Consider the following 57,671-nt stretch of genomic DNA (forward strand, 5'->3'; position numbering starts at 1 on the left):
AAGCTAAAAGCTAAAAGCTTAGAAGTTTGCAGAGCGTGGAGTACGTGGGAACGGAATAACGTCACGTACGTTACCCATACCTGTTACGTAAGAAACTAGACGCTCAAAACCAAGGCCGAAACCTGAGTGAGGTACAGTACCGTAGCGACGTAGATCGCGGTACCAGCTCATGTGTTCAGGATCGATGCCCATTTCAACCATACGAGCATCAAGAATGTCTAAACGCTCTTCACGTTGAGAGCCACCGATGATCTCACCAATACCTGGTGCAAGTACATCCATTGCAGCAACTGTTTTGCCATCGTCATTTTGACGCATGTAGAATGCTTTAATGTCTTTCGGGTAGTTCTTAACGATAACTGGCGCTTTGAAGTGCTCTTCAGCTAGGTAGCGTTCATGTTCAGAAGACATATCAATGCCCCACTCAACATCAAACTCAAACTTACGACCAGAATCTTTTAGGATTTGGATTGCGTCAGTGTAATCTACTTGTGCGAAATCAGAGCTTACAAACTGCTCTAGACGAGTGATCGCTTGCTTGTCGATGCGAGAAGCAAAGAACTCAAGATCATCACGACGCTCAGCAAGAACCGCTTCGAATACATACTTAAGCATGTCTTCTGCAAGTTTTGCTACATCATCAAGATCAGCAAAAGCCACTTCAGGTTCAACCATCCAGAATTCAGCAAGGTGGCGGCTTGTGTGAGAATTTTCAGCACGGAAAGTAGGGCCGAATGTGTAAACTTTGCTTAGTGCACAAGCGTAAGTTTCAGCATTCAGTTGGCCAGATACTGTCAGGAATGTCTCTTTACCAAAGAAATCTTTGTCGTAATCAACATTGCCTTTGTCATCAAGTGGCAGGTTCGCGTGGTCTAGCGTAGAAACGCGGAACATCTCACCAGCACCTTCTGCATCAGAAGCTGTAATTAGTGGAGCAGACATCCAGAAGTAGCCTTGCTCGTGGTAAAAACGGTGAATCGCTTGAGATAGACAGTTACGAACACGCGCTACAGCACCGATCACGTTAGTACGTGGACGAAGGTGTGCAACTTCACGTAGGTACTCAATAGAGTGGCGAGTTTTAGCCATTGGGTAAGTGTCAGCATCTTCAACCCAACCTACAACTTTTACTTCAGTTGCTGCGAGTTCGAAATCTTGACCTTTTGCCGGAGACTCAACAATCTTACCTGTTACTTCAACAGAGCAGCCAGTGGTTAGCTTTAATACTTCGTCTTCGTAATTATTAAGATTATTTGGGACCACGGCCTGAATCGGGTCGAAACAAGAGCCGTCATAAATGGCGAGGAAAGAGATTCCAGCTTTGGAATCACGACGTGAGCGGATCCAGCCTTGAACAGTTACTTCACTGTCTACTGCTAGTTTTCCACCAAGTACGTCTGCTACAGGCGCGTTAGTCATGTTAGTTACATTCTCCATTGAGGTAAAAACTCAACCCAATGTTAAAGCTATCTATTTAAATACATTGATTTGTATAAAAAATAGACGAAACATTAGGTTGTAGATTACTTTTTTAATTCAATGGAACATATTACCTGTCAAATCTGTCTCTTCAACCTTTATTGTTATTTGAGCGATGAATTATTTGAAGAAAGCGTGAATTGGTTGAGCAATAGCTCAAGTCTATCCGAAAGTTGCTCCAAACTAACGCTAATATCCCGAGTTTGAGTTGCCGATTGAGACGTCTCATCTGCGTGTCTGGTAATTATTTCTACTTTCGACTGAACATCATGATTAAGTTGAGTCGTTGTTTGAGTTTGTTGCTGAATATTCGTCGCATGCTGAAGCACTTGTTGCATCTCATCGACCACGTTAGTCATAGCAAGTGACAGTTCTTCAATATCAGAAGAGCGTTTATGTGCATGATCACAAACATCATCAACCGACTGTAAAGACTCTTCGCTTCCTTTTTTGAACTCTGCAATGATCGTTTTAATATTTCCCGTCGCTTCGGAGGTTCTTGATGCAAGTTGTCTGACTTCATCGGCCACTACCGCAAACCCGCGTCCTTGCTCTCCTGCTCGGGCGGCTTCAATGGCGGCATTTAGAGCCAATAGGTTGGTTTGTTCGGCAATGCCATTAATCACTTCGAGAATGGATGATACTTGAGTCGTTCGCTGGTTTAGTTCTGAAATCTTGCTTTTTACATTCTCAATATCACCGACAAGATTTTTAATCTCTTCACTTGCCGAATGCGCTTGATCTGCACTCGCTTGAGCGACTGATGTGGTATGAGTAATAAGAGTGGATGCATCAATCGTCGCTTGCTCTACATTGATCTGTTGATCTTGCATTGTGTGGATATTGCTTTGTACTTCAGCGGTTTCATCTTGCTGATTATTTGCCGCTCTATCTGTGACTTGAGCCACACCAGTCAGTTTAGTCGCAGAGTCGGAAAGGGTGTGAGAAGTCTCTTGGACCTTCATTAAACTCTCAGAAACCGTATCCATGAATGAATTGATAGACTGAGCCAGAGAACCAACCTCATCATTTTGTTTGCTAGGAATGCGTTGAGATAGATCTTTATTCTGACTCACGATGGTCATGAAACGGGATGTTTTCTGAATAGGACTCACAACTATTTTTCGGATTAATCCCATAGTGATTATGAATCCGATAAACGCGATGCCCGCCATAATAGCAACAGCTATCATGGTTCGTTTGCTTATTAACGTATTGACGCTGCTGAGGTTGTACTCAAGCCTAATCGCTCCTAACACTTCACCTTCTGGAGCCATATGACAGGCGACACAATTAGTGCCTCTATAGTTTTCACTTGATTTCATTGGTAAGGCAACAACTAAGCCTTTTCCCCAACTGGCGTTAAAAGGTTCAATAACCATTTCACCTGCGAGCGCTCTACGATCAATATCATCAACAGGCTGTTGGTTACTTTGCGCCAGCCCATAAAGTTTGCTGACATGCTCGGCTCTAAGTACTCGAACTTCTTCAATACCATCTTGAGCAAGTGCCTTTTGGCGTAATGTCTCTTTTTGAGCCATTGTGCCTGTCAGCATCATCATATTAAGGCTATCGAAATAGTTACTCGCCTTATCGTGCAGTTGTTGACTTAATACCGAATTGATCAATTCTCTTTGTTGGAAATATTGATAAGAAGTCGAAACAGCAAGGACACAAGTAAATACAGTCACTAAAGTAATCAGTATTTTAGAGGTGATGGTCGAGAATATTGGATTAGAGAGCATTAGGTTCTTTAATTATTGATATGAATAGACTATGTAAATATAAGGTTAAGCGTAGGTAACACCAAAGAGGTATTGTGAGTAATGTGACCACACACAAATTGCGGTTAATGTAAATGTGATGTAGCTAACTTGTGATGTAAATTTGACGTGCAGATGTCATTTGTCTGGCGCAATATTGTGTTAAGAATGGTATTAAGAGCTCTGTTAAGTGCTACGTCTATAGCGACGTGAAGTGTTTCGTGAAGCTGGTTGTGAATTCAAAAGCTTGTCTATGGGCGTTGTTTTAAGTAGCATTGCGCGTCTTTTAAAATCCTGAGAATCGAAATGAAAACTGAACTGTACAAAGACTTCATGTTTGAAGCTGCGCATCACTTACCACATGTTCCAGAAGGTCATAAATGTGGACGCTTACATGGGCACTCTTTCATGGTTCGCTTATATGTTGAAGGTGAAGTCGATCCCCATACTGGCTGGATCATTGACTTCTCAGAAATTAAAGCTGCATTCAAACCGATTTATGATCGCTTAGACCATTACTACTTAAATGATATCGAAGGATTGGAGAATCCAACAAGCGAAGTTCTGTCTAAGTGGATTTGGCAGCAGTTAAAGCCAGCACTTCCATTATTAAGCAAGGTTGAGATAAAAGAGACTTGCACGGCGGGTTGTACTTATATCGGTTAACCTGCGCTAATTAGCTAATGTACGAGATATACAACGGCGCAGAAAATGTGACACAAACAGTAGGGCAGTTGAATAACGATTTGTAGTCTAGCTCGCTGTTGTTCATAAATTTAAGATAATAAAAAAGGCGACATAGTCGCCTTTTTTGTTTTTAAATACTTTAGTTCTTAAATACTGTGGTTCTTAACTACTTTAGTTTTAAACACTTTTACTTTTAAAAACTAATGAATATTAGCTATTAGTATTTGAGTATTAACAGATAACTTTGATTGCCAAGCCACCTTGAGAAGTCTCACGGTATTTAGCATTCATGTCTTTACCTGTTTCCAGCATCGTTTCGATAACTTTATCAAGGGAAACACGTGGTGCAGAAGCACGACGTAGAGCCATACGAGAAGAGTTAATCGCTTTTACTGCCGCAATACCGTTACGTTCGATACAAGGAACTTGTACTTGGCCTGCTACTGGGTCACAGGTTAAACCAAGGTTATGTTCCATACCGATCTCTGCTGCCATACAAACTTGTTCAGCACTGCCACCCATTAGCTCAGCAAGACCTGCCGCAGCCATTGAACATGCAACGCCAACCTCACCCTGACAACCAACTTCAGCGCCAGAGATAGAAGCGTTTTGCTTGTAAAGACCACCGATAGCACCAGAAGCGGCGAAGTAACGAATGTAATCTTTTTCAGTGACGGTTTGGATAAACTTATCGTAGTACGCAAGAACAGCAGGGATGATGCCACAAGCACCATTTGTAGGAGCCGTAACAACGCGACCACCTGCTGCATTTTCTTCATTTACCGCAAACGCATACATGTTCACCCAATCGATAACTGTCATCGGATCGGTATTGGTTTTTTCTGAAGTTAATAGCTGTTGGCGTAATGCCGCTGCACGACGAGGTACACGTAGAGGCCCTGGAAGTAGACCTTCAGTATTCATACCACGTTCCATACATTCACGCATGGTTTTCCAGATGTTAGCGAAGTAGGTACGTACTTCTTCATCTGCGTAAAGGGCATGTTCGTTAGCCATTACCAACGTACTAATAGATAAACTGTGCTCTTGGCATAGGTTTACCAACTCTTCAGCTGTGTTGTATGCGTAAGGTACTTTAATAGCAGACTTTTGATCTTTACCAAAGTTCTCTTCGTCAACGATGAAACCGCCGCCAATAGAGTAATAAGTTTTAGAGTATGCTTTTTCGTCGTCGATCCATGCGTGAATCTGCATGCCGTTCTCATGTAAATCGAGATTGGTAGTGTGGAAGTTCATCCCACTATCTTTAGGGAACGAAACGGTGTGGCAGTGCATGCCAACAGGTAAGCGTTCTGTCTCTTCAACGCGAGCAATAAATCCTGGAATGGAGTCGATATCTACTTTCTCTGGGCTATTACCAGCAAGACCCATGATGATAGCGACATCTGTGTGGTGACCTTTCCCTGTCAGTGATAATGATCCATAAACGTCCACGGTAATTTTAGTGATGTCGCGCAATTTTCCCATTGAGCGTAGGTCATCAATAAATTCTTTACCCGCTTTCATTGGTCCAACAGTATGTGAGCTCGAAGGACCAACACCAATTTTATAGATATCAAAAACACTAATCATAGTGATTACCTCTAAAGAAGCCTCCGGGGAAGGAGGCTTTTTATTATCATTATTATTTAATTCACCTGAAACGACTTATGTGTAATAAGTGGCTGCAGATTATAGAGCGCCGTAGATTACAGAAGTAATAGCTGCGATACCACAAACTGCTGTAAAAATTTGTACAGGAGCTGAAGTTTTAAGCTTAGCCATTGCTGGTACTTTGCGCATTGCATATACAGGCATTAGGAACAGGATTGCAGCGATCATCGGTGCACCCATTGTTTCAATCATACCTAGAATGCTTGGGTTGATGATAGCAACAGCCCAAGTAGTAACAACGATAAAGATTAGAGATACTTTCTCGATTGATTTAACTGGAGCTTTAGAGCGAGACTTACCAAGACCTACTAGACCTTCGTGAGCACCAAGGAAGTGACCGAAGTAGCTAGAAGTAATAGCAGCGAAAGCAACGAATGGACCAAGAACCGAGATTAGTGGAGATTCGTGAACGTTAGCTAGGTAAGAAAGAACACTGATGTTTTGCTCTTTTGCTGTCGCTAGTTGCTCTGGAGATAGAGAAAGTACTACAGAGAATACGAAGAACATAACGAAGCCCATAAGCATCATTGCAGCACCGCCAGTGATCATGTCTGTTTTGTTAGACGCGTCATCACCGTAAGTTTTGCGTTGTTCTTTAGCGAACTGGCTGATAATTGGGCTGTGGTTGAAAGAGAAAACAATGATTGGAATTGCAAGCCATACAACAGAAGGCATAGTTGACCATTCTGGAGAAACAGACAACATTGAAGTGTTCCAATCAGGGATTAGGTAGAAAGATAGTGCTAGAAGAACGGCAACTAATGGGTAAACCATAAGAGACGTTGCTTTAAGCATTAGTTCTTTACCAAATACTACACCAGCAGTCATTGCAGCGATAAGGCAACCAGAAAGTAACCAGCGAGGAATTGATTCCATGCCAACTTGGTTAACTAGGAAAGAATCTACAGTGTTAGTGATACCAACGCCGTAAATTAGAACGATAGGGTAAATAGCGAAAAAGTAGGCAAAAGTAATAAGGTTCGCGCCAGTTTTACCGAAATGTTCTTCAACAGTATCTGTGATATCAGCGTTAGGATTTTTAGCTGATAAAACAAAACGTGCCAAACCTTTGTGTGCAAACCAAGTCATTGGTGCAGCAATTAGAGCTAGGATAACTAATGGCCAAAAACCACCAGCGCCCGCTTTAATTGGAAGGAAAAGAACACCAGCACCAACAGCAGTACCGAATAATGATAGAGCCCAAGTGAAATCTTTATAAGTCCACTTAGTACTTGTTTTAGCGGCCGTAGCCGAAGAAGTTGTTGTATTCATGTTAAATTTGCTCATTTTTTGGGAACAGGAAATAAGTCGAGGCGTATTTTGCAGAATTTTCTTCTGCAAAAAATAGATCTAAATCATGTAATGAATGAGCTTATTGAATGTTTTATCAAAAATGCATTTTGGATCACGAAAATGCCGTGCTACAGGTGAGGTTTATTAATGGTTGTCATTAGTTTTAATAATGCTTGGTCAATAGTTGCTCGCCTGAATTTGTCGCAACCGTTTGCTATATTTAAAGCTAAATCAGAGATTGCTTTTGACCAACACGTTAAATTAACAATTAATAAACTAGTGCGTAATTTGTTGCTGTAAAGATTGGATGATTTGAGCCGTCATACCCCATATAAAATGCTGCTCATATGGAATAGCAAAAACTCGGTGAGGCTCATTTCGAATTGTAAATAAATGGCTAAATAGTTTAGATGTATCGAGTAAATGAGATGCCGGAACCTCAAATAGTGACTCGACTTCGTTAGGATCAATGTTAGCGGTATAACTTGAGTGAATGAAAGCGAGCACTGGTGTCACAGAAAATTGGCTTACGGTCGTAATTTCGGGCAATTGACCTAAGATCTCAATATGCTCTGCTGGAATACCAATCTCTTCACTGGTTTCTCTAACGGCAGTATCGAGAAGAGAGTCATCATATTGTTCGTGTTTACCGCCAGGAAAGCTGATTTGGCCGGGGTGGTGTTTTAAATGCCGAGCGCGCTTGGTTAACACGATATTCAGTTGATTCTCTCGTTCAACAAAGCCTATTAGTACAGCGGCTTTTCTCAGTGTACGGGTATTAAGGTGTTCGACACGCTTGGTTGAGTCAGCATCATAGTCGACCAGTTGATGAAACTGAAAGTACTGAATCAAGGTCTTTTTATTCATTGGTTCACCACTTGAAGATTTGTTTTTGAATTGGATTGAAAAAAATGGTTCTATGAATCATGCTTTTAATTGATATTAACAAGAGTAGTTCAAATTATGAAAGGAATCATATTTACCGAATTTCTTGAATTAGTAGAGGATAAGTTCGGTCTTGATACATTGGATCAAGTACTGCAACGCTCTGCCGATGAAGGCGTGTATACCTCTGTTGGAAGTTATAACCACAAAGATTTAGTGACGCTTATTATCAACCTAAGTAAAATTACAGGCGTATCGGCTGAGGAGTTACAACGCGTTTTTGGCCAATCGGTATTCACAGATCTGTTGAACACACTCCCGCCAGAGGCCAGTTTGCTTCAATGCAATACCACTTTTCAGTTCATCCATCATGTTGAAGACTATATACACGTTGAAGTAAAAAAACTGTATCCGGATGCTCAACCCCCTCAATTCAATTTTATCAGTGAGACAAGTTCTGAGATGGTCATGGATTACCGCAGCGCTCGTTGTATGTCCCATGTCTGCCTCGGTTTAATCGAAGGTTGTGCTGCTCATTTTTCGGAGACGATTATCAGCCAAATGGAACCGTTAGACCCGTCGCAAAGCGTTGTTCGGTTTCACTTACGTATTGATGAGTAGAGAACATGCCAGAAAATTCTCCAATAGAGCGTAAGCTTAAGCGTGAAATAGCATCACGAAAAGAGGCGGAAAAGCTTTTAGAAAATAAAAGCTTAGAACTTTATGAGTTGAATGAAAAATTAGAGATAGCATTAAAAAGATTAGAAGCCACATCTGAATCTAATATCAAAAAGTTAGAGTTTGAAGAGCAGATAGATGCCTTGTTGATCAGTTTTAGTCGGGTTTTTATCTCTAGTGATTTGGATGCCGTAGTTTTAGCTAACTTTTTACAGCGATTAACTAACAACGCGGTGATTGAATCAAGCTACCTGTCTTTGACCAATAACGCTATGAGCGGCTTAAGCGCTTTGGAGTACGGCGATAAATCGATTCGAGAAGTGACTCAAGAAGTCATCGCCCAAGATGTTCCTCGTCCTCAGTGGATCGATAGGCAGTTATGTATTCCACTGGTCATTGAACACAACATCGTTGGCGTGATTGGTTTTGCGGTGAATGCAGAAATCAGCGATCGTGATTTCGTCGAAAAACAACTCGTGCTTGCTGGGGATTTGCTCTGTAGTGCGATTAGTCGCTCGATGATCATGAATCGTCATATTGAATCTAGACAACGCGCAGAAGAATCGGAACGTTCTACGCGTGATTTTGTAGCAATGATCAATCATGAACTGAGAACGCCACTCAATGGTTTACTCGGTAGTGCTGAATTACTGAGAGACACTCAACTCGATCAAATACAAACCGACTATATTGATAACCTTAGTCAATCTGGTGAGTTGCTTCGGGCGATTATCAATGACTTGCTTGATTTCAGTAAAATTGACGCAGGCATGATGGAGTTAATTCCTAAGAAGTTTCACTGGCAGCAATTGGAATCGACATTACAAGGTATCTTTAAACCCAAAGCAGCCGAGAAAAGAATTGTACTCAATATTGGCAGTGAAGGAAGAATGCCAACATGCTTCATCGGTGACTTAGAAAGGATCACGCAAGTTCTTGTGAATTTGGTCGGTAACGCTATTAAGTTTACTCATCAAGGTGAAGTCAAACTCCTCGCGGTATGGAGTGACGACCGCATTAATATTGAAGTAAAAGACTCAGGCATTGGTATTGCTCTTCAGCAACAAGAGAAGTTATTTGAACCCTTTACTCAAGCTGATCGATCAAGCAGCCGTCACTATGAAGGAACGGGCCTTGGGTTGGCTATTTGTAAACGGCTGGTTGATTTGATGGGAGGAGACATCTCCTTTACCAGTGAAATAAAGCAGGGCACACGCTTTCAACTATCTCTTCCTTTAACGGTCGCTCAGGAAGAGGTAATTGATACGCGAAACCCAGTTAAAGAATGGTGTGAGAAAGAGTTAAGTCAGCTAAACGTTTTGGTTGTGGACGATATTCGTATCAATCAGGTCATCATCAATCAAATGTTGAAGAAAATGGGCATTAAACCAACTGCCTGCATGAATGGAGTTGAAGCATTAAAAACGGTCGCTTGCCAGTCGTTCGATGTCATTTTTATGGATTGTCGAATGCCAGAAATGGACGGCTTTGAAGCAACAAAAAGGCTGCGTGAATTGGGTTACAATCTACCAATCTTAGCCTTGACCGCAGGCACTACACTGGAAGAGCGTGAAGAGTGTATTCAGTGTGGGATGGATGACATCCTGACCAAGCCTTATACCGCTGACGATCTTAAAGCCATGTTAGAGAAGTGGGGCTAACTTAAATTGCCCCACCTTCGGAATTTGCTCTTTGAGCTTTACTGGTCGGCATTGAGTTCAGTTAAAATCGGCAGAATTCGACATAGTTTGTCTAACGTTTCTTGATATTCGGAATCGCACTGGCTGTCCGCAACCACGCCACCTCCCGCCCATGCGTAAATCATATTCTCTTCAGCGACCAAAGTTCGAATAGTAATACTGGTGTCCATTCTTCCATGGCGGCTGATATAGCCAATGCTGCCGCAATACACTGAGCGTCTATGAGGTTCGAGTTCTTCAATGATTTGCATGGCTCGAATTTTTGGTGCGCCAGTAATCGAACCTCCAGGGAAGCAAGCTCGTAATAGGTCAGCCGCTTGGTATTGATCATCCAAATCTGCGCGAATGGTGCTTACTAAATGGTGGACCGCCGGAAAGCTTTCAATATCAAATAACTTAGGTACATGCACCGTGCCGGGTTTGGCTACGCGACCAATGTCATTACGCAACAAGTCCACAATCATAAGGTTTTCTGCTTGGTCTTTTTCCGCATGGGCAAGATCATTCGCGTATTCACGATCAAGCTTTTCATCCTTAGAGCGAGGGCGAGTTCCCTTAATTGGTTTCGTTTCTATTTTCGTTTGGTTTAATTCTAAAAATCGCTCTGGAGATACGCTGATAATCGCTGCTTCATCGGTGCGAATAAAGGCAGAAAACGGTGCTAAGTTAAACGCTTCTAAACTCTGATAAGCATTCCATTCAGAGCCTAGATAAGGGGCACAGAAACGTTGGGCTAAATTGATTTGGTAGCAATCACCCGCGAGCAAGTAATTTTGAACGTGATGGAATTTTTCACTGTAAGTCGCTTTGGTCATATTTGACTGCCACGGTGCAGTTAATTTGAACGGAGATCGGTCAGAGGAGTCAGGTGCCTGTTGGTTCAACCACTGCCAATGTTGCTCGACATTCAGTCCAATAACGTAAGCTTTGCTCTCTTTGTGATCGACGATAACCGCCCATTCATACAGACCTACAGCCATATCCGCACAATCAATATCCTGTACTGCTATGCTATCGACACTTTCGACTCGTCTGCCCAAGTCGTAACTAAAGTAACCCAGCGCACCACCCACAAATGGCACATCAAGCTCACAGCTTTGTGAAGGCAACAAAAGGTTTTGATAGTGGCTAAGGAGTGAAAATGGGTCATCCGTCGATTGAATGGTTTCGTTTGAAGAATAGCCTTGGTCTAATCGCTGAATCTCAGTGATCTCACCTTTGGTTTTCAGTGTCGCAATCGGCTGGGCGACTAAGATGTCAAACCGACTATCAATATGCTCAGTTGAGGCAGAACGTAGCAGCATTGCCCAAGGTTGAGCCTCAATGAGAGAAAACAACTGCTTAGCAAGATCGGGCTGATAGGTAATCGTCTTTATTTGGATTTGGTGCGTTTCGTTATTCATTTGTTTAATTTGTGACAAAGAGTTCAATCACTGCATGGCTTGTGAAGGAAAGCAAGAGTATCATAAAATCATATCAAAGGTGCTACTTCGTTGATTCCTCATACATAAGTCAACTGTATCTATCTGTTCAGATGTATTGACAATAAATAGCTCAACATAATGAGAATTTAACAAGTGGTATTATTAGGAAGCAGAACTATTAAAAGAGGCATGCAATGACGGTTATTCGCAAGCAAGATGTGATCAGCAGTGTCGCTGACGCACTTCAATATATTTCTTATTACCACCCTCTAGACTTTGTCCAAGCACTAGAAAAAGCCTATGAGAAAGAAGAGAGCCAAGCAGCAAAGGATGCGATTGCTCAAATCTTGATTAATTCCCGTATGTCAGCAGAAGGGCACCGCCCAATTTGCCAAGATACAGGTATTGTGACTTGTTTCGTCAATATCGGCATGGACGTAACATGGGAAACCACCGATCTTACTGTCCAACAAATGGTTGATGAAGGTGTTCGTCAAGCATACCTCAATCCAGATAACCCATTGAGAGCCTCTGTCTTAATGGATCCTGCGGGCAAGCGTATCAACACCAAAGACAATACTCCGGCGGTTGTTCATATCAATATGGTGCCGGGTGACAAAGTAGAAATTCAAATCGCGGCAAAAGGCGGCGGTAGCGAAAACAAAACCAAAATGGTGATGCTAAACCCATCGGATGACATTGCTGAGTGGGTGGAAAAAACCTTACCTACAATGGGAGCGGGTTGGTGTCCACCGGGCATGTTAGGCATAGGTATTGGCGGTACGGCTGAAAAAGCAGCAGTATTGGCAAAAGAATCTCTGATGGAACATATCGATATTCAAGAACTCATTGAACGTGGTCCTCAAAATGCAGAAGAAGAGTTGCGATTAGATATCTTCGACCGAGTCAATAAACTGGGGATTGGTGCTCAAGGTTTAGGCGGTTTAACCACCGTAGTCGATGTTAAGATCAAAACTGCCCCGACTCACGCGGCTTCAAAACCTGTGTGTCTCATTCCGAACTGTGCCGCCACTCGTCACGTTCATTTCACTCTAGATGGTTCTGGCCCTGCCGAGTTAACGCCACCAAAACTTGAAGAGTGGCCAGATATCACTTGGGAAGCAGGCGCAAATACTCGACGTGTAAATCTTGATGAAGTAACAAAAGAGGACGTACAAGAGTGGAAAACGGGTGAAACCGTGCTCTTGTCAGGCAAAATCTTAACGGGTCGAGATGCTGCTCATAAGCGCATTCAAGGCATGCTAGAAAGTGGAGAAGGTTTACCTGAAGGTGTCGACTTCAAAGGTAAGTTTATCTACTACGTAGGTCCTGTAGATGCTGTCGGTGATGAAGCTGTGGGTCCTGCTGGTCCTACAACGTCAACTCGAATGGATAAGTTTACCGATATGATGCTCAACGAAACGGGTATCATGGGCATGATAGGCAAAGCAGAACGCGGGCCTGCAACCGTTGAGTCGATTAAAGATCATAAAGCGGTCTATTTGATGGCAGTCGGCGGTGCGGCTTATCTGGTTGCTAAAGCGATTAAGAAAGCGCGTGTGGTTGCTTTTGAAGATTTGGGTATGGAAGCGATTTACGAATTTGAAGTTGAAGATATGCCTGTGACCGTAGCCGTTGATTCAACGGGCGCGAATGCACACCAAATTGGCCCAGATACATGGAAAGTTAAAATCGCTGAAGCCAACGCATAACGTTTTAATTAGGAGTCGGTTTGATGTCTGAGTCTGGCTCCTAATTCGTTTTCCTCAAGGGCTATTGCTTTTTCAGCCTTTATTCACAACAAAAGTCAGGAGCTTTTATGACTCGTTTTATTCAATTCGTTCAGCTAGCGGTACTGATCATTATCAGTGCGTTTGTTGGATATGATTTGATTCTTCATGGTATTTCAATATTCAACGATAAATACATTACTATTGCTCTGGTATTGGCTGGGCTGCTTGAGATTGCACTTTTTGTGATTTATAAATTGATCGAAGAAGACTAGCGGATTTTTGCTGTAAACTGGTAGAAACGACTATAAAGCCTCTGATTTTTTCGGAGGCTTTTTCGTTCATCTAGCATTAATGTTTGATATTGCATACTCTTAGCGAATAATTACTGGAGTATGTTGAATGAAAAGATTAACCCAAGAGATGAATGATTTGATCCATCGCGGAATGGACTCCCATTTACGCATAGCGGTAACTGGCTTGTCTAGAGCGGGTAAAACGGCATTTATCACTTCAATGGTTAATCAGCTATTGCACACTTCTACGCACCAAAATCTGCCACTACTGTCTGCTGCTCGCGATGGGCGTTTAATTGGTGCTAAGCGTGTACCACAAACCAATATGATGATCCCCCGTTTTGCTTATGATGACGCGATGGAATCACTACATGCAACGCCTCCTGCATGGCCATCACCAACCCGAGATGTCAGTGAAATCCGCTTAGCGTTGAAATATGCACCGGAGAAACGCAGTAAGAAATTGCTGGGTAAATCCGCGACGTTACATTTAGATATTGTCGATTATCCGGGTGAATGGCTACTGGATTTACCTTTGCTCGATATGAACTTTGAAGAGTGGAGCCAAACGCAATATGAGGCTTTGAAAGGTCGTCGTAAAGATTTAGCCCAGAATTGGCTCACACAGCTTGAAGTATTTTCAGCACAAGATGAAGCCAACGAAAAACAGCTTGCAGAAATATCAGAGAGTTACACCTCTTATTTGCATGCTTGTAAAGATATCGGTTTGCATTGGGTTCAACCTGGGCGGTTTGTTCTTCCTGGAGAATTAGAAGGTGCGCCAGTGCTGCAATTTTTTCCGTTGCAACTTAGCGAAGAAGAGCAGGGTAAGGTTAGCAAAACAAGCCAATATGCGATGCTTAAAGCGCGTTATGAAGAGTATCAACAGAAAGTCGTGAAAGCATTTTATAAACATCACTTTTCAACATTTGATCGTCAAATCGTTTTGGTGGATTGCTTACAACCACTAAATGCAGGGGCCGATTCATTTCATGATATGCGCCATGCGTTAGAGCAGTTAATGAAAAGCTTCCGATACGGGCGCAGTAACATACTTAAGCGCCTCTTTTCGCCAAGGATTGATAAAATATTGTTTGCCGCTACCAAGGCCGATCACGTCACACCAGAACAGCACCCTAATTTAGTGTCGTTGTTACAACAGATGGTACACCCAGCGTGGCAGAATGCAGCGTTTGAACATATTGATATGAGCTGTATGAGCATTGCATCGGTGCAAGCGACCTCGACAGGTTTTATCTCATCAGGCCAAACCAACGTTCCAGCTTTACAAGGAACCACGGTAGACGGCGTTCCAATGACCATGTTCCCGGGTGATGTACCTAAAAAATTACCTAATAGCGCATTTTGGGACACGAATGGTTTTGAATTTACCAGCTTTAGACCAATGGAATCGAGTTCTGATGAACCCTGTAAGCATCTAAGGCTGGATAAAGCTTTAGAGTATTTGATTGGAGATAAATTGAAATGATCGAGTTAAAAACGAAGCAAGTCTTTGATCAATCGTTGGGTTCAGTAGAAAAAGAGCAAGAGTCAGCGGGCTCATCCTCTTCCCCAGAACTGAACGCTCAGTTGCAATTTGAATCAGCGGAAACCTTCATCCCAACAACGGTTGAGGATAATGAAAACGAGTCGCTAATAGAAAGCGAAGATCAATTAGAGCGTGTTATAAGACCAAGTAAAACACGCAGTTGGATTGCAACAACATTAGTTTCGGCATTTTCAGGGCTTGTCGCTTGGCAGGCCATTGATACGGTCATCGTCGCGATTCAAACCGCCGATTGGTTGGCATTAGGTTGGGCGTCATTCATTGCGGGTATTGCCTCTTTGGGTTTAGGAGCCATCGGCAAAGAGCTATGGAGGCTACGTAAACTTAAAGCTCATTTCAGTGTTCAAGAACAGAGCGAAATTTTACTGGCCAGTGATAGTGTCGGCAAAGGTAAAAGCTTTTGTCAGTCGTTAGCGAAAGAGGGAGGTATTGCAACGGAGAGCCCAGCTTACGACAAATGGATTAATAGCATTAATCCAGCGCACAGTGATGCTGAAGTACTCGACATGTACGATGCCATGGTAGTGGCTCAACAAGATAAGCAGGCGACCAAATTAGTGTCTCAGCTCTCAGGTGAGGCGGCGTTATTGGTGGCGATCAGCCCACTGGCGGTTGCTGATATGCTGCTTGTGGCGTGGCGAAACTTTAAGATGATCGACAAATTAGCGGATATCTATGGTGTTGAGCTAGGTTATTGGTCGCGAGTGAAACTGTTCAAATTGGTTCTGATCAATATGGCGGCAGCGGGCGCGAGTGAGTTGGCCGTTGATGCAAGTATGGATCTGCTGTCTATGGATTTAGCGGGAAAAGTTTCGGCACGCGCGGGTCAAGGTATCGGTGTCGGAATCTTGACTGCAAGGCTAGGGATCAAAGCAATGTCACTGCTTCGACCAATCCCATGGAAAAAAGATCGAGCTGTACGTTTATCAACCATCCGCAAGCAAATCGTGAATAAGGTGCAAACTGTTGGTATAAAATAAGAGAAAAAGCCGCCTCTGTTATGAAAACAGGGGCTTGATGGCTTGACGACACACAGAGCTTAATTCACACTACTGTCAACATTTCCTGACACCTCTACTTAGGATTACTCTGTGCGTTTAGAAGTTTCTTGTGAAGATCGACTTGGTTTAACCCGTGAGCTACTTGATATTTTAGCGACGAAAAGCATTGATTTACGAGGAATCGAAATTGATGTGACGGGAATCATCTACCTAAATTGCCCAGACATTGATTTTGATACTTTTAGTGAATTGATGACAGAAATACGCAGAATTACAGGCGTAAAAGATGTCAAAAAGATTCAATTCATGCCAAGTGAACGACATAACACTGAGCTGATCGCCTTATTGGCAAACTTACCCGATCCTGTTTTAGCGATTGATCTGAAAGGGTCCGTCGATATGGCAAACCATGCGGCATTGAAGCTGTTCGCAAAAACAGAAACGGAAATGCTTGGCGAATTTGTCTCAACTCTCATCCCAAGCTTCAACTTCTCTCGTTGGATTGAAGGTAATATTGCAAGACAGCGCCAAACAATCGTTCTAGGTGGCCTGGATTACAATCTCGAAATCATGCCTGTTTATCTCAGCAGTGATTCAAATGAGTCAATGCTAGCCAGTGCGGTAATGACGATTCGCTCTGGGTTGCAGAGTCAAACGATCAATGAAACCTTACCTGAACAGAATAACTTAGGCTTCGAGCATTTCGTTGGAATTTCAAACCGTCACAAAGCCTTGATGAGTCAATCGAAAAAACTGGCGATGCTTGATCAACCTCTGCTGATCGAAGGCGAAACCGGTACCGGAAAAGAGATGCTTGCCAAAGCGTGCCATAACCGCTCCAACCGTTCTTCATGCCCATTCTTGGTATTGAGCTGCGCTTCTATGCCTGATGATGTTGCTGAAACGGAACTGTTTGGGCATGCGCCGGGCTCGTTTAATCATGAACAAGGCCATAAAGGCATCTTTGAACAGGCGAATGGCGGCACCGTATTCCTCGATGAAATTGGGGAAATGAGCCCACATTTGCAAATCAAGTTACTGCGTTTCTTGCAAGATGGTACATTCCGCCGTGTCGGTGAAGAGCTTGAGGTGCATGTGGATGTCCGCATCATCGCTTCTACAAGGCATAAATTGGCCGATTTAGCCGAAGCGGGCACTTTCCGTGAAGATCTATTCTATCGCTTGAATGTGCTTACATTATCGATTCCTGCACTGCGTGAACGATCGAATGATATTGCGCCTTTACTGGAACTTTTTGCCGCAAAATACGCACAGCAGTTAGGAATGGTTAAACCCGACATTGCCCATGAGCTGATTGAGCAGCTTGCTAATTATCAATGGCCTGGAAACATGCGCCAACTCGATAACATGGCTCTTCGAGCACTCACAGAGATGTCTGGGGATACATTAAGCATTGAGCACTTTAACCTTCCTCAAATGGACCCTGTAAGTTCCAATGTAGCGTCACTGAATATTGATGGTTCGCTTGATGACATTATGAAAGATTACGAATCACAAATTTTAGAGCGCCTGTATCAATCTTTCCCATCAAGTCGTAAGTTAGCGAAGCGTTTGAATGTATCGCATACGTCAATTGCCAATAAACTACGTGATTATGGCATTAGGAAGAGCTAATGGATGATCTCAGCTCTACGTTTCAGTTGCATAAAAATGATGGTGAGATTCTTTTAAGAACCGCTCTGCCGACCGATGCGACTTTAATCAGCAATTATTTTATTAAAAATCGAGAGCATCTTCGTGGCTGGGAACCCAAGCGAGAAGCGGCATTTTTTACTGTTCAAGGCTGGGCTCAAAAACTCATTAAGTTGCATGAACTGCATAAAATGGGCTTAGGTTATTACTGCTTAATTACCGATGCCAAAACGGAAGAGATGTTAGGGACGATCTCCTTTAGTAACCTGTCTCGATTTCCGTTTCACGCATGCAATGTCGGTTACTCTCTCGATGCGAATGCTCAAGGTCGTGGGATCATGAGAAAGTCTCTAAAAATGGCTTGTGACTATATGTTCGATGTTCAAAACATGCATCGCATAATGGCAGGTTACATGCCACGCAATCAACGCAGTGAAGCGGTTTTACAACAACTGGGATTCACACGCGAAGGGTTTGCAAAAGATTATTTGTTAATTAATGACAAGTGGGAAGACCATAACCTGATGTCATTAATTAACCCTAATTGGCGCTCTGAATAATTGTTATCGCACGCCAGTATTGAACCAATTTAAAGGCCTATCTATTGGATATGGCACATAGCACATTACTTAAAGATGCTATGAATATGGCACTATAACGCCGAATAAATGAGGAATTTTGATGTCTTACACAACTTTGGATGAATACCAAAGAAAATGGATTTTTACTCATCAATCAATGCCTGTTCCTGAAGAGGATTTAGCGTTGATCAAGCCTATGACTCAATCTAGAGCAGCGCAGTTCTGGAAAGAGAATATTAGCCCACAGAGTCCCGATGCGGAAAGGTTCAGCTCACAAGACTGGCCAAGTAAAGACTCAAACTGGTCTGATAAAGTAGATTGGATGGTTGCATGGGAATCCGATGAGGCAGATTTACCAGAAGGCGTTGAAGCTCATATTGATTGGCAAGATGATGTGACCGTGTACTTCTGCTATGAAAAATACAATATCTTGGAAACCAAGTGGTCAATATTCAAGAAGCATTGGAAAAACTTTTTATTCTATGATGATGGCCCAATTCTCCTCGGTCGCCGAAGAAATGAAGCCTTGTGGTTCGATTCTAAAGGTAAAGTAAGATTAGGTGAACGTACGTAATTTTATGATTCAAATGACCAACAGTTGAATGATATTAATAAGCCGAGCCCATTGTGGTTCGGTTTTTTTTGGATTCATTTTTAAGCGTTAACTCTCCCTTAACTCTCCCTTAACCCCCCAATTGGTAATCTTATCCCCATCGAATCTGGAACAAACAACAAATTGGAATACTGCTCAACGCTCTAACCAAGAGATCGTCGGCGGTCGTGAGGTTTTCTTAAATTTCAATGTAAAAGATAAGAGTGATCAAAACTGCGATCAAAGTTGAAGATTTTCTCGTTTGACTGCAAATAGAATTATCATAGGTTGCCAATATGTTTCCCGTGAGTTGCTTTTGTGTAACTTGCTGTTTTTACTGAGAACATCGACGAGTTGCAACGTCACATACTGAATAAATAATGTTACCGAAACTTATATTATTTGATCTCACGCTAAACATCTTTCATATGGACTGCAACATAATAGAGATATTGGATGTCATGAGCCTCCCGTAATTGTGAGTGAGCTTGGCATCTGAATCTATTAATCTCAGGAAGAGCAGCCGTATTATGCGCCAATACACCAAGTATATAATCCCACTTTTAATTCCTTTTATTATTCTAGTGTTACCGCTTTCCGCTTTCCCTTTTGAGGGAATGACGATCATACAGCAACGAGTCATTGCAATATTTTTGCTTGCGGCTTTATGTTGGGTATTCGAACCAATCCCTATTTACGCCACGTCGGTGGTGATTATTGTGCTTGAGCTTTTGATGCTATCGAACAAAGGCATTTTCTTTTTCAGATTAGAAGAAGGGCAGCCCCATTTCGGTGAATTGCTAAAGTACAACGAAATAATGGCAACCTTTGCCAGCCCCATCATCATGCTTTTCTTAGGTGGTTTCTTCTTGGCGATGGCGGCAACCAAATATCGTTTAGATGTGAATTTAGCAAGAGTACTATTGCGCCCGTTTGGCCACGACCCTAAATTTGTTATGCTTGGATTGATGCTGATCACAGGCATTTTCTCAATGTTTATGTCGAATACTGCTACGACGGCAATGATGCTCTCAATTTTAACACCAGTCATCGCGCTGTTCGGGCCAAAAGATCCAGGAAGAATTGCGTTTGCTCTCTGTATTCCTGTTGCTGCTAATATTGGTGGTATCGGAACGCCGATCGGAACACCTCCAAATGCGATTGCCCTGAAATATCTAGTCGGCGATAACCTAATCACGTTCGGAGAGTGGATGGTGTTTGGGGTTCCATTCGTGGTGATTATGATGACTCTTGCATGGTTTCTGATTTGCCACTTGTTTAAAGCAGAGCAACAAAGTATTGAACTAAACATTAAGGGCAAGTTCCTTAAAACACCGAAAGCAATTTTGGTTTATATCACTTTCGCGACCACCATCATTCTCTGGTTAATGGGCTCGGCTCACGGAATGAACTCTTACACCGTAGCGCTTATCCCCGTCGCGATATTCTCGCTTACTGGCATTATCAATAAAGAAGATCTGAAGAAGATATCTTGGGATGTGTTGTGGCTCGTTTCTGGTGGTATTGCTCTTGGGTTAGCATTAGATCAAACAGGGCTCGCGAGGTTGATTGTGAATAGCATACCTTTCGATGAATACTCACCTTATGTTGTGCTATTTGGTGCGGCATTCCTCTGTTTAGCGATGGCGAATTTCATGTCGCACACCGCAACGGCCAACTTATTGATGCCGATAATGGCTGCTTTAGGCTCTTCAATGGCCTCTTTAACGCCACTTGGTGGTGAGATTACATTGATTCTTGTTGTGACCTTTGCTGCTTCACTTGGCATGTCGTTGCCAATTAGTACACCACCGAATGCGTTGGCACATGCTACGGGTCATGTACAGAGTAATCACATGGCAAAAATTGGTGTAATTCTTGGTGTAACAGGGGTTCTTCTGAGCTTCATCATGGTTTGGATTCTTCATGCTGTTGGTCATATTGGTTAATGTATCTCCTTACGTCTAAGTGCGTTTATACCAAAGCACGTTTGTACCAAAGCGCGTTTATGCCAAAGTGGGCTTATGCCTAAGAGTGTCTGACCAAGTAGTTGAGATAGGTTATGTACGAAATTAAATTAGATCGGTTAATCGATGCCTATTTTTGTAATTCTGAGCGTCGACTTATCGTCAATAGTGGGGACGTTATCATCCATCAAGATGGGCATAACGAGCGCCTCTATTATGTTTGCAAAGGTGAGTTAGAAGGTTTTTTCCAAGAAGAGGGTTCCAACAAACAAACCCATATTTTTACGGCCACAGAGAAAGCATTTATTGGTGTACATAGTTTCTTTTCTGGTAGTTGGGTGGCTTCATCCACAGTCCGAGCTAAAACCGATGTGGAATTGGCTTGGATAGACAGAGATACCGAAGAAGTTGAGCCTGAGACTTTTGGATCGCTTAGTGCTCAGTTTGCTCCTGTTATTGTGGACGAACTTTCTCGGCGACAGCGCAGAGCGACACAAGAAGCGGTAGAAAAAGAGAAGGCACTGCAGAAGCTAAATACTGCGGAGCAAATGACCACATTAGGTCAGTTAGCCGCAGGTATCGCTCATGAACTGAATAATGCGATTGGTGTGGTGAGCAGTAAATCAGAAAGGCTGGAAGATGTGGTGATCCAGTTACTCGAAGAGGTTCACCCAGAGGCGAGTGGCTTTTTTGATTACGGATTGGTGCATGGACAAAATAGTGCTTCGTCCGATGTAAGAAAACGAGGCAAACACTTTGAGCAACAATATGGTTTGAGCAAAAGCCTCGCAAAAGATCTCGCTCGCGCAGTGCCAGAAGATGTGTTGTCGTCACATTGGTTAAGTAACCCTGAGCAGGCGGTTAAATATTGGCAAATTGGACGAGATTTGCATGATATGCGGTTAGCTACGCGTCATACCGTTGGAATCGTTAAATCTGTGAAGCAACTTGGCCGTGCCGATGTGCAAACCGAAGAGCTGTTTGATGTGAACGATAGCATCAACAAAGCGGTGTCATTGCTACAAAGTGACCTACGGCGTGTATCAGTACGAATGAGCCCAGCGGCTTTACCTCGTTTTAAAGGTTCATCGACGGAGTTAGTTCAAGTCTGGGCAAACTTAATGAAGAACGCCTGTGATGCAATGAACCATACTGATGAGCCTGAAATTGATATACAAACGCGAGTCAGTAACCAAAAAATATTAATCACGATTTCAAACAATGGGCCTGAAATCGATGAAGTTACACGTAGAAAAATTTTCCAACCAAATTTCACTACTAAAAAGGGTGGCTTGTCATTTGGTTTGGGGTTAGGGCTATCGATTGTTAAACGAATAGTCAGCGGATACGGTGGCACAATTGCAGTAAAAAGCGATTCGAGCCGAACAATTTTTAGAATTAAATTACCAATTGAGGGCGATTATGGAGAAGCTTAACCTAATTTGTGTGGACGACCAGCGTGAAGTCCTGAGTGCAGTTCTGCAAGATTTAGATTCCCTTTCAAATTGGATAAATATTGAAGATTGTGAATCGGCAGCAGAAGTACTTGAGTTGATGGATGATCTCGATGCATCTGGTGAGTTTATCGCATTGATCATTTCAGATCATGTTATGCCGGGTCAAACGGGCGTCGAATTACTGAGCGAAATTTCACAAGATAGTCGTTTCAAAGAGACGAAGAAGATACTGCTCACCGGGCAGGCGACGCATTCAGACACCATAACTGCCATTAATTCGGCAGGTATCAATCAATATTTTGAAAAACCTTGGAGCGGTAAAACGCTGGTGGATACCGCAAGAACCTTAATCACCGAATACATATTTGATAAAGGTTTTGATTACACTGATTACCAAGAAAATTTAGATCAGAATGTCGTGTTAGCTCGACTGCGTTAATATCATCAAAGCCAACCTTCCGATGAAGCGTTGGCTTTGCTTTATGGTGAATCCAAATTGTGCGCGGAGCACAAATCAATTGTGGACTGGCTAGCTCAGATCTGCCCCAAAATCATTTAGACCGAGATTCCTGACCACTCTCTCATGTCAGTTCTTGACCAACTTTCCCTAATAGCAGAATATGAGCTTAGTTGAGCATTTGCGACTATACAGGCCTGTTATGCAATTTGTGAGTACAAAGAACATAAAGACAGTTAAAACAGGATGTTGCTGCTACGGTATCTGTATTTTATGAAAATATCATATAGACAGTGTCTGCTGAAAAAAACCTGTTATATGTCAGGAGGAATTGGTGAAATAAAAGAATCAAATAGATCAATTGTTTAATAAAATGGCGGAGCAAGTATTAAGCTTTATTGCTAAGTCTGAATCAGGATTTAGCGAAGGTTGGGTATCAGCTGCTTATATCAAGCAACAGCTTAACCTTACTAAAAATGCATACCCGCAGGGTAACAAAACCGAGTGGCTTTTTTCAACGTTAGCTCGCCACTTACAATACCAAAATAAAGTAGAATTCAAAAAATTAGTTCACGTTCTTATCATAAATCAAAAAGGTAGGTGAAAATGTCGTACTCAGTAACTAATGTAGTGTGCAAAGAATGTAGCACGAAATACCAAGCAGCTCTTAACGGAGTATTTCAAGTTAACGGTGAATATGCTGCAACTTGCACGGCTTGTAACAAGCAAACGTTTTTTACATGGGGTGTTGAAGCTGCACCAATGGTATCGACTGTTCATGAAAATACCTCTCCAGTGTATTTTGTGAAAGTCATATAGTTCAGACACATAACATCCCCTTCAAGAGGAACAGTCAACGCGTGTTTTTTTTACCATACGATGATTTGTGTGGTTGTGGTGTTATGTGGAAGGCTTGTATTAGCGTTGTCTGCCCCTTAAGCGGGCGTTAGGTATCCTAGTTACGTCATCAAGTTTAAAGAGGTATCGATGGCTATAAGAAAAAAGAAAAATGAGATAAAACGGCTCATTGTAGCCTTTGAAGAGCAAGCAAGTAAGTTTCATGATTTGAAGCTCAGTACCGTTTATAGAAAAAAGAACAAAATTGTTAATGAGCGCCAGTTTGATAAAAAAAACCATATAATAATGCTCTGGCAATACTATGGACTAATATCTGATACCCATAAGTTTACTATGGACGTGATTAATAGGCATGAAATTTGGGGTGTACTTGGTGCCGAACTATCCGCTTACTCGCTACTAGAAGGTGAAACTTGCCATCTATTCATTCGCATGGCTAACCGAGCAGGTGCGCTGTTCTCTGAAAAAGAGAGAGAAAAAATTAAAAATAAGCAGCTTGAAGAGCTTGTTGCAGAAGGAATAAGTAACCCTGATGGCAAACCTGTTTGTGCTCACAATACCGCAAATGCATCTATTTGGCTTCATTATCTGCTTTATTACATTTCTAAAATTAGACCTCATAGTGCAGACTTAACTCGTATTGATATAGACCCATTTACGCTTTCATTAATGGCGCTTGAAGACCTTCTGGAAAATGAAATGATTCAAAAAGTAGATAAATCAAAAACTAAACTTGAAGACATCAATTTTAAAGTTGCATTGTCTTTCCCAGGAGAAAAAAGATCATATATAGCCAATGTTGTTGAACAGTTAAAAAGTGTTCACGGTGCAGACTCAATTTTTTATGACTTCGATTATCAATCTCAATTGGCAAGACCAAACTTGGACACATATTTGCAGAATATCTATCGCAACCAAGCTGATCTAGTCGTAGTGTTTCTGTGTGAAGATTACACCCAAAAGCAGTGGTGCGGCTTAGAGTGGAGAGCCATTCGAGACATAATTAAACATAAAGAAGATGATAAGGTTATGTTTATAAAGTTTGATAGCGCAAGTGTAGAGGGTGTGTTTTCTATTGATGGCTATATAGACGCCACCTACCACAACGAAAATAACGTTGCACAGTTTATAACAGAAAGAATTAAGCTCTTAGCAGGAGATGCCTAACAAGCGTTTAAGGTTTCAAGGTACTTTTTCTAATCTAAACGAAACGGTTTAGAGCAGCACACCTACAACGTATTTGTCCAAAACATTGTTAGAAAAAGAGCAAACCTTATTGCCCTTTGCCCTCGACAGCAAAACACCTTTAGTTCATTTAGTGGAACAAAAATTATGTGTTGAGTGCGCTTCATCTTCTCCAGTCATCTAACTCAGTTGCTCTACAGGCTTACTACCAGTAAGGTGTCAGCATCAATGACAAAAGGAACCTTGCCATGCCAACGGATAAAACAGATTTTGCCTCAAGTGAGGGTAACTCAAATACCGATTCTTCTGTAGAGATTCACTTTGATAATAGCTACTTCAATGAGCTGTCTGGTTTTTATCAATCTCAAGATGCTGAACTTGCGCCATCCCCTTCACTGATTAAATTTAATTATGCGCTTGCTCATTCGTTAAATATCGATGTTCAATTGGCCACTGATGAGCAATTAGCGACTATATTTTCTGGCAATCAGAAACTCGAAGGAGCTGCGCCTTTAGCTCAAGCCTATGCTGGTCACCAATTTGGTCATTATAACCCTCAACTAGGTGATGGCCGTGCTTTGCTGCTTGGTGAGGTGATTGATCGTGAAGGTAAAAGACGCGATATACAGTTAAAAGGTTCAGGGCGAACACCATTCTCGCGTTCTGGGGATGGCAAAGCGGCTCTTGGTCCTGTATTACGTGAGTATCTTGTGTCTGAAGCTATGCATGCGTTAAATATTCCGACAACACGCGCTCTTGCTGCGGTGATCACAGGGGAACAGATATGGCGAAATCAGGCCGCAATTGGGGCGATTGTCACTCGTACAGCATCAAGTCATATCCGGGTTGGTACTTTCCAATATTTTGCAGCTAACGGAGAGCAAGACAAAGTTAAGCAGCTAGCCGATTACGTTATTGAACGCCACTACCCACAGGCAAAGAAGACGGATTCCCCGTATTTAACTTTACTCACGCTCATCAGTGAACAACAAGCAAAACTTGTTTCTAAATGGCAGTTGGTTGGCTTTATTCATGGCGTCATGAATACCGATAATACGACAATTTCGGGCGAAACTATTGATTATGGGCCGTGTGCATTTATGGACAGTTATGACCCCAATACGGTATTTAGCTCTATAGATTCGCAAGGTCGATATGCTTACGCTAATCAACCTCATATTGCGCAGTGGAATCTTGCTCGTCTCGCTGAAACTCTGCTTCCACTTATCTCTGACGATGAAGAAGAGTCGGTCGAACTCGCCACTAACGCATTGCAGCACTATATGGCCTGTTATCAGGAATTATGGCTGGTGGGAATGCGCGCTAAACTGGGGTTGAAAGATCAAGAAGAGGGCGATCTTGAGCTTGTTCAAGAGTTACTAAGTTTACTCAATGAGCAAGATGTCGATTTCACACAGTTTTTCCGTTCTTTGTCGCAAGTGGTAAGCGGTGAGAAAAACGAAACCGAGAAACTAATTAAGCAAACTGAAGAATGGACTGCTTGGAACAATAAATGGCACCAGCGGCTCGATAGAAATCCGATCTCACCTGCCGAGAGAACAGATCTAATGGACAGTCATAACCCTGTTTATATTCCAAGAAACCATAAGATAGAAGAGGCGATTCTTGCGGCTGAGCAACATAATGATTTTCAACCTTTTGAACGGCTACTTAAAGTGTTAGAAAACCCGTTTACTACCCAACCTCATTGTGAAGAGTACGCTCAACCTGCACCAAGTGATTTCGGGCCTTACAGAACCTTCTGCGGAACATAGGTGTTTAAGTCAGGGGAGTTGTTTTCGTTTGAATCGAATTAGACATAACTAAAAAGCGCAAAGTGGTGGTTTACTTTGCGCTTTTATTTTGAAGAACAGTAAGTTTTAGCTTTAATCTTTAATCAAAGATAACCCACTTGGAAGCGCATCGCCAAAGACGCGTTTCGATTCACTTTCCGACAACTCTTTTACGGTATCAACCAGTTCAATCCAAGAATCAGGTACTTTACTCGATTTGAGTTTGGTTAAAACCTGCTCTCGATAGTCGTCCGAAATATCGAATAAGCGATCGCCTGTTTTGCGACAAATCATTACCGTTGCAAAAGCCACCATAGGCTCTTTGTTCCAGTTTTGATCGAGTAATTTCGGTAGCCATTGCTCAGCCTGTTCACGAGGAATAACGTTATGCTGACTGCCATAAAGTGGCGTTCGAGAAGCAAGACGACCTAATGCCCACCAATGCGCTTGAGGGTATTGTGGCTGATTGATCGCTTTACTTAAAAACCATGTCGAAAGTAGTACTTTATCTTCAATTTCCAGATGCTCAAGCGAGGCGGCTAAGCGCACCATCGCTTCATATCCTTTATCTTGAGCGGCTTTGGCTGATGCTGGGTTTTTCATTGCTCCGGGGTGAAGGTATTTGGCAATATCGGCAAGGATAGTTTCTTGCTGTTCTTGGTTTAAGCCTCCAGCAATTCGACGCCAAAATACCCACCAATCGCTCCAGCCTTGGTGATTTTCAAATTGAATGTTTTGCTGATAAAGCATCCAAACTTGCTCAATACGCCATGCATCGGTTGGATCACCAAAACCCGGACGCAGAGAGTAACCTGCGAGTCTTAACCAGTTTTTTTCATGCTGCTCTGAACGACGACGGCGCTTACGACCTTGCGAGAAAGTATCGAACAATTGACGTAAGGTGACAAAATCCCACTCTTCACGTTTACCTAGGCGTTTTTCTAACTCTTTAGCGAGCGTTTTGATCTCTTTCGAATCGGCACTTTTTTTGTTGCCACTGTATAAACGTGAGATCAGTTCTTTGCACTCAGGGAGGCGAGGGTGTAAATCTTGTTTCTGCTGTTCATCACTCTGTTTGTTTCGAACCTCAAATTCAAGGTTCCAGCGTTTGCTCTCATCTTCGCAGCTTACGCATTCCATTTTCAGAGTGCCGACTTCGGTGAGTTGACACGCAAGTTGCACTTCCACTCGATCTTTTTGGTTGGCGTGAAGATCGACAGCATCGCCTTCAAGGGTCGAGATATAAGGTGGCAGCGGCGTAAACAGGTCAGCGTCGACTTTAACCACTGCTCCATTTTTCACTATACCTTGCTCCGCTGAAAGAACATCGTGCGTGGATGTGAGCAAATTAAATTTAACGGGTTCTCCAAGAGTCAGAGAGAAACGACGGCCTGAAAGTCGAATTTCATGTCCTTCTTCGGTTCCTTTTGCAAGAAGGCAAAGTGCATTGCCCATCTTGTTTTTCTCTTGAAGATGCAGGAAGTAAGAGCGCGCAGCGCCACCACCAATTTTAAGTTGAGCACCACGTCGAGCTTTACCAAACGCAACCGCGCCCAGTGCCACAGACCAGTCTGGATGTGGATTATCCAAAACCGTTACGGGTTCGCCTCGCCAATTTTTTAGTAACTGAGTAATCCGAGAGGTAACCAGTTCACTGTTGAACACACCACCATTAAGTAATAGGCCAACAGGTATCGCAGCCTTGTCTTGATTCTCAGAGATTGAATCGAGTGAGGCTAGTGCTGCTTGAGAGACTTGCTGGTGCTGAGTTAAGAATTCAGCCACATGTTTACTCACCGCAGGATCGGCCACATAAGGCAGGCCGAACTCTACAACGGCGCTGCGGCGTTTATCCGGCACTTGGTCAAAATCAGTGAGAGGGAAGAATCCATCTAGCGCTATTTGGTGCACTTCCTGCTTCGTTAGACTGACACTTTTTGTGCCACCTAATAGTTTCGAACCACTGCCGAGCATGGTGATTTTAACTTCGTCAGGTGCACCTGTAGAGAGTAAACCTTCTTTGGCTTTACGTGTCTGCTGAATCAGTTTTGTTAAGCTCGATGCATTGAGTTTCTTGCTTTGATTGAAACGCTGTTCAGCAAGGTGAGCCAAGGCTAAATCAAGGTTGTCACCACCAAGCATTAAGTGTTCGCCAACACCAATTCGGTCAAGCCCTAGTTCATCGTCTGAGAATTTGGCTTCGATTAAACTCAAGTCGGTCGTACCGCCACCTACATCACAGACAAGAATCAATGGCAGTTGAGCGAGCTCTTGTGTCGCACTTGTTTGGTGTCTTGCATACCAGTCATAACAAACGGCTTGAGGCTCTTCAAGAAGCACGATTTTGCTTAAACCTGCGATGTTTGCCGCTTCTAACGTTAATTTACGAGCGGTTTCATCAAATGAAGCCGGAACAGTAACGACAACGTCTTGATCCTCAAGTTTGTTACTCGGATTGCGATAGTTCCACGCTTGGCGAATGTGGTTAAGGTAACTGGCACTCGCAATAACAGGGGAGACTTTATCGACGTCTGCCGCGCCTGCCCAGGGTAAAATTTCAGAACGACGATCAACCGCTTGATGAGAAAGCCAACTCTTGGCACTTGATACTTGGCGACCTTCGACTTTTGCGCCCAGTTCTCTTGCCCATTCGCCAACAATAGCGTTACTGATATCACCTGAAACTGGACTATGTTCCCAAGGTAGAGTTAAGTCCGATGCTGAAATTTGACCTTGCGCGGGATGATAGCGAAACGAAGGTAATAATGGTTTTCTTACGACTTCTCCCGGGCCGACAAGTTGGTCGATGTCGAAAAGAGAAACAGGGGAGTGCTGTAGATCATCGGTGATTTCACAAAATGCGACAACGGTGTTGGTTGTACCTAAATCGATTCCGACAAGAAAACGAGGAGATGCCATGAAGAACCTCTCTGATAATGAGCGAGATATACGCTCATGAAACTTAGATGAATGTAAAGTATATCAATTTAAGAGCGAATTAAATGAGATACTTAGAAAAACGGCACCCATAAGGATGCCGAATTTTTATGAATAGTCGATGTTATTCGCTTTGGTTTTGGCTTTCGCTATTTTGCGTAAGCGCTTCGCCTGAGGCTTCATCGCGTACATCAAACTCAACGTGCCATTTCTGGCCATTATCCGCTGCAATCGCTTCTAAGTACAAAGTGCCTAGCTCGGTTACACGAGACGCTAAGGTAACAGGAACCACTTCGCCAATGTTACGCCCTTCAGATACAGGTAGCGTTACTTGAATTTCAGGTAACTCTTCCAGCTCTTCTGGCTGCCAGAAATCAAGATGAGTGCCAGCTTCGTCTTCACGGCGAGTTGTTGAACCGAAGAATTGGAAATGAACTGGTTCACCAATGACGAGACCGAACTGCTGGCTAGGAACTTGAACGCTTGAGCCTTCTTCCATACCAAATGGAGCAACACAAAGTGCTTCCATTGGTGGTGCCATTCCCGGAATTGCAGGCATCGCGCTTTCAATACCAACATAGTAACTAGACGCGATACCACCACGGATACGAACACCTTGGCCACGGCGAACAGAACCATAGTAAGAGGCACCACTTGCAACGGCAAGATCCAGATCTAGGCCAGAAAGCTGTTTAGCCATTTCTGTATCTGCATCAATTAACCATTCATTAATGGTATCTGATAGGCGAGTTGCTAGCAGTTTTGATTTCAGAACACCGCCATTGAATAGCATAGCAGTTGGTTTGATGAAATCGACACTTGCAGGTTCTGCTTCCGGCATGCCTGGCATATTCGCAAATGGGTTGAACTCTTGAGCAGGATCCGCATTTGATTGAGCACTATCGCCTTGAGCATTCGCTTGCTTAGATAAGAACGCAGCGATGTGGCGTGTAATACCTGCATCTTGAGCGTAAGGCAAACCCATTTGAGTCAGTGCGCCGCGCGCTTTTTGTACTGGGTGATCGGCAATACCGACTTGTGGGAAGAAACCATCGACGAGCGTTTGCTGTACTTCTTGTTGTGTCAGTTCTGTCTTCAGTGTTGCTCCTAATAATTTAGAGCCACGGCTTGGGACTACAATCGGCACCGCTTGAAGTTCTGAGTCATTTAACAGTGCTTCTTTTGCATCACGGCATGCGTGAGTCATCGCTTGAACTTGCCAAGGTTGTAACTGCTTGCCATCTTGAGCCAGTTTCATCTTTAAGCGGTAAGCGAGAGCTAAATCCATATTATCGCCGCCAAGTAGGATGTGCTCACCTACAGCGATTCGATTCAGGTTCAAATTACCATCTTCTTCTGTCACAGCAACCAATGAAAGGTCAGTCGTACCACCACCTACATCGACGACTAATACGATGTCACCAACGTTGACTTCATCGCGCCATGTGTCATTGCTGTTGTCGATCCAGCTATAAAGAGCAGCTTGAGGCTCTTCTAATAGTGTTAAATGTTCAAAGCCTACGTTACGAGCCGCTTCAGCCGTTAAATCACGAGCGGCTGGATCAAATGATGCTGGAACCGTAATCGTTACATCTTGTTCAGAAAGCGGGGCATTTGGATTCGCGTGATCCCAAGCTTGCTTAAGATGATCGAGATATAATTCTGTTGTTTTTAGTGGTGATACTTTGCTGACTTCTTCAGGGCTACCTTGTGGTAGGAAGCTGTCGCGGCGATTGACACCGCTATGGCATAACCAAGATTTCGCACTTGCAACCAGACGGATCGGTGTTTTGCTGCCAAGATTACGCGCAATAGCACCGACTAATGCTTTCGGTTCATGAGTCCATGGTAGGGTACGAGAACCTTCGCCCATCTCATGCTCATGAGGTTGATACAAAAATGAACCAAGTTGGCTGCGATTTTCAACGGTGCCTGGTGCGGTCAGTTGTGGAATCTCCATCACTTGAACGCGAGCATCTTCATCGTTGATGTCAAGGTAAGACAGTACGCAGTGTGTCGTACCTAAATCGATACCAACACTAAACTTAGCTTGAGCCTCAGGTTGAGAGTGTTCCATTACAGTTCAACCTCCGCAGGCGCAATGATAGAAGCGTCGTAGTTTGCTGATAGTTTAGGTAAGTTAATTGCGTCTGCTTTCCAGCCTTTATGTACAAGAGTACCGTTGAATGGCGCATTACCTGTAACATTGCCTGTTAAACGAACTTCTTGAGGGTTAAAGCCTTCAGCGACAGTGATGCGAGTCTCTTCATCTTCAGTGCGAATATGAGATAGCTCAACATACTCTTTCAATACTTTTTGACCGCCGGAGTGGATAACGCGCGCCGCTGCGCCAACTTCTTCATCTGCAAATGAAGTCAGGTCTTCGTTTAGGAAATCGATCAGACGCGCTTCTTGCTGCATAATTGACAGAAGTTGTAAAGCTGAGTCAGTTGAAGCCGTTGCCAGCTTTGATTCAACTTCGATCACTTTCTCTACTACTTTTTCAACTTCGATGATTTTTTCAATCTCGACAATTTTCTCAACAGGTTTTTCCACTTCGATAATTTTTTCGACTGGTTTCTCAACTATTTTTTCTATCTCTTTTGATTTGCGAGATACAGCAATGAGAAGCAGTAGTACGCTTGAAGCCAACAGGCCCGCATGTAGCATGTCAAACGTAGTTGGAATTAGGTTTAAATCGACAATCATGGTGAATTCTCTTTGGATTGATTCAATATCACGTTGAGTGTTGGTTATACTCAACGTTTGGCATAAAGGCATTTAAATCGACGGTAATATACCGAAGGCTCACTCAAAAATGGCTTATTTTTTGCCATGCATAGCCAAAAAATAGGGGCTGAGTCTAGCATATTCAAGGGCTAAGGTTAGAAGAAATGGCCATTTACACTTATTGATTAAGCTTGTTGGGTTAAAAAGACAACAAATGTGGGTCTTTGAAGCATTCCCATATATAATGACAGTTATATAAATAGAATAATTTTAAGAATAACAACTCAGTTTTTACTATAAATAGTTTGTAGTTAATTTTTTGCCTATTTTGGGTGGTGAAATGAGCAGTCGGAACAACATATTTTCTTTATCTAAACTTTCATCTAGCACGATTGTTTTTATTCTCGCGATGAGTGTAACTTTGGTGTGTGTATTTGTAAGTTATAAAGCGCAGACATTTTACCGTCTAGCGTCGTTCAATGATGCAGCAGAAAGGCATGTGCAGTCTCTACAGTTCGTTGTAAAAAATGATATTCAACACATTGCCTCAAGTGCAATATTTTTCAGTGCTAATGATAGAAGTGATTGGGATAAATTTTCGATCTTTGCCAAACATACCATTGCAAACTCTGAAAGCCTTATTGGTTTACAGTGGATGGAAAAAGTGGAAGTTGACGATATTGAAAAGCATGTTGATCGTGTTGGGAAGACATTTCCTGGATTTGGTATCTACACAATACCTAAGGATGGCGATGTCACTCATGGTTATATTTTGGAGGACAACGCTCCAATCTATGTTGCAACGGATATCTACCCAAGAACAAGAGAAAACGCACGTTTACTTGGTTTCTATCCTTCTCGTAAACGCTTTGAGCTGATTTTAGATGGAATCAGTCAAGCGGGTGAGCCAAACATCTCAGATAAAGTAAGATTAATACAAGATAGTTTTGATAAGTCAGCGCCTAAAAATGGCATGTTGGTCTATTTTCCTGTTTTCGAAATTGGGACATTTGATTTATTGGGCGTCGTGATTGGAGTCATTAGAACGACACCGTATTTTGAACACCTTGTCCATCGTATTGATTCTGACCACTGGTTGAGAATACGTGTCACTGATGTCGGTTTTGAGTCTGATGATGCGCCAATTATGTACGAAAGTAAGAGTTGGGACCCGGCTGAAGACAATGTGATCCGCAAATCAATTCCTCTTTATAACCGTGAATGGGTTGTTGAGTTCCAACTTCCAAGCAAAATTACCATTAGCGATGCTGTTGTCCTAGTGGGTATATTTTTTGGGGGCTTAACGATTTCGTTGCTTTTAGCTCATATTGGTAGCCTACAATCGAGAGAAAGAGAGCGTCTCTCAATGATGTTAAAAGAGCGAACGAAAGAGCTTCAGTTCCTTGTTGAGCATGACAGTTTAACCGGCTTGCTCAATCGTCGTGCGTTCAATCGATACATTAAGAAAATGCTGAAACGTAAAGAGTCTTTCAGTTTGGTCAGTTTTGATATCGATCATTTCAAATCTATTAATGATCAACATGGGCATGTGTGTGGCGATGAGATGTTGATACATGTTTCAGATACGGTGACATCAGAACTGCATTCTGGGGATTGTTTCTATCGTGTTGGAGGTGATGAATTTAGCATTATTTGCCAGTTGACGGATGAGAAAGAACTCAAGAATTATCTAGATAGCATAAGGCGAGCGGTGGAGTCGAGTGTGTTGTATTTTCCTGGTATTGAGATTTCATGCACGATCAGCATTGGCGCTGCGCGATATGCCGGTGAAGGTTTAGAAGATATTTTACACAAAGCCGATCGTCAGCTTTACCATAGCAAAGAAAATGGCCGAAATTGTATCTCAGTTGCAGCCTAATTGAGCACTTAACTCGCATGAGGTCGAAGTTTACATTTGGCTCAGGTACAATCCGTCTTCGATGAAAGTAACGTAATTCCGAGACGCAGTAGAAAGGCCAATTATGAATCATAACCGACTTGTTTGTTTTGACTTAGAGATGTGTTGCTGGAGCAACGATGGTGTCGGAACGACGGGCGAAATTATCGAAATTGGCTTAGCTGAAATTGACATTGCGACAGGTAAAATAGTAAAACGCGCGCAGTATTACGTGAAACCTGAAAAGGATGAAATCTCACTGTTTTGTGCGGAGTTAACTGGAATTACACCACGTAAGATTGAGAAACAAGGACGCCCACTGGTTGACGTTTTAAAATCTATGTTGAAGAATTTCGGTGGCCCAAATAAAATTTACGCATCATGGGGAAGAGATGATCAAATCCTTTTCAATGAGTGCAAAGACAAAGGGTTAGATGCTCCATTTAGTGAGTTTATTAACCTTGCGACCTTGTATCGAATGCAAAATCGTTTGAAAGAGAAGCGAATTGGACATAGAGCCGCGCAAGAAGCGAAAGATATTGAATGGGAAGGTCGCCAACATTCAGGTTATGTTGATGCGTATAACTTGGCAAAGTTAGCGTTAACGATGTTTTAGCCCAAACCCCTCTTTGACTATGTTGAATGACGTTATCCAACCTACAATATGAGCCTTTTCCGTTGTAGGTTGGTATGATTTTCTATTGTGTTTAGTACCTATTAGTTATTACCAATCACGTCTAATTTCGCACGAATAAACTCGCTATGATCGACGTAAAGTAATTCTGCTGCTTTGCGAATAACCGAGTCTTCTATCGGGTCAATTTCCCCATCGGCATGCGCTACTTCCCACATTCCTTTGATTAATTCGAAACGTCTTTCTTGAGATAGCTCTCTTAAGTGTGATGTGAAATCGTATAAAGAGACCGATTCCTTCACTTTTTCGTTCGCTTCTACGAGCAGGTCTGCGGCTTGCTGAGCATCAATGTTAACGAGACGCTGTAATAGTCCGAGTTTTGCTTGTTGTTCTGCTTCATTGATCTGATGATCCGCGCCTGCAACTTCACAAAGTAGTGATGCAATGGCTAAATTTGGTGAGACATTGGCATTCTTCCCAAGGTCTTGTCCTTCCAAAAGTTGTTTGAAAAGCGAGGTGAGAGAATTAAACATGGTAAATGCTCCAAAAAAGTATAAATGTGAGCCGTTCATTCACGACTTCTGTTGTTTTAAGTGTTAATAAGGGCTCTATTAATAAATAATGCCAATCTTGCTTAATCACAAGGGACTTTGCGAAACTTTACCTTTTTCTGACTTTAGAGTATCAGTCATATTCGGCGCGGTTAGCCATTATCTGTCGGAGGAAAAGAGATCCGATTCCCTTCACCAGTTAGTATGGATATGTCGCTCGGCTTTCCTTCGGCATCCAGCTTTAATTCACCGATGGCACTCTGATTCACTAAACGATAATAACGTTGTGAGTCTGGTGAACGTTTGGTGATTTTTAGTCGCTTTCGCTTTGTAAACCAGTTGAGCACAGAGCGCGGACTGTAGAGCAGCCTATCCATGCCATCGCAAAATTTGAGTAGGGTGGCAGGGAATTGATTCTTTATTCCGCTACAGGTTATCTGGTAAATGTTCGGGCTCGACTTCCTAAAACGAAGCTTAATGTCATAGGCAAAAGAGTAGTGAACATCACCAGAGAGAATGACGAAATTGGTTGGTGTTTTTGTATGAGTAAATATACTCAGCAGAGTATTGGCGCTGCCGGGGTGAGCCATCCAGTTTTCAGCATCAATCACAAGTGGTTGCCCGATATTGGTCATGCCTTTTTGTAGTGCTTCGATGAACTTCACGCCAAACATAGGCGCAGCAGAGACTAATATCACGGCTGGCTGGTGCATGAGTTCATGTTGCATTTCAATGAGCGCTTCCCAATCCATTAAACCTGATGGTTTATTCATTCGAGATTCTGATCGCCAACGACGAGTTCTGGTATCTAACACGACCATCTTAGGCTGAGTGTCGATGGTATAATGCCATTGTTCAAAACGATCTAAATAGTAAATGAAGTCATCTTGAGATTGGTCATTTGGTTGATTGAAAAAACGGTGAGCGTGGGCCATAAAATCCGTCGAAAACTTTTCAGGAGCATTTCCCCAGCCTTGGCATAACCAATAGCTGATAAGCCCATTACCGATAATCCGTTTTGATAGAGGATTTGATTGAGCGGCATGTTCCCAACCGACGGTTAAATTCCAATCGTCAGTAATATCATGATCGTCAAAAATCATATAAGTGGGAATATGTGCCAATAAACGCTGTACTTGGCCCAGCCCTGAGACGAAATTATCAATATGCTTTGTTTCATCTCGCCACACTTGCTGCCACTTAGGGGATAATTGCTGGCCACCTTGAGTGAAATTAGCGTTTAGAAACCTATCCCTGTCAACGTGCTGCCATAAGGTTGGAGACCAAACCAATAGATACATGGCGAAAAATTCAGAGAAGGTGATGAGATGGTTTTCACATTCAGTCGAGCTGAAAATTGGGATCCCTTTGTGAGGAAAAAACTTCGCAAGTAAGCCATCTTCTTTAATGTAATGAGGAAGTATGGCATCACGATGGTAAAAATTTTCAGCACAGGAATAGAGTGATTGGCTGTCTGGCACCATGTCGCATGCTAGGTTTTCGTCAGGCAATCCAAGTAAACCAATTACTTGCTGAATGGCATCTAGCATCGGCCCTGCAACATGATCCGCGTAGATCTGGTCACCACTCATCATAAGAAGCGAAGGGCGATCTTCAATGCTTTGAGTCGCTACTTTTGAATTCGCAGCGACTAAACTGTCTCGACTAAAATGGTGAGGGTTACGGCAAGAGCCATGTAATACATAATCGGCTTTGCTATTAATGCTGAAAGAGACCCGAGATTCATTCGGGTACAACAGTGTTGGACAGGTATGACTTAAAGATCCATTTTGAGTGATTAGGTCATACTCTAAAGCGGTATCCGTTGGGAAATGACCTTTGACGTGTGCGAGGACAACCCATGCTTTCGAACCAATTTGGATCTGGCTTTCAGTACTGACATGAGCAGAGTAAAAAGGAGTAGAGTTCTCTGGGTAATATAGATTGAATTTTCCAATCAGTGGCTGAGTGGTAACAAGCCATAAAGTGATCTCAGAGGGTGTCGTTTTGCGTAAAATCGGCCCTGCAATAATGAAAGGTAGTGTCGATGTCTTGCTTGGCAAACAGAACTCCTAAATGAAAATGGTGGTGTCGAATACTCAAACCTAGGTACTAATGACTGCCATACTAACCAGTGACGTTCTAGCTATTGGCGTACTAGCTATTAGCGTACTAGCCATTGTCATGCGTTAAGTTGTTATCGGGATCTTCAAGGATTTCGATTACATCGGAACTAGAAAGTTCATGTCCCATTAAAAATAAAGCGAGCATGGCGTCTGCTTTTGTTTTGGTGTCACTAGATTCATCCAGTAATTGTTCGAATCGACTGCGTAGCATATTGATTTCATGTTCAACAAACCCACGGCCTTCTTCATCTCCCTGCGTCTCTTCTGGAGCATTATCAAACTCTAAAAATAACAAACTCTCATTTAACTGAGTATTAATGAGCCTTTCTGGTAGCCACTCTTCCCCCATAACGATATCAGGGTCGTGACCTTCAGGAAGTGATTCGATGATTTTTTTTAATTCAGAAGCTTTCACATTTCTTACATCTGATGGACAATATTCTTTATTGTAACGGTGAAACGTACTGAATCATAAGCAAACATTGTATAAATCGGTAATAATTGAAGGATCATTACGAATTCTGCTGTTTGTTCGAGGGTTTAAAAGAATAATGCATAAACAATATCAATGTAGAGCCCTAACCGCGCTCTTAGCGATGGTGGTTTCTTGCCCATCTTTGGGTACAGAAGAACAAGAGTGGGGAATTGCGGCGATGTATCGCACGACCAGTATCCCATTCGATACAGCGGGAGGCGACCAGACCGTCAGCACCTTTGTTCCTATGATGTTTTTCGAGAATGAGTACGTCTTTGTCGATGGTATTGAGGGCGGGGTATTTCTTTATAATAGTGAAGAATCTGATTGGCGGGTGAGTGCGTTAACTCGTATGCGTTTTATCGATATCCCACAATCGGCACAAAATGCCAATGAGGGCGACACCGCTGACTTCGGTGTGCAACTCCAATATAAAATTGATGACACTTGGTCTTTTGATAGCGAATTGATGACCGATGATGACTTGCATTTCCACAGCAATTTTCGCTTAAACGGTCAGTACGAATTTGGCGATTGGGAGCTATCTCCTAGAGCGACGATTCGTTATAAAGATGCTGATTTCAACAGTCAGTACTATGCATTTAAGGATGTGACTGGTGAAAGTATCGGCGCTGGAATTGATGTCAATCTAGGTATTGATATTCGATATCATGTGATCTCAAATTTATATCTACTCGGTTCTACCAGTGTCACACGCTTTGATGACAACGCTTTCAATTCATCGATTATTGAAGACCGCTATCAAGGTGAGTTCTATCTAGGTTTTGGACTATTTAACGACAAAACCGCACCGAAAAACCCGGAATTGAGCAATAAGCCTTATTTACGAGTCGCGCATGGTTGGGCAACGCCATCGAATATCGGCGACATAATGAAGCTGAATAGCGAGAAAGATAAATATAATAACCAACTGACTTCAGTCTTTTATGGTCACCCGTTGACCGATGAAGTGTTTGGCGTGCCAATTGATATCTATTTCACACCTGGTATCGCGCATCACTGGTCGTCGAAGGTTCAGTCTGGTAGTACGGAATACATCGCCGCAATAAAAGCGTTCTACACGTTTGATTGGCCTATTAAGTGGCGTTTTGGTGTTGCTGAGGGCTTATCTTACATCGACAGCATAACCTATATCGAACAGACCGAGATGGATGAGAAAGGGTATACCGCGAGTCATCTATTGAACTATTTAGACTTCTCATTTGATATTAATGTTGGAGACGCAGTGAACCAGTCCGATCTAGAAAATGTTTGGTTTGGGTATTCTCTGCACCATCGTTCCGCCATCTTTGAAAATGCCTCTCAATTTGGGCGAATTAAAGGCGGAAGCAACTACAATACCATTTACATTCAATATGAATTCTAGCTATTTTTTTGACGTTTAATCTTATAAAAAAGCGTGAATGCTCAATACATTCGCGCTTTTTTGGGTTTGTAACTGGATTAATTTGGAGCTGAAGGGCTATCGTATGATTGTTTATAGTTTGGCTGTGATATAATTTTGCCAGTTTTTAGTTAGTAGATATAGGACACGCTTTGACCTCGTCACAGCCCAAAGCAGAAAAAAATCCTTCTGCATCAAATAGCCCGTCAGCATCCACCAATAACGCAACATCATTACGCAAAGCATTGAGCGAATGTATGATGCGCGATCGCTTCCGATTAGGTAAGCGAATCTCTGGCGCGAGTAGAATCAAGAACGAAAAATCCAAACATGCGGTATTTGATGAGATTGCATTAGATATCGCCAAATCAATGATGGTGGCGCAAAGCCGTATTTCTCATCAGCCAACCATTGAATACCCAGAAATTCTTCCTGTTAGTCAAAAACGTGATGACATTGCCAAAGCGATTGCTGAGAACCAAGTGGTGATCATTGCAGGTGAAACAGGTTCTGGTAAAACAACCCAAATTCCAAAGATATGTAGTGAGCTTGGTCGTGGTAAATATGGCTTGATTGGTCATACGCAGCCGCGTCGTTTAGCGGCACGCTCGGTTGCCAACCGCATTGCTGAAGAGATGGAATGCCAACTGGGTGAATTTGTTGGTTATAAAGTCCGATTTAACGACCAGATTTCAGATAACACTCAAATCAAATTGATGACTGACGGTATCTTGCTGGCCGAGATCCAACATGACCGTTATTTAAATCAATACGACACCATTATTATCGATGAAGCGCACGAACGCAGCTTGAACATCGATTTCATCATGGGTTACTTGAAAGAGTTATTGCCTCGTCGTCCTGATCTAAAAATTATCATTACATCAGCAACCATCGACCCTGAACGTTTTTCCAATCACTTCAATAAAGCGCCGATCATTGAAGTATCAGGTCGAACTTACCCTGTAGACACGCGTTATCGTCCATTGGGTGGTGAAGAGAGCAGCGATCAAGATCGTGACCAAATGGAAGGCATCTTTGAAGCGGTTGATGAACTTTGTGATGAAGGTTTAGGTGATATCCTAATTTTCATGAACGGCGAACGTGAAATTCGTGATACGGCAGACGCATTAAACAAACGTAACTTACGTGATACGGAAATTGTGCCGTTGTATGCTCGTTTGTCTGCTGGTGAGCAGAATAAGATTTTCCAATCTCATGTTGGTCGTCGAATCGTACTCGCAACCAACGTGGCAGAAACGTCACTCACCGTTCCGGGCATTCGCTATGTAATTGACCCTGGTACTGCACGTATTAGTCGTTACAGTTATCGAACCAAAGTTCAGCGCCTACCAATCGAAGCGATTTCTCAAGCGAGTGCTAACCAGCGTAAAGGTCGTTGTGGTCGTGTAGCGGAAGGTATTTGTATTCGTCTCTATTCAGAAGATGATTTCTTGTCTCGCCCTGAGTTTACCGATCCTGAAATATTAAGAACGAACTTAGCGTCAGTTATCTTACAAATGACCGCGCTGGGTCTAGGTGATATTCAAGCCTTCCCATTTGTTGAAGCGCCCGATCAGCGAAATATTCAAGATGGTGTCAAACTTCTTGAAGAGCTAGGCGCGATCAAAGCAGCAGTCAAGAAAGGGACTTCAGATCCTAAGAAACAGTTAACACCAATTGGTCGTCAACTGGCTAAATTGCCAATCGATCCGCGTTTAGCACGAATGGTGATTGAAGCACCAAAGTATGGCTGTCTGAAAGAAGTGATGATTATTGTATCGGCATTATCGATTCAAGATCCTCGCGAACGTCCATCAGAGAAAAAACAAGCGTCAGATGAAAAACATAAACGCTTCTTTGATGAAGACTCGGATTTCATTACTTTTGTGAATCTTTGGGAACATATTAAAACCCAGCAAAAAGAGCTTTCAAGTAATCAATTCCGCAACCAATGTAAAAAAGATTACCTGAACTATTTACGTATTCGTGAGTGGCAAGATGTCTATTTTCAAATTCATCAAGCGATGCGTGAAATGGACACTAAGCTAAATAGTGAACCGGGTAGTTATCAAAATATCCATACCGCTTTGTTGGTGGGTCTGCTTTCTCATATTGGTATGAAAGATCAAGAGAAAAATGAATACCAAGGTGCGCGCAATGCTCGCTTTCACATCTTCCCTGCGTCTGGTTTGTTTAAAAAGCAGCCTAAATGGATTGTCTCTGCTGAATTAGTGGAAACGTCCAAGTTGTGGGGACGGATTATTGCCAAAATCCAACCAGAATGGCTGGAGTCGATTGCTCAACACTTGATAAAACGCAGTTACAGCGAACCGCACTGGTCTAAAAAGCAAGCTGCGGTTATGGCTCATGAAAAAGTGATGCTTTATGGGATCCCAATCGTTCCGAAGCGTCAGGTTAATTATGGCCCTATCGATCCGGTAGTCAGCCGCGAGATCTTTGTTCGAAGTGCGCTGGTGGAAGGAGAGTGGGAAACGAAACACGCTTTCTTTAAACAGAACCGTAAACTGCTGCTTGAAGTTGAAGAGTTAGAACATAAATCTCGTCGTCGCGATATTTTGATTGATGACGATGAGCTGTTTGATTTCTACGATCAGCGAGTCAGTACTGAAGTGGTGTCTGGACGTCATTTTGATAGTTGGTGGAAAAAAGCGAGTAAAGATAACCGCGAACTGCTTAATTTTGAAAAAGAGATGCTGTTCCGTGGCGATGCCAGTCATGTTACTGATTTGGATTATCCTAATTTTTGGCATCAAGATGGATTAAAGCTGAAATTAAGCTACCAATTTGAACCCGGCGACGATACCGATGGGGTAACCGTTCACGTACCACTGCCGATTTTGAACCAAGTGAGTCAAGCTGGGTTTGATTGGCAGATCCCGGGTTTACGTCATGAATTGGTGGTGAGCTTAATTAAGTCACTACCTAAAACGCTACGCCGTAACTTTGTGCCTGCACCTAACTATGCGGATGCATTTCTTTCACGCGTGACGCCAATGGAAGCACCACTTCTTGATTCTATGGAAAAAGAACTTCGTCGCATGACGGGAGTAGAAGTACTACGGGAAGATTGGAAGTTAGAGCAGATCCCTGAACACTTGAAGGTGACATTCCGTGCAGTCGACCATCGCAAGCGTAAGCTAAAAGAGAATAAAGACCTGCATGAACTCAAAGAGAGCCTGAAAGATAAAGTTCAACAGACTCTTTCACAAGTTGCAGATGATGATATCGAGCAGCAAGGTTTGCATACTTGGAGTTTTGGTGAACTGCCAAAAGTATACAAACAAAAACGTGGCGGCTTTGATGTTAAAGCTTTCCCGGCGTTGGTTGATACTAAAGACAGTGTTGAAATAAAACTGTTTGAGACAGAAGAAGAGCAGATCAGTGCAATGAGAGCGGGGCAACGTCGCCTTATTTTGCTGAATGTTCCATCGCCGATTAAGTATCTGCATTCGAATCTGCCTAACAAATCGAAACTTGGCTTGTACTTCAACCCGTATGGAAAAGTACTTGATCTGATTGATGACTGTATTGCTTGTGGCATTGATAAGTTAATTGAAGAGAAAGGTGGCATCGTTTGGGAGCCAACTCAGTTTGAACAACTAAAAGAACATGTTCGAGCGGAACTTGGCGATACCGTTGTTGCAGTCGCTGAACAGGTTGAGACGATTTTAACGACCGCGTTTAGTATTAATAAAAAGCTGAAAGGACGTGTTGATTTCACGATGGCATTTGCGCTTTCTGATGTAAAAGCTCAAGTAGAAAGCCTCATCTTTAAAGGTTTTGCTACCGAATGTGGTTGGAAGCGTCTCCCGGATATTCTTCGTTATATGAGAGCGATAGAGCGACGAATGGAAAAATTGCCAATCGATCCGAATAAAGATCGTTTGCATATGCTCAAAATTGAATCGATCACTAATGACTACAAAGAGTTGTTGAATAAGATTCCGAAAGGGATTGCTGTGCCAGATAATGTAAAAGAAGTGCGTTGGATGATCGAAGAACTTCGTGTAAGTTATTTTGCACAACAGTTAGGAACCCCATATCCGGTTTCAGATAAACGAATTAAAAATGCGATTGATGCCTGTTAGGTATAGATATTGCATACTATAAGTTAATAACAATTTATTGGCAGTTAGGTGGCAAAATGTCGCCATTTAAATTAACTGCCATGTTAAATGAGAAGGTTAAACATGAAAAAGACACTATTAGCTCTAGCTTTGATCGGTGCATCTACGTCAGTAATGGCTGATTCTTGGTTGTACGGTGGCGTTTCTGGTGGTCAATCTGACTTTGATGGTGAAAGCGATACTGCTTACGGTGTCCATGTTGGCACTGGTTTTCTTCCAATCATTGGTATTGAAGCTGGTTTGTGGAACTTAGGCTCTTTCGATAGCGTGTCATACGATGGCGCAGACCGTAAAAATGTCGATGCGACAACGGCTTACATTGCTGTTAAACCAAGTATTGATCTTGGTCCTTTGCATATCTACGCGAAAGGTGGTCTACATTCATACGAACTTAAAGGTGATTCAAGCTTTAGTGAAGATGATGTTGATATCATGTATGGAGTTGGTGCTGAATACTTTGTATTTGGTCCTCTTTCAGTTGGCGCTAGCTACCAAAACTTTAAAATGAAGCATGACAATATCGGTTCATTCACTGTTAATGCAACACTGCACTTTTTATAAGTCCTGATTTGCTTCAAATTGAATTAAAACGCCAGCAAGTATGCTGGCGTTTTTTATAAGCATAACTAAGGAACTAATTAGCTGACTAGTTGATGTATTGTCTCGCTTGTTGTTCAAGCTCTTGAAACTCTTTGCATTTTGAAACGGAACTGTGCTGATCGCAGATTGACAGTAAGTCTTCAATAAAGAAACCTAATGCTCTTAATTCAATGTTAAAAATACCCTGTTGCAGAGGTAGCGGTAAGTACCCATAAACAGACGCTGCGCCGAAATCCCCAAATATCATGTCTGCTGAGTCATTGACCAAAACGTTATGGGCGTACAAATCACCATGACAAACTTTGTTGCGGTGTAGGTGGTGAAAAACATCTGTCATTTGAGTGACGGTTTTAGAAATTTCTTCAATCGAAAGAGAAAGCCCATCTTCAAACGTATCGCGAGTGCAAGATTGTAAGCTAGGCGGTAGACCCAAATTGAAGAAACTATTCGGAATCAACTCCATAACTAAAGCCAAGCCTGCTGGTTCAGATATTTGAGCCAGTGATTTGATGAGATTATTGTGTGTTCCTGCCTGTAGACACGCTTGCAATTCATCTTCTGGGTAGCCATCGCTGGTTATTTCCCCTTTAAATACTTTCACTGCAACTTCTTCGGGCAGATCAAGGGAGGTATTTTTCCAATCAGCATGAGAAATAACGCCAGACGCACCTTGCCCTAAGACTTGATTGAGTTGCAGATCCTCAAAGGAGACATGAGGAACGGTTTCGAACTCTTTTTCTCGTTGGCAAAAAGGGTTTCCAGAAAATGCAATCCAAGCGAGACGCGGAAGTTCGAGTAGTTGTTTAGGAAACTCGGCTAGTGCATTTGCGGATAAACGGATCAACTCTAATGCGTTCAATTGATTCACAGATTTTGGCAACGAGGTCAGTTGATTTCCAGCCAAAGCGAGTTTTTGAAGTCTCGGTTTATTACCTAGGCTATCAGGCAATTCAGCGATCTTGTTATCCGTTAATATTAACCAACGAAGTGTTTCTGGTAGGGAGTTTGAAGGAACATGGCTGATTTGATTCGCTTTAAATCCGACCATTTCAAGCTTTGGGCATTGGCCTAATACTTCTGGAAGCTCAGTAAACAGGTTATTAGAAGCGAAGATAATTCGTAGATTTTTGAGTTGAGATAGCTCATTTGGCAACTGTCTCAGTTGATTATTGGAGAGATCTAATATTTCCAATGTTTCAGCTAATTCAAGGATCTCTATTGGGAACTCTTTTAACTCTTCCGATAATTGGAGGCGGGTAATCCCTTGTAGTTGTCCCTTTCTAAGCTGTTCTAACGTTTGCAAACCGTTTTCCTATATGACCTGTATAATGAAATCGTATTCTACTTGGTATGTAGGGTATTGGCTCTTTTTTTTCTTTATGCTAATTTAATTAATAGCAGTACCGCTGGATGGGTACTGTGTAAAGATACAGTGTTTATTATTGACTAACTAACCGTTACTTCTATACTGTTTATATAAACAGTTAGCTTGGAGGTGCAGTATGTTGTGGGATACATTAGACCGTGTAAATCGTTTACGCCAAGAAGCATTGGCTAATCCAGAGTTTGTTGATTCAGCTAAAGAGCATGAACTTGCACTTGAGGAAGAACAACAAAGTGTCGAAACTAAACCTAAGCGTCGGTATAGAGTGAGAAAACCTAAAGCTCTATCTGATATTTATGATCATGTTGAATTTGCCTCTAACCCAACAGGCATTCAACACTAAGTATGCTCAATACACACCATCGACATTGTTACTTCTAGAGCCACATTGCGTGGCTCTTATCATTTATCGAGTCAAATCCGCTTCACGATTTTTGGAAGCCGCTCTCTTATGAATTCTCACCAATCTCATTTTCCAAAAAAAAGCCCCAGTGATTCACCAGGGCTTGTTATTGTCATTTAAATTAAAGTGTTAGAAGGTAGTTAACTAACTGGTTGTACTCTTCGAAACTCTTAATATTGTCAGGCTTTACGATATATTTGTTGTTAACTAGTACCCCTGGAACTCCTGTTAGCGTACTTGCCTCAAATTGTTTGTCGAAACGCTTCTGCATTGAATTTACGGCAAAGCTATTGTAAGCAGCATCATATTTTTCAGCATCAATACCGTAGTCAATGAAGATCTGACGCAGAGCAACTTCATCTTTTGGTGCTTGGCGGAGTTCATGAATCTGTTTAAACATAGCCGCAACCATCTTGTCTTCGACACCCAGAGCAATCATTGTTGCGTAGGATTTCGCCATTGGAACCGCCATTTTGCTGCCCATGAAAGCGACATGCACTTTTTCAAATTTGGCTTCGGTAGGCATTGAAGATTTTAGCTGTTCAATAACGCCTTCGAATTTGTAGCAATGCGGACAGTAAAATGAGAAAAACTCCGTTACTTTTGGATTCGTGGCTTTTTCGACATCAAGAACTTGGTAGTGCGTGCCTTCAGAAAATTGTGCAGCTTGGATAGAGATGCTCATAAATAGAGCGGCAACAAGAGTGAATATTTTATTCATGTGTATTATTTCCATACAAAATTAAATAGATCTCAACCTGTAGTGCTGAGAGATGTTGTTTGTTTGACGTTAGAAATTACACAATTGGAGGGCGATAAACAGAGTTCGCTATGAGTACGGCTTTCTTACTTAACTCGTTGGGAATTAACGCCAAAGAGTGACTACGAGGTGATAAATCTGAATTGGTTCGATAATTTGGTATTTTAATAAGACATATTGAACCACAGCAGTGATGCTCTAAGGTTGAATCACTGATTTTATCGTGTTCAGGACAGTTCGATGCTGAAATGAAACTTGAATATGATTTGTCTAATGAGTTTGAAAAATGGATGGTTTCAGAGTTCGCAAGTGCAGTGCTAAACATGCTTGAGGTCAACATTGCCACTAAGGCTAATGTTGTAATCCAAATTGTATGTATTAGCTTTGGCATGAGAGTTCTTTATATCCAGTGAAAGGTAATTATACATAATAAAACCACGACTCCACATCCTATATGAAAAACTGTTAACTTGAATGCTGACAGGGATAAGAGAGTACGCTAAATTCTATGTTATAAGTGTGGTTGCAATGAAATAAGGTGGATTTGAGGATGAATTCGAAACTCCAAATAAAACCTGAGGTAAATGCCATTAATAATTCGCTTGGTAATAAATACCCAATGCTTGATTGGTCACTCAACCTTGATACTCGAGAGTTTAGCTACGATTATGACGCATTGGCCTCGTTACTTGATCTAAAAGTACCAATCGTAACCATCACTGATTTCATGCAGTTTATAACTCAAGAGCAGAGAAAAGAGTTAGAACTCGTATTTCTTCAAGCAATCAAGTCTGGTGAAAGACAACATTTCAGCTGTTGTTTCGTTCCTAACCAATCGATATTGGCTTATGTTGAATTTTATTTTGAATTAACTCAGCCAAGGCAAATCGAGGGAACGGTTCGCCCGGTAATGCTTGTCTCCTCAAAACATCAGATCGCGAACGTATTTCGCAGCTTATTTGAAAATAGCCACCATGGGGTTTTGATCACCGACAGCGAAACTCGAATTATTGCGTGCAATCAACATTATGAAAACCAGATGGGGTTTGAGCATGGAACGCTAATTGGAGTTAAAACTAATATATTCAACGTTGGGAAGTATTCGGATCAGTTCTATGACGACATGTGGCATCAAATCCATACCAATGGTTTTTGGAGTGGGACCTTGCTCACTCGTGATGCTCATAATCAAGTATTCCCCCAAGAGTTAACAATACAGAAGATAGAAGCAACACCAGGAGAGATCTATTATTTAGGGCTCACAGTCGCTCTACCTAAACAGACAACTCAAATTGCGACAAATGAGCTAGGGGGACTCGCACTGTCGAGTAAGCTTCCTACTAAAGATAAATTTCTTAACCAGTTACGTCAATTGTGTGGAAAAGATCATCAAGCGAACAGTAAAATTGTACTGACTATTAAGCCGAAATTTGCCTGTGATTGTTACAATGATCATGTTGAATTTTCTGAAGTCATCTCTTTAGGTAATGTTAGCCAAGCGATTGGGTATTTAGGCGATCAAATATTTGTGGTTTGCATTGATTGTCAGGCAAGGTATGAAAGTATTGAATCAAGGTGTGTTCGTTCTGCGTTACGTGATTTTTTTCAAGAAATTAGGCTAAATAGTCGAAAAGAAATATATGACGGAGTGATGAATGGGCGTATTGGTGTCTCCATCTTAGGGTTAGATAGCCAGAGTGCCTCACAATTACTGTCTCATGCAACTCAAGCTATGTTGGAACGACACTCTGGAGAAGATCGCAATATTAGCTTCTACCACAGTACCATCCATAATGAGATTAAAAGGAAGAAAAGATTAGAGGATGGAGTATTACAAGCCATTCAAGAGCGGCGTCTGGAAGTTCATTATCAGCCTATCGTGGATGCGAGGAGCGGTGAAATAACCAAGTTTGAAGCACTGTGTCGTTTTCCTAGTATTGACGAGGAATCAAATGTTCAAGAGCTGATTAATATCGCTGAAGATTTAGATTTAATTAATGAGCTAGATTCTCAAGTTAGTATGATCGCATTAGATCGTCTAGAGGATATTCACCAACAGTTTGGTGAACATGTGGGCCTTACCTTAAATTGCTCATTAAACACCCAAAGAGAACCGGTTTCGGTTTTAAATAATTTGGCAGAGCTAATATGCACTCATGCCAAAAAACCTGAATGTGTCACTGTCGAATTGACAGAGAGTGCTTATTTTGACAATGGGGCGAATCAGTCTGATGCGCTTAAAGAGCTTCGAAATTTAGGTGTTAGCATTGCTATTGATGATTTTGGTACAGGGTATTCCTCTTTTAGTTACTTGAGTAATAGCCAGTTTGATTTTTTGAAAATAGACAAAGCATTTGTATCTGATATTCATCTGCATTCGAACAAATTCAATATTGTAAAAATGATAACTGAGTTGTCACATACTTTAGGCGTTGAAGTTGTGGCGGAAGGTGTAGAGAACTATCACGAGTTTAGAGTACTGCAAAACTTAAAGGTTGATAATGTACAAGGCTTTTTATTCTCAAAGCCTAAGCCATTTTTTGAGTTTAATTCTGGAAAACCCTATGTGGATCAATTGAAAGAAGTAGGGTTGATTATGAGTGAACAGTCACACGATACTATCTTAGGTCTATCACGAAACGGTCCACCAAGAATTCATCCATCAGAACCATTGTCTTTGGCATTTCAGTACATTAATGAACAATCTATTCCTTATATTCCTGTCGTGATCGATAATCGATGCGTAGGCATTGTTGGCAAAGATTCTCTCAATCTACATTTAACCTTGACGATGGGAACCGATCTTGAAACTACGAAGGAGTCTCAAATTTGGAGAAAAACAATTAATCAAGTGATGCAAGTGAAGTTCACCCAGTTGCAAGATAGTCTGAATGTAAATGAGTTGGCGGCATTACTTGATAGCGAAGTGGCTTTTCCATGGGTATTTGTAGACTCAGAAGGAGAGTATAGAGGTATTTTATATGAATCCGACATCATAAGGTATTTTATTTCTCGCTAATTATTATCGATCGAATAAATAAAAAATGATTCATAGCTGGTTAGATGCCTCATATTAAATGAAAATAATTAACTTTCTTGTTAGTAAGGAGGTTTAGTGTGCAAAAGGAGACTATTATTGATGAACAGCATTATAAAGCTGTTCAAGTATGGTGAGGAGAGTTGTATGAGTTTGAGTGCTCATTGTTTTCAGTCAGCAAATGAAGAGAGGCAACATGTTAATTTGCCATTGGAATTTCTAAATGATTTAGCTCAGTCTCAATCTGTACAAGAGATACTAAATTGCACTTCTTACTGGGTCCGGAAAATCTTTAATGCTGATCGTGCAAGTATTGCATTAGCAAAAAATGAGACAACATTAGAAGTTTTTTCACTGACCGGAAATACTGTCATCCCATTAGGCCGAGTGATTCCAATACAATCCACTTTGGTTGGTCATGTGTACCTAAGGCGGGCCCTCGCTATTTGTGAGAATAACCATTCTGCAGAGTATATTGATTGCCAGTGGTTAGCCGAAGGTGGATTGCTATCGTGTATGGATGCGCCACTTCTCAGCCACGACGCCTGCTATGGGACACTCAATGTTGCACATAGCGAGCAGTGCCGTTATCAAGAGAGTGACGCACAGATCCTGACCAGCATTGCGCAATGGGTAGCCGCTCAAATTCGAGTACAAAAACAGATAGAAGACGCAAAGACTTTAGCGGGGATCGATTGGTTAACGGGCGCCTTGAATCGACGGGCGTTTATGGAGATCACCGACGAATTAAGCTTCAAGCCGAGTCTGAAATCTCATTGCCACGCACTGTTGATGATTGACATTGATAATTTCAAAAAAATAAATGATCAGTATGGCCATCTTGCAGGGGATGAAGTGTTGATTATGGTGTCACGAGCTATACGCAGTGCCAAACGAGAAGAAGACATTTTTGCTCGTATTGGAGGTGAAGAATTTGCGCTGCTACTGAAAGATGTTCCTCATGAAGTTATTTTAAAGAGAGCAGAACTTCATCGGACTGAAATTGAAAAGCTATTCATCAACCTAGATGATAACAAAATAAGTTGCACAATCAGTGTAGGTGTCGCGACTCCGATAGAGAGCGACGTTTCATTCAGGTGCATATTAGCGCGGGCAGATTGTGCTCTTTATAGAGCGAAAGGTGATGGAAAGAATAGAGTAATAGTTGCTGATTAAGTGGATTAGCCGTAGCTTAAAGCTAGCCTTCGATGTCCAACAAGCACTATAATAAGCAGCTAGATAATAAATAGGTATTTACATGAAAATTTGTGGTGTTGAGATTAAAGGTAACGATGCGGTTATCTGTCTTCTTTCGTTGTCTGACGGTGTGTTCAATATACCTGATTGCCGCGCGTCTAAAGTGTCAATTAGTGACGCGAATGACACTCAACAGATGAAAGATTTCCAGTTTTCTTTTGCAAAGCTGATGGAAGATTACCAAGTTGATAAGATCGTAATCCGTCAACGTCAAACTAAGGGTAAATTTGCAGGTGGTGGCTTTGGTTTTAAATTAGAAGCAGCAATTCAACTTGTAGATGGCTTGGATGTGACCGTTGTCTCTCCTAATGAGATCAAAGAAAACCTAAAACGAAATCCATTAGCATTTAAGTTTAAAGAGACAGGGCTTAAACAGTTCCAAGAACAAGCCTTTACTACTGCTTATGCTTGCCTAATGAGCTAAATCAATCAAAAAGCCTGACTAATATCGATTCGTCAGGCTTTTTATTTTTAACAGGTATCGATAAAGTAAAATACTTTACACTTGAATCTATCTCTATCTCTATCTCTATCTCTATCTCTATCTCTATGGCATAAATATTTTATAATTATTCCGATGTTCATTCTTGACTTGATACATCGCTTTATCCGCATTTTCAATTAAGGTAAGTTCATCATCCCCATGTTCAGGGAAGATTGAAATTCCAATGCTTACGGATATATCAATATATTCCTGCCCAACTAAAACTGGTTCTAGAAAACAATCCAGAACTTTTTTAGCAAATAAAGTGGCATCGTGATCATTGGTAATGAGAGGAAGCATGATCACAAATTCATCGCCTCCCAAGCGAGCAACGGTGTCTGTCTCTCTTTGAATTAAGCCTTGTAGCCGTTGAGAGACACTAATGAGTAATTCATCTCCAGATTTGTGCCCAAGTGAATCATTCACAGGTTTAAAATTATCGATATCAAGTAAAAGTAGCGCTAACTTTTTTTGCTCTCGCTTGCAATGTGCCAATGACTGGTGAAGATTGTTAAATAACAGGCGGCGATTGGGGAGGTTGGTTAGCGGATCATATAAAGCGTCATGTTCTAATTTTCTCTCATGGGCTTTTCGTTCACTGATATCTTCGATAATGCCGAGAACGATTTCTTTGCCGTCAATATCCGTTAATGCAACACCACTGATGGTGATTGGATACCTGGTGCCATCTTTACGAATATACTCTTTTTGGTTGGGGCCAAAGCGTCCGGTTCGTTTAAGATCTTCAATCTGTTGAAGCTCTTGTTTCTCATATTCTTTAGGCGTGATGTCCCAATAACTGAGTTGGATAAACTCATCTTTGGTATAACCTGCTGAGTTCAACACGGAGTCGTTTACTTCAAGAAAATCACCCGTTGTGGCATCAACAATTGCCATTCCAACAGGTGAAAGTTGGAACATAGTCAAAAACTTATTATTTGCTCGTAATAATTTATCTTTTAGTAACCTATCGGAGCATTCTTGTGTGTTTATCATATTTAACGATACTCCCATCGATTATATTAATTATGAATGTTTACATATGCACCCACATTAAATAAGTGTATTGGTAAAGACAAGATGAAGTATTGTAAATAGAGACCTAGGTAACGAGATTTCGTGCATGTTAAAGAGACTAAAGGTTTAAACAGTAAATGTATTTGTCACTTGCACTCAGCAGATCAATCGATTTAAATAGCTGGGAATATTTTTAAACCGAAGGCTTTCTATGTATTTAGTTCTGTATTGCCATAATATTGGGATGACCGACTTTTCTTTTTTCGAGACGGCGGATTTCGATGAAGAAGAAGGGTACATCGTTCGTGGCAAGTGGCCAAACGAACAGGCATTTATGCTCTATTTAGCAAAAGAGTTTGGCGATCTATCTCACTATACGATCATTAATTTGATTAAAGAGGGAAAGAGCGCTGAAGATTACTCACAGCAAGACCTAATTCGTATTGCAAGGGATCTACATTAGATCAGTCAGCTAGAGATCTACTAGCATTGACGAAAGAAAACAGACAGAAAAGGCGTGGGTTAAAAATGCACTACATGAGTTTAAAGTTAGATAACGCAGCACTAGAATTAGTCGGAGACTTAGTTAAAGAGTTAGATAATGATGATGGATGGATAAAGATGACTGCGCGAATTGCTGCTCAAATAGATTCAACGTTATCGTCCAGTAATTATGTTGGTGTTGTTCTATGGTTTAGTGAATCAGATTATATTGAGCAAGAGATAGTGTATCGCTAAACAGCAATCTACAATTTAATCCAGCGACAGGCTGAACGAGTATATGTTCAGCCTGTGGTTTCATAATATTAAAGGTAGCGACTTCTCAAATGATTTTGGAAGTGTGTTGCATTCAAAACATCACCCGTTGCCTGTCTAACCAATTCATCGGTTGAAAATAGACTAGCTTTGCTCCAAATGTTTGCTTCCAGCCAGCTGAAGATTGGAGATAAATCACCTGAAGCGATCACGGTTTCCACATCTACTGTCTTCTTCATCGCTGCCATGAACTGAGCCGCATACATCGCACCGAGTGTGTAGCTTGGGAAATACCCAAAACTGCCGTCTGTCCAGTGGATATCTTGCATACAACCATTTTTGAAGTTGTTCTGAGTAGATAAACCAAGGTAATCCTGCATTTTTTGGTTCCACAATTCCGGTACATCTGTATGTGAAATGTTGCCATTCATTAGATCACGTTCAATTTCATATCGTAAAATAACATGCGCAGGGTAGGTCAGTTCATCGGCATCAACGCGAATGAAATCTGTCTTCACACGTGTGTATATTTTCTGGAAGTTCTGTTGTTCGAATTCAGCCCCTGAAAATTGTTCTCTCGCAAGACGAGAAAGGTGGCCGATGAATGCATCATTACGACCAACTTGCATCTCAAAAAATAGCGATTGAGATTCATGAATGCCCATTGAACGAGCTTCACCAGAAGGCAGGCCTGCTAACGAAGTTGGTAGCCCTTGTTCATAACGAGCGTGTCCAGTTTCATGCACAATGCCCATTAATGATTGAACAAATTCATTCTCATCATAGCGAGTGGTAATACGGACGTCAGACTGAACACCACCGCAAAATGGGTGAACACTTTCATCGAGACGGCCGTGATCGAAATCGAATTGAAGTAACTTCATGACTTCAAGGCCTAAGGCTTTCTGTTTGTCTGTCGAGTAAGTGCCATTTGGAACAATAACACTTTCACTGGCTTGCTTATCGATCACTTGATCGATCATCGATGGTAGCCAAGTTTTTACATCGTTAAAAATTGAATCAAGAGAAGCTGAGTTAGTATCTGGTTCATATAGGTCAAGCATCGCGTCGTACGGTGTTAAGCCTGTGGCGTCTGAACGAAGTTGGGCTTCTTCTTTTGATAGCGCGACGACTTCTTTCCAATTTTTTTCAAAGCCAATCCAATCATTATTGCCACGTTGGGTTCGCCAAGCATGTTCGCATTTTGAACCCGCCAGTGATTGTGCTTGGACCAAAGAATCAGGAAGGATCGTGGTTCGCTGCCATTGACGTTTAAGTTCACGAAGGCTGGCTTTCTCTTGAGTAGATAACTCTTCATTCTCTGCATCATTGAACCAATCGCCTAACTGAGGTTGAGTCATTAAGCCGTGAATGTGTACAGATAATTCAGCCATCGCTTCGCTTCGAGCATCGTTACCACCAGAAGGCATCATGGAAGCTTGGTCCCAACTACAGATAGCGGAAAGATGTTGGAAGTGTGAAATTTTCTTTGAATGGTCGACCAGTTTTTTGAAGGCGCTCATTGGTTCTACTCAATTAGGGAAAAAGTTAGTTTACCAATCGTTAACAATCACTCCAAGTAGCAAGTCATGGTTTTGACTATCTATTTAATCGATTTCATAATTATTTTCTCGCTTTTTGCCTGTCTGAAAGATAAGTTGGCTTAACTATCTAGGGATAGAGGCTGAGCCTTCGAAGAGCAAGGCGTGAATAAGAGTGAAAGGAACAGGGATAGGCAATGTATATTTTAAATTTTGAAGCTTTTTTGATTGCGATTACAATTCTGACATTAACTCCAGGCTTAGATACGGCACTGGTGATTCGTAACACTTCCAGAGGGGGCTTAACCGATGGGTGTGCCACTAGCTTGGGTATTTGTAGCGGCTTGTTTATTCATGCGCTCTTTTCTGCTATCGGTATTTCAGCCATCCTGGCCCAGTCTGCGGATTTATTTAATGTGATTAAAATGGTCGGTGCTGCTTATTTGATTTGGCTTGGTATTAACAGTTTACGCGCAACATTTTCTCAGCCCAATGGTATGAATATTCAAAATGGAACAGACCATACTCTGGTGGTAAGTCGTTCATTAAGAGAAGGTTTTTTATCGAATGTGCTTAACCCAAAAACCGCGGTGTTTTATTTGGCTTTTTTGCCTCAGTTTATTGATCCGCAAGGTTCTCCTTTACTGCAATCGATGTTTATGGCGGGTATTCATTTCATGATAGCGATGATATGGCAGTGCGGTTTAGCTGGGGCATTAACAAGAGCCAAAACATTATTTAAAGATGCCAAGTTCATGAAATGGATGGAAGGTACAACCGGAGTTGTGCTTGTCGCGCTTGGGCTTAAATTATTAATAGAAGAAAGAGTGTAATGTTTTTATCAACCCATTATATGTTTAAGTTACTGATTGCGGGAGTGGTCATATTGCTTTTGATTATTGGGCTAGTAGGGATAAACACTGTGCCTCAGATAAATTATTTAAGTCGAAACATGGACTGGGATTGGCACTGGGCTTATTTTGAACCACTGTCCAATGGTATACAACAAACGAGAACTCAAGATACACGGCAATTGTTACTGCGACGGGTTTACATTGAAAAGTCGATCTCCGTTTTTGTTATGACAACATTAGATAATAAATTAGAGCTTGATATCGTTTATCAAAATGACTGCAGAGTTGGTGAATATAAGAATCTAAACTTGCTCATTAATGGTGAACATAAAGAAAATACCGCTATGGTTTGCGAAACGAATGGGCAAAGTTTTATATACCGATATGTTGATACGAAGCTTGAAACATTGTCGTTGGCTCTAGACTCGATTCACCTTGAAGAAGACTTTGCATTTTGGCCTGTTGATGAGCTGAAGCTAGATCAATTTAAACAACAGCACTCAAGTTTTTTTAGAAAGAGTGGTGAAAGCGTGGAACATGATTGGTTACGCGATTAAATCAGCAACCTTACCATCAATTAAATAGTAAAAAGCCCGCGAAGTTGTCGCGGGCTTTTTGTTGGTTTAACCGTTTTATATTTTTACTGTATCCAAACTCTCTGATTGGTTCGAAGAGGTAAAAAATTGCTTAGTTTCTTCAATCACAACTTGGCGCAATGCGATTAAGCCAATAAGGTTAGGAATCGCCATGAGTCCATTCACAATATCAGCAATTATCCATATCATGTCGAGCTTCATGAATGCACCAGAAGCAACAAGTACGACAAAAATGAATTTATATGGAAGTATGGCCTTAGTTCCGAAGAGGAAAACCACGCAACGCTCACCGTAATAGTTCCAACCGAGAATGGTCGTAAACGCGAAGAAGATTAAGCCAATAGAGACGAGCATTGGACCTAAAGTGTCAGCGTTTAGACCGACCGCAAAAGCGTGAGTTGTCATCGCGGCACCCGCTAAATCTGTTTGCCACGCGCCTGTTAGAATTAACGCTAACCCTGTCATGGTACAGATGATGATCGTATCGAAGAAGGTGCCAGTCATCGAGATCAGACCTTGTTTCACACATGAATCTGTTTTCGCTGCCGCCGCCGCCATAGGGGCGCTACCTAAACCAGATTCATTGGAGAATACGCCGCGTGCAATACCTGATTGAATTGCGAGCATGATACTTGCACCTAAGAAACCGCCTGTTGCCGCAGTAGAGCTGAAAGCAGAGGTGATCACCAACTCAATGGCGCTTCCTAACTGTTGGTAATTAGTAATGATTACGCTCAAACAGGCAACGATATAAAATAGCGCCATAGTTGGAACGACTTTTCCAGCAACATTCGCGATAGACTTAATGCCACCTAGAGTGACGCAGGCAACCAATACAGTCAGTGTGATAGCTGAAATTTCGCGTGAAAGCCCAAACGATATCTCAGTGGCATCTAAAATCGCGTTCACTTGTGGGAAAGTACCTATACCAAAACAAGCAACCCCAAGCGCAAATACAGCAAACATAATCGCCAACGCTTTAGAGCCAACACCGTATTGAAGGTAATACATTGGGCCGCCGACCATTTGGCCTTTGTCATCGATTTTGCGGTATTTCACAGCCAGTAAGCATTCAGCGTATTTTGTCGCCATTCCGAATACAGCAGCAAGCCACATCCAAAATAGCGCACCCGGCCCACCAACTTTAATCGCAGTAGCAACACCAACAATGTTACCCGTACCTATGGTGGCAGAAAGAGCAGTACAAAGTGCAGCGAAACTCGTTACATCACCTTGGCCTGATTTGTCTTTGCTAAAAACCATTTTTAGCGCAGTTGGGAGATGGCGAAACTGTAGTAAACCTAAACGAAAGGTAAAGTAGACACCTGTACCAACAAGTAAAATAAGAAGTGGTGG

General features: G+C 42.0%; 47 protein-coding genes (1 of these 47 running past the window's edge). 29 read left to right on the forward strand and 18 right to left on the reverse strand.

All coding sequences use genetic code 11. From position 1 onward, the window contains the following. Nucleotides 1-18: 18 nt before the first annotated feature. Together asnS and FCV43_RS01720 are read right to left on the reverse strand one after the other, a co-directional pair. A complete protein-coding gene (asnS, locus tag FCV43_RS01715; RefSeq protein WP_136993831.1) occupies nucleotides 19-1,419 on the reverse strand; it encodes an asparagine--tRNA ligase in 1,401 nt (466 codons plus the stop codon). A gap of 164 nt (nucleotides 1,420-1,583) precedes the next feature. Next, nucleotides 1,584-3,209, reverse strand: coding sequence for a methyl-accepting chemotaxis protein (locus tag FCV43_RS01720; RefSeq protein ID WP_136993882.1), 1,626 nt, complete (start codon nucleotides 3,207-3,209; stop codon nucleotides 1,584-1,586). 339 nt (nucleotides 3,210-3,548) lie between these two features. On the opposite strand from FCV43_RS01720, the gene queD reads away from it, so the two are divergent. Next, a complete protein-coding gene (queD, locus tag FCV43_RS01725; RefSeq protein WP_170961582.1) occupies nucleotides 3,549-3,908 on the forward strand; it encodes a 6-carboxytetrahydropterin synthase QueD in 360 nt (119 codons plus the stop codon). A 252-nt stretch (nucleotides 3,909-4,160) separates the two neighbouring features. Here the strand turns inward: queD and FCV43_RS01730 are convergent, their stop codons facing one another. The 3 genes from FCV43_RS01730 to FCV43_RS01740 all read right to left on the reverse strand — a co-directional run bounded on the left by FCV43_RS01730 (nucleotide 4,161) and on the right by FCV43_RS01740 (nucleotide 7,763). Beyond that, nucleotides 4,161-5,522: an L-serine ammonia-lyase gene (locus tag FCV43_RS01730; RefSeq protein WP_017053936.1), complete on the reverse strand. Its 1,362-nt coding sequence runs from the start codon at nucleotides 5,520-5,522 to the stop codon at nucleotides 4,161-4,163. A gap of 99 nt (nucleotides 5,523-5,621) precedes the next feature. Next, entirely contained in the window at nucleotides 5,622-6,875 is a 1,254-nt protein-coding gene (locus FCV43_RS01735; RefSeq protein WP_017053935.1) for an aromatic amino acid transport family protein, read from the reverse strand. 297 nt (nucleotides 6,876-7,172) lie between these two features. Beyond that, nucleotides 7,173-7,763 carry a CoA pyrophosphatase gene (locus FCV43_RS01740; protein WP_017053934.1) on the reverse strand — a complete coding sequence of 197 codons (591 nt, stop codon included), beginning with the start codon at nucleotides 7,761-7,763 and terminating at the stop codon, nucleotides 7,173-7,175. A gap of 96 nt (nucleotides 7,764-7,859) precedes the next feature. Between FCV43_RS01740 and FCV43_RS01745 the strand changes: the two genes are divergently transcribed. Continuing rightward, nucleotides 7,860-8,402 carry a heme NO-binding domain-containing protein gene (locus FCV43_RS01745; protein WP_017053933.1) on the forward strand — a complete coding sequence of 181 codons (543 nt, stop codon included), beginning with the start codon at nucleotides 7,860-7,862 and terminating at the stop codon, nucleotides 8,400-8,402. A gap of 5 nt (nucleotides 8,403-8,407) precedes the next feature. Continuing rightward, nucleotides 8,408-10,120, forward strand: coding sequence for an ATP-binding protein (locus FCV43_RS01750; RefSeq protein ID WP_017053932.1), 1,713 nt, complete (start codon nucleotides 8,408-8,410; stop codon nucleotides 10,118-10,120). A gap of 38 nt (nucleotides 10,121-10,158) precedes the next feature. Here FCV43_RS01750 and pabB read toward each other — a convergent pair whose 3' ends face one another. After that, a complete protein-coding gene (pabB, locus tag FCV43_RS01755) occupies nucleotides 10,159-11,562 on the reverse strand; it encodes an aminodeoxychorismate synthase component I (protein WP_136993833.1) in 1,404 nt (467 codons plus the stop codon). A gap of 215 nt (nucleotides 11,563-11,777) precedes the next feature. On the opposite strand from pabB, the gene FCV43_RS01760 reads away from it, so the two are divergent. The 13 genes from FCV43_RS01760 (at nucleotide 11,778) to FCV43_RS01825 (ending at nucleotide 26,702) form a co-directional block, all read left to right on the forward strand. Beyond that, nucleotides 11,778-13,295 carry a fumarate hydratase gene (locus FCV43_RS01760; protein ID WP_017053930.1) on the forward strand — a complete coding sequence of 506 codons (1,518 nt, stop codon included), beginning with the start codon at nucleotides 11,778-11,780 and terminating at the stop codon, nucleotides 13,293-13,295. A gap of 107 nt (nucleotides 13,296-13,402) precedes the next feature. Beyond that, a complete protein-coding gene (locus FCV43_RS01765; RefSeq protein ID WP_017053929.1) occupies nucleotides 13,403-13,588 on the forward strand; it encodes a hypothetical protein in 186 nt (61 codons plus the stop codon). Nucleotides 13,589-13,715: 127 nt separating this feature from the next. Continuing rightward, nucleotides 13,716-15,098, forward strand: coding sequence for a YcjX family protein (locus tag FCV43_RS01770; protein WP_136993834.1), 1,383 nt, complete (start codon nucleotides 13,716-13,718; stop codon nucleotides 15,096-15,098). Further along, complete coding sequence (locus FCV43_RS01775) at nucleotides 15,095-16,156, forward strand: YcjF family protein (RefSeq protein ID WP_136993835.1); 1,062 nt, start codon at nucleotides 15,095-15,097, stop codon at nucleotides 16,154-16,156. The genes FCV43_RS01770 and FCV43_RS01775 overlap by 4 nt, the downstream gene beginning before the upstream one ends. Before the next feature lie 111 nt (nucleotides 16,157-16,267). Beyond that, a complete protein-coding gene (gene tyrR / locus FCV43_RS01780) occupies nucleotides 16,268-17,812 on the forward strand; it encodes a transcriptional regulator TyrR (protein WP_017054269.1) in 1,545 nt (514 codons plus the stop codon). Beyond that, on the forward strand, nucleotides 17,812-18,390 hold the full coding sequence (locus FCV43_RS01785; RefSeq protein ID WP_136993836.1) for a GNAT family N-acetyltransferase: 579 nt from the start codon (nucleotides 17,812-17,814) through the stop codon (nucleotides 18,388-18,390). Before tyrR ends, FCV43_RS01785 begins: the two co-directional genes overlap by 1 nt. A gap of 121 nt (nucleotides 18,391-18,511) precedes the next feature. After that, complete coding sequence (locus FCV43_RS01790) at nucleotides 18,512-18,985, forward strand: DUF2947 domain-containing protein (RefSeq protein ID WP_017054267.1); 474 nt, start codon at nucleotides 18,512-18,514, stop codon at nucleotides 18,983-18,985. A gap of 548 nt (nucleotides 18,986-19,533) precedes the next feature. Then, nucleotides 19,534-20,952, forward strand: a complete 1,419-nt coding sequence (locus FCV43_RS01795; RefSeq protein WP_017054266.1) for an SLC13 family permease — start codon at nucleotides 19,534-19,536, stop codon at nucleotides 20,950-20,952. A 113-nt stretch (nucleotides 20,953-21,065) separates the two neighbouring features. Further along, entirely contained in the window at nucleotides 21,066-22,406 is a 1,341-nt protein-coding gene (locus tag FCV43_RS01800; RefSeq protein WP_017054265.1) for a sensor histidine kinase, read from the forward strand. Next, nucleotides 22,393-22,866 (forward strand): response regulator, encoded by a 474-nt coding sequence (locus FCV43_RS01805; RefSeq protein ID WP_113797234.1) that lies wholly within the window; start codon nucleotides 22,393-22,395, stop codon nucleotides 22,864-22,866. The genes FCV43_RS01800 and FCV43_RS01805 overlap by 14 nt, the downstream gene beginning before the upstream one ends. A 391-nt stretch (nucleotides 22,867-23,257) precedes the next feature. Then, nucleotides 23,258-23,488 (forward strand): hypothetical protein, encoded by a 231-nt coding sequence (locus FCV43_RS01810; protein WP_136993837.1) that lies wholly within the window; start codon nucleotides 23,258-23,260, stop codon nucleotides 23,486-23,488. A 383-nt stretch (nucleotides 23,489-23,871) separates the two neighbouring features. Further along, nucleotides 23,872-24,909 (forward strand): TIR domain-containing protein, encoded by a 1,038-nt coding sequence (locus FCV43_RS20310; protein ID WP_170961583.1) that lies wholly within the window; start codon nucleotides 23,872-23,874, stop codon nucleotides 24,907-24,909. 266 nt (nucleotides 24,910-25,175) lie between these two features. Then, complete coding sequence (locus tag FCV43_RS01825) at nucleotides 25,176-26,702, forward strand: protein adenylyltransferase SelO (protein WP_136993838.1); 1,527 nt, start codon at nucleotides 25,176-25,178, stop codon at nucleotides 26,700-26,702. Nucleotides 26,703-26,813: 111 nt separating this feature from the next. Here FCV43_RS01825 and FCV43_RS01830 read toward each other — a convergent pair whose 3' ends face one another. The 3 genes from FCV43_RS01830 to FCV43_RS01840 form a co-directional block, all read right to left on the reverse strand. Next, nucleotides 26,814-29,639 (reverse strand): Hsp70 family protein, encoded by a 2,826-nt coding sequence (locus FCV43_RS01830; protein ID WP_136993839.1) that lies wholly within the window; start codon nucleotides 29,637-29,639, stop codon nucleotides 26,814-26,816. Nucleotides 29,640-29,781: 142 nt separating this feature from the next. Then, a complete protein-coding gene (locus FCV43_RS01835; RefSeq protein WP_136993840.1) occupies nucleotides 29,782-31,734 on the reverse strand; it encodes an Hsp70 family protein in 1,953 nt (650 codons plus the stop codon). Continuing rightward, complete coding sequence (locus FCV43_RS01840) at nucleotides 31,734-32,366, reverse strand: DUF2760 domain-containing protein (protein WP_017052754.1); 633 nt, start codon at nucleotides 32,364-32,366, stop codon at nucleotides 31,734-31,736. Before FCV43_RS01840 ends, FCV43_RS01835 begins: the two co-directional genes overlap by 1 nt. A 361-nt stretch (nucleotides 32,367-32,727) precedes the next feature. Here FCV43_RS01840 and FCV43_RS01845 point away from each other — a divergent pair, with 361 nt between their 5' ends. Beyond that, complete coding sequence (locus tag FCV43_RS01845; protein ID WP_136993841.1) at nucleotides 32,728-34,266, forward strand: sensor domain-containing diguanylate cyclase; 1,539 nt, start codon at nucleotides 32,728-32,730, stop codon at nucleotides 34,264-34,266. A 103-nt stretch (nucleotides 34,267-34,369) separates the two neighbouring features. Beyond that, entirely contained in the window at nucleotides 34,370-34,900 is a 531-nt protein-coding gene (locus tag FCV43_RS01850; RefSeq protein ID WP_017052752.1) for a 3'-5' exonuclease, read from the forward strand. Between the two features lie 101 nt (nucleotides 34,901-35,001). On the opposite strand, the gene FCV43_RS01855 is transcribed toward FCV43_RS01850, so the two are convergent. The 3 genes from FCV43_RS01855 to FCV43_RS01865 all read right to left on the reverse strand — a co-directional run bounded on the left by FCV43_RS01855 (nucleotide 35,002) and on the right by FCV43_RS01865 (nucleotide 38,010). After that, nucleotides 35,002-35,451 (reverse strand): TerB family tellurite resistance protein, encoded by a 450-nt coding sequence (locus FCV43_RS01855; protein ID WP_017052751.1) that lies wholly within the window; start codon nucleotides 35,449-35,451, stop codon nucleotides 35,002-35,004. A gap of 170 nt (nucleotides 35,452-35,621) precedes the next feature. Beyond that, complete coding sequence (locus FCV43_RS01860; protein WP_136993842.1) at nucleotides 35,622-37,532, reverse strand: alkaline phosphatase D family protein; 1,911 nt, start codon at nucleotides 37,530-37,532, stop codon at nucleotides 35,622-35,624. Nucleotides 37,533-37,641: 109 nt separating this feature from the next. Continuing rightward, nucleotides 37,642-38,010: a hypothetical protein gene (locus FCV43_RS01865; protein ID WP_136993843.1), complete on the reverse strand. Its 369-nt coding sequence runs from the start codon at nucleotides 38,008-38,010 to the stop codon at nucleotides 37,642-37,644. 181 nt (nucleotides 38,011-38,191) lie between these two features. Here FCV43_RS01865 and FCV43_RS01870 point away from each other — a divergent pair, with 181 nt between their 5' ends. The 3 genes from FCV43_RS01870 (at nucleotide 38,192) to FCV43_RS01880 (ending at nucleotide 44,187) form a co-directional block, all read left to right on the forward strand. Continuing rightward, entirely contained in the window at nucleotides 38,192-39,457 is a 1,266-nt protein-coding gene (locus FCV43_RS01870) for a MipA/OmpV family protein (protein ID WP_240697110.1), read from the forward strand. Nucleotides 39,458-39,627: 170 nt separating this feature from the next. Then, nucleotides 39,628-43,587: an ATP-dependent RNA helicase HrpA gene (gene hrpA, locus FCV43_RS01875; RefSeq protein WP_136993845.1), complete on the forward strand. Its 3,960-nt coding sequence runs from the start codon at nucleotides 39,628-39,630 to the stop codon at nucleotides 43,585-43,587. Nucleotides 43,588-43,689: 102 nt separating this feature from the next. Next, on the forward strand, nucleotides 43,690-44,187 hold the full coding sequence (locus tag FCV43_RS01880) for a porin family protein (protein WP_017052746.1): 498 nt from the start codon (nucleotides 43,690-43,692) through the stop codon (nucleotides 44,185-44,187). An 85-nt stretch (nucleotides 44,188-44,272) separates the two neighbouring features. Here FCV43_RS01880 and FCV43_RS01885 read toward each other — a convergent pair whose 3' ends face one another. Next, nucleotides 44,273-45,529, reverse strand: a complete 1,257-nt coding sequence (locus tag FCV43_RS01885) for a leucine-rich repeat-containing protein kinase family protein (RefSeq protein WP_136993846.1) — start codon at nucleotides 45,527-45,529, stop codon at nucleotides 44,273-44,275. 199 nt (nucleotides 45,530-45,728) lie between these two features. Between FCV43_RS01885 and FCV43_RS01890 the strand changes: the two genes are divergently transcribed. Then, nucleotides 45,729-45,953: a hypothetical protein gene (locus FCV43_RS01890; protein WP_017052744.1), complete on the forward strand. Its 225-nt coding sequence runs from the start codon at nucleotides 45,729-45,731 to the stop codon at nucleotides 45,951-45,953. Between the two features lie 181 nt (nucleotides 45,954-46,134). On the opposite strand, the gene FCV43_RS01895 is transcribed toward FCV43_RS01890, so the two are convergent. Then, complete coding sequence (locus FCV43_RS01895) at nucleotides 46,135-46,734, reverse strand: thiol:disulfide interchange protein DsbA/DsbL (RefSeq protein ID WP_017052743.1); 600 nt, start codon at nucleotides 46,732-46,734, stop codon at nucleotides 46,135-46,137. Between the two features lie 76 nt (nucleotides 46,735-46,810). Then, the gene (locus FCV43_RS01900) at nucleotides 46,811-47,164 is read right to left on the reverse strand and encodes a hypothetical protein (protein WP_136993847.1); all 354 of its coding nucleotides are present in this window, start codon (nucleotides 47,162-47,164) and stop codon (nucleotides 46,811-46,813) included. Nucleotides 47,165-47,323: 159 nt separating this feature from the next. Here FCV43_RS01900 and FCV43_RS01905 point away from each other — a divergent pair, with 159 nt between their 5' ends. The 3 genes from FCV43_RS01905 to FCV43_RS01915 all read left to right on the forward strand — a co-directional run bounded on the left by FCV43_RS01905 (nucleotide 47,324) and on the right by FCV43_RS01915 (nucleotide 51,491). After that, nucleotides 47,324-49,792, forward strand: a complete 2,469-nt coding sequence (locus tag FCV43_RS01905; protein WP_136993848.1) for an EAL domain-containing protein — start codon at nucleotides 47,324-47,326, stop codon at nucleotides 49,790-49,792. A gap of 165 nt (nucleotides 49,793-49,957) precedes the next feature. Beyond that, the gene (locus tag FCV43_RS01910) at nucleotides 49,958-50,986 is read left to right on the forward strand and encodes a sensor domain-containing diguanylate cyclase (RefSeq protein WP_136993849.1); all 1,029 of its coding nucleotides are present in this window, start codon (nucleotides 49,958-49,960) and stop codon (nucleotides 50,984-50,986) included. Nucleotides 50,987-51,068: 82 nt separating this feature from the next. Further along, nucleotides 51,069-51,491, forward strand: coding sequence for a DUF3010 family protein (locus tag FCV43_RS01915; RefSeq protein ID WP_136993850.1), 423 nt, complete (start codon nucleotides 51,069-51,071; stop codon nucleotides 51,489-51,491). Between the two features lie 123 nt (nucleotides 51,492-51,614). Here the strand turns inward: FCV43_RS01915 and FCV43_RS01920 are convergent, their stop codons facing one another. Further along, nucleotides 51,615-52,547, reverse strand: coding sequence for a sensor domain-containing diguanylate cyclase (locus FCV43_RS01920; RefSeq protein ID WP_170961584.1), 933 nt, complete (start codon nucleotides 52,545-52,547; stop codon nucleotides 51,615-51,617). 232 nt (nucleotides 52,548-52,779) lie between these two features. On the opposite strand from FCV43_RS01920, the gene FCV43_RS01925 reads away from it, so the two are divergent. Further along, a complete protein-coding gene (locus FCV43_RS01925) occupies nucleotides 52,780-53,031 on the forward strand; it encodes a hypothetical protein (RefSeq protein WP_017052737.1) in 252 nt (83 codons plus the stop codon). A 74-nt stretch (nucleotides 53,032-53,105) separates the two neighbouring features. Next, a complete protein-coding gene (locus FCV43_RS01930) occupies nucleotides 53,106-53,306 on the forward strand; it encodes a hypothetical protein (protein WP_240697106.1) in 201 nt (66 codons plus the stop codon). A 68-nt stretch (nucleotides 53,307-53,374) separates the two neighbouring features. Here the strand turns inward: FCV43_RS01930 and FCV43_RS01935 are convergent, their stop codons facing one another. Continuing rightward, complete coding sequence (locus FCV43_RS01935) at nucleotides 53,375-54,847, reverse strand: carboxypeptidase M32 (protein ID WP_136993852.1); 1,473 nt, start codon at nucleotides 54,845-54,847, stop codon at nucleotides 53,375-53,377. Nucleotides 54,848-55,062: 215 nt separating this feature from the next. Here FCV43_RS01935 and FCV43_RS01940 point away from each other — a divergent pair, with 215 nt between their 5' ends. Further along, a complete protein-coding gene (locus FCV43_RS01940) occupies nucleotides 55,063-55,698 on the forward strand; it encodes a LysE family translocator (protein ID WP_136993853.1) in 636 nt (211 codons plus the stop codon). 89 nt (nucleotides 55,699-55,787) lie between these two features. Then, nucleotides 55,788-56,276 (forward strand): threonine transporter RhtB, encoded by a 489-nt coding sequence (locus tag FCV43_RS01945; protein WP_240697107.1) that lies wholly within the window; start codon nucleotides 55,788-55,790, stop codon nucleotides 56,274-56,276. Between the two features lie 75 nt (nucleotides 56,277-56,351). On the opposite strand, the gene FCV43_RS01950 is transcribed toward FCV43_RS01945, so the two are convergent. Continuing rightward, nucleotides 56,352-57,671 carry the 3' portion of an alanine/glycine:cation symporter family protein gene (locus FCV43_RS01950; RefSeq protein ID WP_136993855.1) on the reverse strand. The gene runs 51 nt beyond the window's last position, so only the last 1,320 of its 1,371 coding nucleotides appear in the window; its start codon lies beyond the right edge, outside the window; the stop codon is at nucleotides 56,352-56,354.

Origin of the sequence: Vibrio genomosp. F6 (assembly GCF_005146325.1) — a bacterium.
In the GTDB taxonomy this organism is placed as follows: domain Bacteria; phylum Pseudomonadota; class Gammaproteobacteria; order Enterobacterales; family Vibrionaceae; genus Vibrio; species Vibrio cortegadensis.

What these genes read in the sequence shown, in the direction of transcription:
- FCV43_RS01895 (WP_017052743.1), bottom strand. Translation starts at nt 46,734, where the DNA reads ATGAATAAAATATTCACTCTTGTTGCCGCTCTATTTATGAGCATCTCT.
- FCV43_RS01770 (WP_136993834.1), top strand. Translation starts at nt 13,716, where the DNA reads ATGAAAAGATTAACCCAAGAGATGAATGATTTGATCCATCGCGGAATG.
- FCV43_RS20310 (WP_170961583.1), top strand. Translation starts at nt 23,872, where the DNA reads ATGGCTATAAGAAAAAAGAAAAATGAGATAAAACGGCTCATTGTAGCC.
- FCV43_RS01855 (WP_017052751.1), bottom strand. Translation starts at nt 35,451, where the DNA reads ATGTTTAATTCTCTCACCTCGCTTTTCAAACAACTTTTGGAAGGACAA.
- FCV43_RS01920 (WP_170961584.1), bottom strand. Translation starts at nt 52,547, where the DNA reads ATGATAAACACACAAGAATGCTCCGATAGGTTACTAAAAGATAAATTA.
- FCV43_RS01910 (WP_136993849.1), top strand. Translation starts at nt 49,958, where the DNA reads ATGAGTTTGAGTGCTCATTGTTTTCAGTCAGCAAATGAAGAGAGGCAA.
- FCV43_RS01800 (WP_017054265.1), top strand. Translation starts at nt 21,066, where the DNA reads ATGTACGAAATTAAATTAGATCGGTTAATCGATGCCTATTTTTGTAAT.
- FCV43_RS01760 (WP_017053930.1), top strand. Translation starts at nt 11,778, where the DNA reads ATGACGGTTATTCGCAAGCAAGATGTGATCAGCAGTGTCGCTGACGCA.
- FCV43_RS01765 (WP_017053929.1), top strand. Translation starts at nt 13,403, where the DNA reads ATGACTCGTTTTATTCAATTCGTTCAGCTAGCGGTACTGATCATTATC.
- FCV43_RS01890 (WP_017052744.1), top strand. Translation starts at nt 45,729, where the DNA reads ATGTTGTGGGATACATTAGACCGTGTAAATCGTTTACGCCAAGAAGCA.
- FCV43_RS01880 (WP_017052746.1), top strand. Translation starts at nt 43,690, where the DNA reads ATGAAAAAGACACTATTAGCTCTAGCTTTGATCGGTGCATCTACGTCA.
- FCV43_RS01790 (WP_017054267.1), top strand. Translation starts at nt 18,512, where the DNA reads ATGTCTTACACAACTTTGGATGAATACCAAAGAAAATGGATTTTTACT.
- FCV43_RS01845 (WP_136993841.1), top strand. Translation starts at nt 32,728, where the DNA reads ATGAGCAGTCGGAACAACATATTTTCTTTATCTAAACTTTCATCTAGC.
- FCV43_RS01740 (WP_017053934.1), bottom strand. Translation starts at nt 7,763, where the DNA reads ATGAATAAAAAGACCTTGATTCAGTACTTTCAGTTTCATCAACTGGTC.
- FCV43_RS01900 (WP_136993847.1), bottom strand. Translation starts at nt 47,164, where the DNA reads ATGCCAAAGCTAATACATACAATTTGGATTACAACATTAGCCTTAGTG.
- FCV43_RS01825 (WP_136993838.1), top strand. Translation starts at nt 25,176, where the DNA reads ATGCCAACGGATAAAACAGATTTTGCCTCAAGTGAGGGTAACTCAAAT.
- FCV43_RS01810 (WP_136993837.1), top strand. Translation starts at nt 23,258, where the DNA reads ATGGCGGAGCAAGTATTAAGCTTTATTGCTAAGTCTGAATCAGGATTT.
- FCV43_RS01750 (WP_017053932.1), top strand. Translation starts at nt 8,408, where the DNA reads ATGCCAGAAAATTCTCCAATAGAGCGTAAGCTTAAGCGTGAAATAGCA.
- FCV43_RS01850 (WP_017052752.1), top strand. Translation starts at nt 34,370, where the DNA reads ATGAATCATAACCGACTTGTTTGTTTTGACTTAGAGATGTGTTGCTGG.
- FCV43_RS01935 (WP_136993852.1), bottom strand. Translation starts at nt 54,847, where the DNA reads ATGAGCGCCTTCAAAAAACTGGTCGACCATTCAAAGAAAATTTCACAC.
- FCV43_RS01940 (WP_136993853.1), top strand. Translation starts at nt 55,063, where the DNA reads ATGTATATTTTAAATTTTGAAGCTTTTTTGATTGCGATTACAATTCTG.
- FCV43_RS01805 (WP_113797234.1), top strand. Translation starts at nt 22,393, where the DNA reads ATGGAGAAGCTTAACCTAATTTGTGTGGACGACCAGCGTGAAGTCCTG.
- FCV43_RS01745 (WP_017053933.1), top strand. Translation starts at nt 7,860, where the DNA reads ATGAAAGGAATCATATTTACCGAATTTCTTGAATTAGTAGAGGATAAG.
- FCV43_RS01915 (WP_136993850.1), top strand. Translation starts at nt 51,069, where the DNA reads ATGAAAATTTGTGGTGTTGAGATTAAAGGTAACGATGCGGTTATCTGT.
- FCV43_RS01905 (WP_136993848.1), top strand. Translation starts at nt 47,324, where the DNA reads ATGAATTCGAAACTCCAAATAAAACCTGAGGTAAATGCCATTAATAAT.
- queD (WP_170961582.1), top strand. Translation starts at nt 3,549, where the DNA reads ATGAAAACTGAACTGTACAAAGACTTCATGTTTGAAGCTGCGCATCAC.
- FCV43_RS01835 (WP_136993840.1), bottom strand. Translation starts at nt 31,734, where the DNA reads ATGGAACACTCTCAACCTGAGGCTCAAGCTAAGTTTAGTGTTGGTATC.
- FCV43_RS01930 (WP_240697106.1), top strand. Translation starts at nt 53,106, where the DNA reads ATGAGTTTAAAGTTAGATAACGCAGCACTAGAATTAGTCGGAGACTTA.
- asnS (WP_136993831.1), bottom strand. Translation starts at nt 1,419, where the DNA reads ATGACTAACGCGCCTGTAGCAGACGTACTTGGTGGAAAACTAGCAGTA.
- pabB (WP_136993833.1), bottom strand. Translation starts at nt 11,562, where the DNA reads ATGAATAACGAAACGCACCAAATCCAAATAAAGACGATTACCTATCAG.
- FCV43_RS01925 (WP_017052737.1), top strand. Translation starts at nt 52,780, where the DNA reads ATGTATTTAGTTCTGTATTGCCATAATATTGGGATGACCGACTTTTCT.
- FCV43_RS01830 (WP_136993839.1), bottom strand. Translation starts at nt 29,639, where the DNA reads ATGGCATCTCCTCGTTTTCTTGTCGGAATCGATTTAGGTACAACCAAC.
- FCV43_RS01785 (WP_136993836.1), top strand. Translation starts at nt 17,812, where the DNA reads ATGGATGATCTCAGCTCTACGTTTCAGTTGCATAAAAATGATGGTGAG.
- FCV43_RS01775 (WP_136993835.1), top strand. Translation starts at nt 15,095, where the DNA reads ATGATCGAGTTAAAAACGAAGCAAGTCTTTGATCAATCGTTGGGTTCA.
- FCV43_RS01870 (WP_240697110.1), top strand. Translation starts at nt 38,192, where the DNA reads ATGGTGGTTTCTTGCCCATCTTTGGGTACAGAAGAACAAGAGTGGGGA.
- FCV43_RS01735 (WP_017053935.1), bottom strand. Translation starts at nt 6,875, where the DNA reads ATGAATACAACAACTTCTTCGGCTACGGCCGCTAAAACAAGTACTAAG.
- FCV43_RS01840 (WP_017052754.1), bottom strand. Translation starts at nt 32,366, where the DNA reads ATGATTGTCGATTTAAACCTAATTCCAACTACGTTTGACATGCTACAT.
- FCV43_RS01730 (WP_017053936.1), bottom strand. Translation starts at nt 5,522, where the DNA reads ATGATTAGTGTTTTTGATATCTATAAAATTGGTGTTGGTCCTTCGAGC.
- FCV43_RS01795 (WP_017054266.1), top strand. Translation starts at nt 19,534, where the DNA reads ATGCGCCAATACACCAAGTATATAATCCCACTTTTAATTCCTTTTATT.